General features: G+C 70.3%; 43 protein-coding genes, 3 pseudogenes and 1 riboswitch (1 of these 47 only partly in view). Of the genes and pseudogenes, 35 read left to right on the forward strand and 11 right to left on the reverse strand.

Translation table 11 applies throughout. From position 1 onward, the window contains the following. Positions 1-32 precede the first annotated feature (32 nt). Positions 33-1,253: a trypsin-like serine peptidase gene (locus ACIRJP_RS11335; protein ID WP_404171284.1), complete on the reverse strand. Its 1,221-nt coding sequence runs from the start codon at positions 1,251-1,253 to the stop codon at positions 33-35. A 328-nt stretch (positions 1,254-1,581) separates the two neighbouring features. Between ACIRJP_RS11335 and ACIRJP_RS11340 the strand changes: the two genes are divergently transcribed. The 5 genes from ACIRJP_RS11340 to ACIRJP_RS11360 are packed head-to-tail and all read left to right on the forward strand — an operon-like array spanning position 1,582 to position 9,659. Next, positions 1,582-2,961 carry a diaminobutyrate--2-oxoglutarate transaminase family protein gene (locus tag ACIRJP_RS11340; protein WP_404171287.1) on the forward strand — a complete coding sequence of 460 codons (1,380 nt, stop codon included), beginning with the start codon at positions 1,582-1,584 and terminating at the stop codon, positions 2,959-2,961. Between the two features lie 29 nt (positions 2,962-2,990). Further along, a complete protein-coding gene (locus ACIRJP_RS11345; RefSeq protein ID WP_404171290.1) occupies positions 2,991-4,871 on the forward strand; it encodes an IucA/IucC family protein in 1,881 nt (626 codons plus the stop codon). A 44-nt stretch (positions 4,872-4,915) separates the two neighbouring features. After that, positions 4,916-5,692 carry a GNAT family N-acetyltransferase gene (locus tag ACIRJP_RS11350; RefSeq protein ID WP_404171293.1) on the forward strand — a complete coding sequence of 259 codons (777 nt, stop codon included), beginning with the start codon at positions 4,916-4,918 and terminating at the stop codon, positions 5,690-5,692. Positions 5,693-5,752: 60 nt separating this feature from the next. Further along, the gene (locus ACIRJP_RS11355) at positions 5,753-7,651 is read left to right on the forward strand and encodes an IucA/IucC family protein (RefSeq protein WP_404171296.1); all 1,899 of its coding nucleotides are present in this window, start codon (positions 5,753-5,755) and stop codon (positions 7,649-7,651) included. A 37-nt stretch (positions 7,652-7,688) separates the two neighbouring features. Further along, positions 7,689-9,659 (forward strand): ATP-dependent DNA helicase, encoded by a 1,971-nt coding sequence (locus ACIRJP_RS11360; protein WP_404171299.1) that lies wholly within the window; start codon positions 7,689-7,691, stop codon positions 9,657-9,659. Between the two features lie 95 nt (positions 9,660-9,754). Here ACIRJP_RS11360 and lexA read toward each other — a convergent pair whose 3' ends face one another. Next, positions 9,755-10,546 (reverse strand): transcriptional repressor LexA, encoded by a 792-nt coding sequence (lexA, locus tag ACIRJP_RS11365; RefSeq protein ID WP_266729304.1) that lies wholly within the window; start codon positions 10,544-10,546, stop codon positions 9,755-9,757. Positions 10,547-11,054: 508 nt separating this feature from the next. On the opposite strand from lexA, the gene nrdR reads away from it, so the two are divergent. The 5 genes from nrdR to ACIRJP_RS11390 all read left to right on the forward strand — a co-directional run bounded on the left by nrdR (position 11,055) and on the right by ACIRJP_RS11390 (position 18,297). Next, positions 11,055-11,567, forward strand: coding sequence for a transcriptional regulator NrdR (nrdR, locus tag ACIRJP_RS11370; RefSeq protein ID WP_404171303.1), 513 nt, complete (start codon positions 11,055-11,057; stop codon positions 11,565-11,567). Positions 11,568-11,726: 159 nt separating this feature from the next. Then, entirely contained in the window at positions 11,727-14,615 is a 2,889-nt protein-coding gene (locus ACIRJP_RS11375) for a vitamin B12-dependent ribonucleotide reductase (RefSeq protein WP_404171306.1), read from the forward strand. Between the two features lie 178 nt (positions 14,616-14,793). Continuing rightward, entirely contained in the window at positions 14,794-15,237 is a 444-nt protein-coding gene (locus ACIRJP_RS11380; protein ID WP_404171309.1) for a helix-turn-helix transcriptional regulator, read from the forward strand. A gap of 10 nt (positions 15,238-15,247) precedes the next feature. Beyond that, complete coding sequence (locus tag ACIRJP_RS11385) at positions 15,248-15,658, forward strand: VOC family protein (protein WP_404171312.1); 411 nt, start codon at positions 15,248-15,250, stop codon at positions 15,656-15,658. Between the two features lie 242 nt (positions 15,659-15,900). Then, on the forward strand, positions 15,901-18,297 hold the full coding sequence (locus ACIRJP_RS11390; protein ID WP_404171315.1) for an ATP-binding cassette domain-containing protein: 2,397 nt from the start codon (positions 15,901-15,903) through the stop codon (positions 18,295-18,297). Positions 18,298-18,415: 118 nt separating this feature from the next. On the opposite strand, the gene ACIRJP_RS11395 is transcribed toward ACIRJP_RS11390, so the two are convergent. The 3 genes and pseudogenes from ACIRJP_RS11395 to ACIRJP_RS11405 all read right to left on the reverse strand — a co-directional run. Next, complete coding sequence (locus ACIRJP_RS11395) at positions 18,416-18,952, reverse strand: TerD family protein (protein WP_351262455.1); 537 nt, start codon at positions 18,950-18,952, stop codon at positions 18,416-18,418. A gap of 170 nt (positions 18,953-19,122) precedes the next feature. Further along, entirely contained in the window at positions 19,123-19,248 is a 126-nt protein-coding gene (locus ACIRJP_RS11400) for a hypothetical protein (protein WP_404171320.1), read from the reverse strand. Between the two features lie 8 nt (positions 19,249-19,256). After that, positions 19,257-19,724 (reverse strand): annotated as a pseudogene (locus tag ACIRJP_RS11405) (hypothetical protein); the annotation flags it as partial. A 99-nt stretch (positions 19,725-19,823) separates the two neighbouring features. Between ACIRJP_RS11405 and ACIRJP_RS11410 the strand changes: the two are divergent. The 8 genes and pseudogenes from ACIRJP_RS11410 to ACIRJP_RS11445 all read left to right on the forward strand — a co-directional run bounded on the left by ACIRJP_RS11410 (position 19,824) and on the right by ACIRJP_RS11445 (position 26,771). Continuing rightward, positions 19,824-20,429, forward strand: a complete 606-nt coding sequence (locus ACIRJP_RS11410; protein WP_404171323.1) for a YdbC family protein — start codon at positions 19,824-19,826, stop codon at positions 20,427-20,429. 188 nt (positions 20,430-20,617) lie between these two features. Then, positions 20,618-21,084, forward strand: a pseudogene (locus ACIRJP_RS11415) (transposase); the annotation flags it as partial. Positions 21,085-21,130: 46 nt separating this feature from the next. Next, the gene (locus ACIRJP_RS11420; protein WP_404171326.1) at positions 21,131-21,553 is read left to right on the forward strand and encodes a hypothetical protein; all 423 of its coding nucleotides are present in this window, start codon (positions 21,131-21,133) and stop codon (positions 21,551-21,553) included. 56 nt (positions 21,554-21,609) lie between these two features. Beyond that, on the forward strand, positions 21,610-22,269 hold the full coding sequence (locus ACIRJP_RS11425) for a histidine phosphatase family protein (RefSeq protein ID WP_404171329.1): 660 nt from the start codon (positions 21,610-21,612) through the stop codon (positions 22,267-22,269). A 12-nt stretch (positions 22,270-22,281) separates the two neighbouring features. Next, a complete protein-coding gene (locus tag ACIRJP_RS11430) occupies positions 22,282-23,199 on the forward strand; it encodes an ADP-ribosylglycohydrolase family protein (RefSeq protein WP_404171332.1) in 918 nt (305 codons plus the stop codon). A gap of 217 nt (positions 23,200-23,416) precedes the next feature. Then, positions 23,417-25,147: a DUF4153 domain-containing protein gene (locus ACIRJP_RS11435; protein WP_404171335.1), complete on the forward strand. Its 1,731-nt coding sequence runs from the start codon at positions 23,417-23,419 to the stop codon at positions 25,145-25,147. A gap of 241 nt (positions 25,148-25,388) precedes the next feature. Then, entirely contained in the window at positions 25,389-26,099 is a 711-nt protein-coding gene (locus tag ACIRJP_RS11440; RefSeq protein ID WP_404171338.1) for a ribonuclease HII, read from the forward strand. A gap of 60 nt (positions 26,100-26,159) precedes the next feature. Continuing rightward, on the forward strand, positions 26,160-26,771 hold the full coding sequence (locus ACIRJP_RS11445) for a hypothetical protein (protein ID WP_404171341.1): 612 nt from the start codon (positions 26,160-26,162) through the stop codon (positions 26,769-26,771). Positions 26,772-26,843: 72 nt separating this feature from the next. Here ACIRJP_RS11445 and ACIRJP_RS11450 read toward each other — a convergent pair whose 3' ends face one another. Beyond that, positions 26,844-27,473 (reverse strand): hypothetical protein, encoded by a 630-nt coding sequence (locus ACIRJP_RS11450; RefSeq protein ID WP_404171344.1) that lies wholly within the window; start codon positions 27,471-27,473, stop codon positions 26,844-26,846. Between the two features lie 401 nt (positions 27,474-27,874). Between ACIRJP_RS11450 and ACIRJP_RS11455 the strand changes: the two genes are divergently transcribed. The 7 genes from ACIRJP_RS11455 (at position 27,875) to ACIRJP_RS11485 (ending at position 38,311) form a co-directional block, all read left to right on the forward strand. Further along, on the forward strand, positions 27,875-30,034 hold the full coding sequence (locus ACIRJP_RS11455; protein WP_404171347.1) for a RecQ family ATP-dependent DNA helicase: 2,160 nt from the start codon (positions 27,875-27,877) through the stop codon (positions 30,032-30,034). Positions 30,035-30,254: 220 nt separating this feature from the next. Further along, positions 30,255-31,553, forward strand: coding sequence for a DUF4192 domain-containing protein (locus tag ACIRJP_RS11460; protein WP_404171350.1), 1,299 nt, complete (start codon positions 30,255-30,257; stop codon positions 31,551-31,553). 165 nt (positions 31,554-31,718) lie between these two features. Continuing rightward, a complete protein-coding gene (locus tag ACIRJP_RS11465) occupies positions 31,719-32,483 on the forward strand; it encodes an NUDIX domain-containing protein (RefSeq protein WP_376425870.1) in 765 nt (254 codons plus the stop codon). A 112-nt stretch (positions 32,484-32,595) separates the two neighbouring features. Then, positions 32,596-34,464 (forward strand): ATP-binding cassette domain-containing protein, encoded by a 1,869-nt coding sequence (locus ACIRJP_RS11470; RefSeq protein WP_404171354.1) that lies wholly within the window; start codon positions 32,596-32,598, stop codon positions 34,462-34,464. Between the two features lie 145 nt (positions 34,465-34,609). Then, positions 34,610-35,476: a FadR/GntR family transcriptional regulator gene (locus ACIRJP_RS11475; RefSeq protein ID WP_404171712.1), complete on the forward strand. Its 867-nt coding sequence runs from the start codon at positions 34,610-34,612 to the stop codon at positions 35,474-35,476. 324 nt (positions 35,477-35,800) lie between these two features. After that, complete coding sequence (locus ACIRJP_RS11480; protein WP_404171357.1) at positions 35,801-37,348, forward strand: RNA polymerase sigma factor; 1,548 nt, start codon at positions 35,801-35,803, stop codon at positions 37,346-37,348. Between the two features lie 132 nt (positions 37,349-37,480). Next, positions 37,481-38,311, forward strand: a complete 831-nt coding sequence (locus ACIRJP_RS11485; RefSeq protein WP_404171360.1) for a S1 family peptidase — start codon at positions 37,481-37,483, stop codon at positions 38,309-38,311. Between the two features lie 102 nt (positions 38,312-38,413). Here ACIRJP_RS11485 and ACIRJP_RS11490 read toward each other — a convergent pair whose 3' ends face one another. Further along, entirely contained in the window at positions 38,414-38,647 is a 234-nt protein-coding gene (locus ACIRJP_RS11490; RefSeq protein ID WP_024489001.1) for a hypothetical protein, read from the reverse strand. Between the two features lie 435 nt (positions 38,648-39,082). Here ACIRJP_RS11490 and ACIRJP_RS11495 point away from each other — a divergent pair, with 435 nt between their 5' ends. The 4 genes and pseudogenes from ACIRJP_RS11495 to ACIRJP_RS11510 all read left to right on the forward strand — a co-directional run bounded on the left by ACIRJP_RS11495 (position 39,083) and on the right by ACIRJP_RS11510 (position 43,773). Beyond that, positions 39,083-41,203 carry a type IIA DNA topoisomerase subunit B gene (locus ACIRJP_RS11495; RefSeq protein ID WP_266729283.1) on the forward strand — a complete coding sequence of 707 codons (2,121 nt, stop codon included), beginning with the start codon at positions 39,083-39,085 and terminating at the stop codon, positions 41,201-41,203. Between the two features lie 66 nt (positions 41,204-41,269). Beyond that, positions 41,270-41,609: pseudogene (locus ACIRJP_RS11500) on the forward strand (helix-turn-helix transcriptional regulator); the annotation flags it as partial. Positions 41,610-41,740: 131 nt separating this feature from the next. Beyond that, entirely contained in the window at positions 41,741-42,184 is a 444-nt protein-coding gene (locus ACIRJP_RS11505; protein ID WP_404171715.1) for a DUF485 domain-containing protein, read from the forward strand. Next, positions 42,181-43,773: a cation acetate symporter gene (locus ACIRJP_RS11510; protein WP_404171364.1), complete on the forward strand. Its 1,593-nt coding sequence runs from the start codon at positions 42,181-42,183 to the stop codon at positions 43,771-43,773. The genes ACIRJP_RS11505 and ACIRJP_RS11510 overlap by 4 nt, the downstream gene beginning before the upstream one ends. Before the next feature lie 82 nt (positions 43,774-43,855). Here the strand turns inward: ACIRJP_RS11510 and ACIRJP_RS11515 are convergent, their stop codons facing one another. The 3 genes from ACIRJP_RS11515 to ACIRJP_RS11525 all read right to left on the reverse strand — a co-directional run bounded on the left by ACIRJP_RS11515 (position 43,856) and on the right by ACIRJP_RS11525 (position 47,644). After that, entirely contained in the window at positions 43,856-44,539 is a 684-nt protein-coding gene (locus ACIRJP_RS11515; RefSeq protein WP_404171367.1) for a response regulator, read from the reverse strand. Further along, positions 44,536-46,200, reverse strand: a complete 1,665-nt coding sequence (locus tag ACIRJP_RS11520; RefSeq protein ID WP_404171370.1) for an ATP-binding protein — start codon at positions 46,198-46,200, stop codon at positions 44,536-44,538. Before ACIRJP_RS11520 ends, ACIRJP_RS11515 begins: the two co-directional genes overlap by 4 nt. Positions 46,201-46,318: 118 nt before the next feature. Then, a complete protein-coding gene (locus tag ACIRJP_RS11525; protein WP_404171373.1) occupies positions 46,319-47,644 on the reverse strand; it encodes a citrate/2-methylcitrate synthase in 1,326 nt (441 codons plus the stop codon). A 118-nt stretch (positions 47,645-47,762) separates the two neighbouring features. Between ACIRJP_RS11525 and ACIRJP_RS11530 the strand changes: the two genes are divergently transcribed. Next, entirely contained in the window at positions 47,763-48,914 is a 1,152-nt protein-coding gene (locus ACIRJP_RS11530) for a citrate synthase/methylcitrate synthase (protein ID WP_404171376.1), read from the forward strand. 20 nt (positions 48,915-48,934) lie between these two features. Continuing rightward, entirely contained in the window at positions 48,935-50,044 is a 1,110-nt protein-coding gene (locus ACIRJP_RS11535; RefSeq protein ID WP_404171379.1) for a CobW family GTP-binding protein, read from the forward strand. A gap of 26 nt (positions 50,045-50,070) precedes the next feature. Here the strand turns inward: ACIRJP_RS11535 and ACIRJP_RS11540 are convergent, their stop codons facing one another. Continuing rightward, positions 50,071-52,521, reverse strand: coding sequence for a DNA topoisomerase (ATP-hydrolyzing) subunit A (locus ACIRJP_RS11540; RefSeq protein ID WP_404171382.1), 2,451 nt, complete (start codon positions 52,519-52,521; stop codon positions 50,071-50,073). Between the two features lie 270 nt (positions 52,522-52,791). On the opposite strand from ACIRJP_RS11540, the gene ACIRJP_RS11545 reads away from it, so the two are divergent. From ACIRJP_RS11545 to ACIRJP_RS11560, 4 genes are all read left to right on the forward strand, one after another. After that, positions 52,792-54,183: a M16 family metallopeptidase gene (locus tag ACIRJP_RS11545; protein ID WP_404171385.1), complete on the forward strand. Its 1,392-nt coding sequence runs from the start codon at positions 52,792-52,794 to the stop codon at positions 54,181-54,183. 26 nt (positions 54,184-54,209) lie between these two features. Further along, entirely contained in the window at positions 54,210-55,592 is a 1,383-nt protein-coding gene (locus tag ACIRJP_RS11550) for a M16 family metallopeptidase (protein WP_404171388.1), read from the forward strand. A 271-nt stretch (positions 55,593-55,863) separates the two neighbouring features. Next, positions 55,864-56,030, forward strand: a riboswitch (cyclic di-AMP (ydaO/yuaA leader). Between the two features lie 12 nt (positions 56,031-56,042). Further along, positions 56,043-56,852, forward strand: a complete 810-nt coding sequence (locus ACIRJP_RS11555; protein WP_404171391.1) for a M23 family metallopeptidase — start codon at positions 56,043-56,045, stop codon at positions 56,850-56,852. 225 nt (positions 56,853-57,077) lie between these two features. After that, positions 57,078-57,671, forward strand: partial view of a GntR family transcriptional regulator gene (locus ACIRJP_RS11560; RefSeq protein WP_404171394.1) — the 5' portion only. The gene runs 96 nt beyond the window's last position; the window shows 594 of its 690 coding nt (coding positions 1-594); the start codon lies at positions 57,078-57,080; its stop codon lies beyond the right edge, outside the window.

Consider the following 57,671-nt stretch of genomic DNA (forward strand, 5'->3'; position numbering starts at 1 on the left):
CTCCCGGGACCGGGCCGGGTGACGGCCCGTCATCACTGTCCCGCGTACTTCTTGCTGACCGAGTCGTAGACGCCCTTGGCCTCCTTGCCGAACCGCGGCCCGGCCAGCCAGCCGGCCGTCACCGGCCCGATGGAGGTGTTCGAGACCAGCACGGGCTTGCCGTCCTGGCCGTTCGCGACCCAGCCGCCGCCCGAGGCGCCGCCGGTCATGGTGCAGCCGATGCGGTACATCGTCGGGTCCTGAGCGGTGAGCGAGAGCCGGCCCGGCTTGTCCGCGCACTGGAAGGCCTTCTGGCCGTCGTACGGCGGAGCGGCGGGGAAGCCGGTCGCGGTCATGCTGTCGATCTTCGGCACGGCCGGGGCGTTGAACTCGACGGGCAGCGCGGAACCGACGGTCTCCTCCAGGGACTTGCCCGTCGAGCCCTTCTCGGGCGTCACGTGCAGCACCGCGAAGTCGTACGGCGCGCCCTGCCCGCCGACCGAGGCACCCTGCGAGATCCACTGGTCGGACGTCTGCGCCCAGGTGCCCCACCACACGCCGTACGGGGCGATCTCCTGCTTCGTCGCCTTCTTCAGCTCGGCAAGGGAAAGGCCCTGGTTGTTGTACGACGGCACGAAGGCGATGTTGCGGTACCAGCCGCCCTTCTTGCCGGCGTGCACACAGTGCCCCGCGGTCCACACCAGGTTGGACTTCCCGGGGTGCGCCGGGTCCTTCACCACGGTCGCGGAACAGACCATGGAGCCCTCGGGGCCGTCGAACAGCAGCTTCCCGGACTCCGCGGCGTTGGCGTGGTACGGCGTCCGGACGCCCGCGGCCTGGACCGGCGCGGGCGTCGGGTCCGTCACGCCGACGTCGCCCGAGATGTCGTTGTCGACCGGCTTCTCCGGCGACTTGTCCGCGTCCCGCATCCGGTCCGGGTCCCAGAGGTCCTCGATGATGGGGTTGACGAAGTCCTTGGCCTCACGCAGCCACTTGTCCTTGTCCCAGTTCTTCCACTCGCCGTTCTTCCACTGGTCGAGGTCGATCCCGTGTTCCTTGAGCCGGCCCTTCAGATCGTCCGGAATGGTGATCTTGCCGTCCGAGGACTGGCCGGCGGGAGCGCTCGGCTTGTCGCTCGCGTTGTCCTCTTCGGGACCGCAGGCGGTGGCGGTGAGCGCGAGGACCGCGGTGACCGCGGCCACGGCCAGCACCGACGAAGGCCGGCGGCGCCCCCTCCCCTGACGTTCGGCGAGAGCCGGTCGAATGAGTCGCATGTGGTGATCCCCCTGGGACTTCGTAACTCAACACTTCTGTACTGCACCGCGGTACTGCTCCGAGCCACCTGCTCCGAACAAGCTGCGGACTCCCGGACAACTTCCCGAGGTCCGGTGCCGCCCCCACTATGCCGGTGCCGATGGGGACGGCGAGCGGCAGGGCCGCGGTTCCGCCCCCGCAAGGATCTTCCGATCTACCCGTGCTCCGCCGCGTACGGCGTCGTTGGTACGGGCGAGGGACTCGGGAGAAGCGTTCATCCCCGCAGTCCGTCCGTGCGCCGACGTACTGATGTGCAACGCAACCGTTACAGCGGGAGGACCAACAGCCGTGGCCGTGACCGAACCAGCCCCGGTGGCAGCACCGGCCGTGCACGAGGGGATCCTGCGCCGCCAGTCGCTGCGCGAATCCGCCGCCCGTACCTATGCGCGTTCACTGCCGATCGTGCCGGTGCGGGCCCGTGGGCTGACCATCGAGGGCGCTGACGGGCGGCGGTACCTCGACTGTCTCTCCGGAGCCGGCACCCTGGCGCTCGGCCACAACCACCCGGTGGTCCTGGAGGCGATCAAGAAGGTCATCGACTCGGGTGCGCCGCTGCACGTGCTCGACCTCGCCACCCCGGTCAAGGACGCCTTCACCACGGAGCTGTTCGCCAGCCTGCCGCGGCAGCTCGCCGGCAACGCCCGGATCCAGTTCTGCGGACCGGCGGGCACGGACGCGGTCGAGGCGGCGTTCAAACTGGTCCGCGGAGCGACCGGCCGCAGCGGCCTGCTCGCCTTCACCGGCGCCTACCACGGGATGACGGCGGGTGCCCTCGCCGCCTCGGGCGGCGCCGAGGACGTACGGGTGACCAGGCTGCCTTTCCCCCGGAACTACCGCTGCCCCTTCGGCGTCGGCGGCGAGCGCGGCGCGGAGATCGCCGCCCGGTGGACCGAGAACCTCCTGGACGACCCCAAGGGGGGCACCCCGGCACCGGCCGGGATGATCCTCGAACCGGTGCAGGGGGAGGGCGGAGTGAACCCCGCCCCCGACAGCTGGATGCGCCGGATGCGCGAGATCACCGAGGCCCGCTCCATCCCCCTGATCGCCGACGAGGTCCAGACGGGCGTCGGACGCACCGGTGCCTTCTGGGCGGTCGAGCACAGCGGCATCGTGCCCGACGTGATGGTGCTCTCCAAGGCGATCGGCGGTTCCCTCCCGCTCGCTGTGATCGTCTACCGCTCCGAACTCGACACCTGGCAGCCGGGCGCCCACGCCGGCACCTTCCGGGGCAACCAGCTCGCGATGGCGGCGGGCACCGCCACCCTCGCCTTCGTACGGGAGAACGGCCTCGCCGAGCGCGCCGCGATCCTCGGAGCCCGCATGCTCGCCCGCCTCCAGGCGCTCGCCACCGACCACCGCACCATCGGTGACGTACGCGGACGCGGCCTGATGATCGGGATCGAGCTGGTCGACCCGGACGCCGCGCCGCCCGGCGGCAGCCCGGAGCCGCCGCCCGCCCCCGCCCTCGCCGCCGCTGTCCAGCAGGAGTGCCTGCGCCGCGGGCTCATCGTCGAACTCGGCGGACGCCACTCCACCGTCGTGCGTCTCCTCCCTCCCCTCACGCTCACCGACGAACAGGCAACAGCGGTCGTGGACCGCCTCGCCGACGCCCTGGCAGCCGCCGAGCGCCTGCCGCACCACCGCACCACGACCGGGTCGCTCCGCTGACGCCGGACACCTTCACAAGAAAGACCGCCGTGAACCCCACCCCCACCCACACGCCCCAGGCTGACGGCTCGTCCCCCACCCAGCAGCTCGCCGGCCCACTCGTCGTCGAACAGTCCACCGTGCCGCGCCAGATGACGGCACCGCACGACGAGTGCCGCACCCCGAAGTCCTCGGCCACCGGCAGGGCGGCGGCCGACCCGCTCGACCACCAGGACCCGCTGCGGGCCGCCGACGCGGCGGGCACGGAGAACCTGCTGCGCTGCTGGGTCCGGGAAACCGGCCTGTCCGGGCCGGACGGGCGCACACTCCGCATCCCCCTCCCCGCCAGCGGCACGGCCCTGCTCGTCCCCGTCCTCTACTGGTCGGCCACGGGCTGGCACCGCTTCGGTGCGCCCGTCCTGGAGGGGGCGCCCGAAGGCGCACCGCCCGCCGACGCCGTCACGATCGCCGCGCTGCTGGGCCGCGAGGCCGGCCGCGACGAGGGGGCCGACATGGTGGCCCGGGTCGCCGATTCGGTACGGCGTACCGCCGGATTCATCGCCGAGCGGCGCCGCGCCCCCCACGCCCCGGCCGAAGCGGACCTCTTCCTCACCGCGGAGCAGTCGCTTCTGCTCGGCCATCCGCAGCACCCCACCCCCAAGAGCCGCGAAGGGCTCTCCGAAGCCGAATCGCGCCTCTACTCGCCCGAGTCGCACGGCTCCTTCGCGCTGAACTGGATGGCTGTCGACCGGTCCGTCCTGGCCACCGACTCCGCCTGGACCGACGGAGGCCGCCCGGTCCCGGCCACGGAGCTGATCACCGCCCACGCCCAGGGACTGGACCTTCCCGACGACACCGCACCGATTCCGCTCCACCCCTGGCAGGCCCGCGAACTGCGCCACCGTCCCGAAGTGGCCGCCCTGCTCGACGCCGGACTCCTCCAGGACCTGGGACCGCACGGCGAACGCTGGCACCCCACCTCCTCCGTCCGCACCGTGCACCGGCCCGGCGCCCAGGTGATGCTCAAGCTCTCCCTCGGCGTCCGCATCACCAACTCCCGCCGAGAGAACCTCCGCAAGGAACTCCACCGCGGAGTGGAGGTCCACCGGCTGCTCCGCAGCGGGCTCGCCACGCAGTGGCACGCCGCCCATCCGGGCTTCGACATCGTCCGCGACCCCGCCTGGCTCGCCGTCGACGGCCCGGACGGCGAACCCGTCCAGGGACTCGACGTGGTGCTCCGCCACAATCCGTTCGGGCCGCTCGACGACGCGGTCTGCATCGCGGCCCTGACCTCTGCCCGCCCGTGGCCGGGCAGGTCGGGCATGCACTCACGCCTCGCCGGGATCGTTCACTCCCTGGCCGTCACCACCGGACGGACCGTGGGCGCGGTTGCCACAGAGTGGTTCCTGCGCTATCTGGACCGCGTGGTGGGCCCCGTGCTCTGGCTCGACGCCCACGCGGGCGTCGCCCTCGAAGCCCACCAGCAGAACACCCTGGTCCTGCTCGACCCCGAGGGCTGGCCCGTAGGCGGCCGGTACCGCGACAACCAGGGCTACTACTTCCGCGAGTCCCACCGCGCGGCGCTGGATCACCGGCTCGCCGGCATCGGATCGGTCAGCGACACCTTCGTCTCCGACGAGGTCACCGATGAACGCTTCGCCTACTACCTCGGCATCAACAATGTGTTCGGCCTGATCGGAGCGTTCGGCGCCCAGCACCTCGCCGACGAACGCGTACTCGTCGCGGCCTTCCGCCGGTTCCTCGGCCCGGCCGCCGCCATGGGCTCCCCGCTCCCCACGCACCTGCTGGAAATGACCCACCTGCGGTGCAAGGCCAACCTGCTGACCCGGATGCACGGCCTGGACGAACTGGTCGGCCCGGTCGACACCCAGTCCGTCTACGTGACCATTGCCAACCCCCTGTGTGCCTGAAGGAACATGGTTACCGCCTGAACCGCCGAGAGGAGAGCGACACTGTGGCTCCCGCCGATGCGCACACCGACGCCGGGACCGGCCATGCCCCGCAGGCCGACACAGGCGCCGAGGACACCCTGGACCTGGAGCTCTCCGAAGAAATCCTCGCGCTGTTCGGGGAGGACCCCCCGGACACCGCGTCACCCGTCCCGGGCGGCGCGGGCCCGGCGGCGCGCGCCCGCCCGGCCGTCAGCAGGGCGGCCGCCTCCGACCTGCTCGACCACCCGGCCGACTGGCGACCGGTCACCACCCCGGCCGGGGTCTTCCAACTCGTCCCCGTACGGCTCGAACGCGATCTCGCCGTAGTGACCCGCTGGATGAACGACCCGGCCGTCGCGGCCTTCTGGGAGCTCGCCGGACCGGAAGCCGTCACGGCCGCCCATCTGCGCCCCCAGTTGGAGGGCGACGGGCGCAGCGTCCCCTGCCTCGGCGTGCTGGCCGGCATCCCCATGAGCTACTGGGAGATCTACCGGGCCGATCTCGACCCGCTGGCACGCCACTACCCGGCCCGTCCGCAGGACACCGGAATCCACCTGCTCATCGGTGGTGTGCACAACCGCGGACACGGCGTCGGCACCACCCTGTTGCGGGCCGTCGCCGACCTCGTGCTCGACAACCGCCCCCGGTGCGCACGCGTTGTCGCCGAGCCCGATCTGCGCAACACCCCGTCCGTCTCAGCATTTCTGAGTGCCGGTTTCCGCTTCTCCGCAGAACTCGAACTTCCCGAAAAAAGGGCCGCCCTGATGGTCCGCGAACGAATCCATCGTGCCCAACTGTGAACGAACGGCTGCCTCATTCACCCCACTCGAACCCCATCGGTTCCGTCCCGAGGAGTCCCCGTGCCGAAATATCCCGCGAGCCATGATTCAGCGGAGTCCGCCGAGCTGCTCAGTACGCCAGAACTGAACCGGACGGTCTGGGACCGAGCCGCCGCCCGACTGCTCGCGAAGATGCTCGGCCAATTCGCCTACGAAGAAGTCATCGAACCGGTCGCGCAGGCCGGCGGAGACGATACGTACACCCTCGCACTCGACGACGGGAAAACCCTCGTCTTCCGGGCCCGGCGGGGAGTGTACGGAAGCTGGCGCGTCGTCCCGGACTCGATTCTGGAAATGCCGGGGAGCGCGCCCGGGACGCCGGACGGCGCGAGGCCCGACGGCGGCCCGGCCACCGAGCCGGGCGCCGGGGCCGTGCCCTTCGGCGACCCGCTCCAGTTCCTCGTCCGCGCCCACCGCCGCCTCGACATCGACGGCGCCACCCTCGGACACCTCATCCGCGAGATCACCACCACCCTCACCGCCGACGCCCGGCTCGACCACACCGCGCTCCCCGCCGCCCGCCTGGCCGAACTCGACTACGCCGAGCTGGAAGGCCACCAGACCGGCCACCCCTGGCTCGTCGCCAACAAAGGACGCCTCGGGTTCTCCGCCGCCGACGCCGCCCGCCACACCCCCGAGGCCCGCAGGCCCCTCACGCTGCCGTGGATCGCGGTCTCCACGAGGATCGCCGCCTACCGCGGGGTGGCCGCCCTGGCTGGCCCGGAGCGGCTGTACGCGCAGGAGCTCGACCCGACGGTCCGCGACTCCTTCGCCGCCGCGCTCCGTACCCGCGGCCTCGATCCCGACAGCTACCTCTTCCTTCCCGTGCACCCCTGGCAGTGGGACGAATGGATCGTTCCGGTCTTCGCCCCCGCCATCGCCGCCGGTGACATCGTCGCGCTCCACCCCGACCCGGACCTCAGGCTGCCGCAGCAGTCCATCCGCACCTTCAGCAATGTGGCCCGCCCCGACCGGCACACCGTCAAGCTGCCGCTGTCGGTCCTCAACACGCTGGTCTGGCGCGGACTGCCCACCGAACGCACCCTCGCGGCCCCCGCCGTCACCGCCTGGGTCCACGGCCTGCGCGACCAGGACGCTTTCCTGCGCGACACCTGCCGGGTCATCCTGCTCGGCGAAGTGGCCTCGGTGACGGTCGAGCATCCGCTCTACGACCACCTTCCCGAGGCCCCGTACCAGTTCAAGGAGATCCTCGGCGCGATCTGGCGCGAACCCGTCCAGCCGCGCCTCGCACCCGGCGAGCGGGCCCGCACCCTCGCCTCGCTGCTCCACACCGATCCGCGGGGCCACGCCTTCACGGCCGAGCTCGTCGCCCGCTCCGGGCTGACCCCCACCGTCTGGCTGACGCACCTCTTCGCCGCGCTGCTGCCGCCGCTGCTGCACTTCCTCTACCGGTACGGCACGGTCTTCTCCCCGCACGGCGAGAACGCCATCGTGGTCTTCGACGACCGGGACGTACCGGTGCGCCTGGCGATCAAGGACTTCGTCGACGACGTGAACATCAGCGCCCGCCCGCTGCCGGAGCACGAGTCGATGCCCGAGGACGTCCGCCGGATCCTGCTCACCGAGGAACCCTCCTTCCTCACACAGTTCATCCACTCCGGGCTGTTCATCGGGGTGTTCCGCTTCCTCTCCCCGTTGTGCGAGGAACAGCTGGGGGTTCCGGAGGCCGATTTCTGGTCACTCGTCCGGGCCGAGATCCTGCGCCATCACGCCCGCTTTCCCGAGCTCAAGGAGCGGTTCGAGATGTTCGACCTGCTGACACCCCGCATCGAGCGACTCTGTCTGAACCGCAACCGCCTGCACGTCGACGGATACCGGGACCGCCCCAAGCGCCCGCACGCGGCCATCCACGGGACCGTTCCCAACCCGCTCCACCCCGCCGCCGGTGTCCGGGAGTGACCCTGTTGTCAGTGACGCCCCGTACGCTGGTCGGGCTATGACGAAGCCATCCCTCCCCGAGCTCCTGCACGCCGCCGTGACCGCCGTCGGCGGTACGGAACGACCTGGTCAGGCCGCCATGGCCGAGGCCGTCGCAGCGGCCGTCGACGACAATTCGCATCTGCTCGTCCAGGCCGGCACCGGCACGGGCAAGTCCCTCGGCTACCTGGTGCCCGCGCTGGCGCACGGGGAGCGGGTCGTGGTGGCCACGGCGACGCTGGCGCTCCAGCGCCAGCTCGTGGAGCGCGATCTTCCGCGCACGGTCGACGCCCTGCATCCGCTGCTGCGCCGACGCCCCGATTTCGCCATGCTCAAGGGGCGGTCCAACTACCTCTGTCTGCACCGGCTCCACGAAGGGGTGCCGCAGGACGAGGAGGAGGGGCTCTTCGACCAGTTCGAGGCCGCCGCCCCGTCGAGCAAGCTCGGTCAGGACCTGCTGCGGCTGCGGGACTGGTCGGACGACACCGAGTCCGGTGACCGCGACGACCTCACGCCCGGAGTCTCCGACCGTGCCTGGGCACAGGTCTCCGTCTCTTCCCGCGAATGCCTGGGCGCCAGCAAGTGCGCGTACGGCGCGGAGTGCTTCGCCGAACTCGCCCGGGAGCGGGCCAAGCTCGCCGATGTCGTCGTCACCAATCACGCCCTCCTCGCCATCGACGCCATCGAAGGCGCGCCGGTGCTCCCGCAGCACGAGGTGCTGATCGTCGACGAGGCCCATGAGCTGGTCTCCAGGGTCACCGGAGTGGCCACCGGCGAGCTCACCCCCGGCCAGGTCAACAGGGCGGTGCGCCGGGCGGCGAAGCTGGTCAACGAGAAGGCCGCCGACGCGCTGCAGAGCGCGTCGGAGGGTTTCGAACGGGTCATGGAGCTGGCGCTCCCCGGCCGTCTGGAAGAGGTCCCCGAGGACCTCGGCTATGCACTGCTGGCTCTGCGCGACGCCGCGCGCAACGTGATCTCGGCCCTGGGCGCCACGCGCGACAAGTCCGTGCAGGACGAGGACGCCGTGCGCAAGCAGGCCCTGGCAGCGGTGGAGACGATCCACGGCGTCGCCGAGCGGATCACCCAGGGCTCGGAGTACGACGTCGTCTGGTACGAGCGCCATGACCGCTTCGGCGCCTCCCTGCGGGTCGCACCGCTCTCCGTCTCGGGACTGCTGCGGGAGAAGCTCTTCACCGAGCGGTCCGTCGTCCTGACCTCGGCCACGCTCAAACTCGGCGGGGATTTCAACGGGGTGGGGGCCTCGCTCGGCCTGGCTCCCGAAGGCACCGCGGGCGATGACCTTCCGCAGTGGAAGGGGCTCGACGTCGGCTCGCCGTTCGACTACCCGAAGCAGGGCATCCTGTACGTCGCCAGGCATCTGGCCACACCGGGGCGGGAGAGCTCCCGCACCGACATGCTGGACGAGCTCGCCGAGCTGGTGGAGGCGGCGGGCGGGCGCACCCTCGGGCTGTTCTCCTCGATGCGGGCGGCTCAGGCCGCCGCGGAGGAGCTGCGCGGCAGGCTGGACAAGCCGATCCTGTTGCAGGGCGAGGAGACGCTGGGCGAGCTGATCAAGAACTTCGCCGCCGACCCCGAGACCTGCCTCTTCGGCACGCTGTCGCTCTGGCAGGGCGTCGATGTGCCGGGCGCCAGCTGCCAGCTGGTGATCATGGACCGGATCCCGTTCCCCCGCCCCGACGATCCGCTGATGAGCGCACGCCAGAAGGCGGTCGAGGAGGCGGGTGGCAATGGATTCATGGCCGTCGCGGCGACGCACGCCGCGCTGCTGATGGCCCAGGGAGCGGGCCGGCTGGTCCGGGCCACGGGCGACAAGGGCGTAGTCGCCGTGCTCGATCCGCGCCTGGCCAACGCCCGGTACGGCAGCTATCTCCGGGCCTCGCTGCCCGACTTCTGGTACACCACCGACCGGAACCAGGCGCGCCGCTCACTCGCGGCGATCGACGCGGCGGCCAAGGCCGACGGCAAGTAGTCGGGTGCCCGGCTCCGCCTCGGATGCCTGACGGCACGGGCAGGACCCCGGGATCGGCGCAGTGGATCCCGGGGCCCGGTCGGAGACGGCGGGTTTCACACCCGCCGCAGCACGGCCACCACCTTGCCGAGGATGGTCGCCTCGTCGCCCGGGATCGGCTGGTACGCGGAGTTGTGCGGGAGCAGCCAGACATGGCCGTCCTCCCGCTTGAAGCGCTTGACCGTGGCCTCGCCGTCCAGCATGGCCGCCACGATGTCGCCGTTCTCCGCGACGGGCTGGCGGCGCACGGTGACCCAGTCGCCGTCGCAGATCGCCGCCTCGATCATCGAGTCACCGACGACCTTGAGCACGAACAGCTCGCCGTCACCGACGAGCTGGCGGGGGAGCGGGAAGACGTCCTCGACCGACTCCTCGGCGAGGATCGGGCCGCCGGCGGCGATCCGGCCGACCAGCGGCACGTACGACGCCGCGGGCTTGCCGGTCGTGTCGGTGGGCTGCGAACTGGGCTGGTCCGAACCTCGGACCTCGTACGCCCGCGGGCGGTGCGGGTCGCGGCGCAGGAAACCCTTCCGCTCCAGGGCCATCAGCTGATGGGCGACGGAGGACGTGCTGGACAGCCCCACCGCCTGACCGATCTCCCGCATCGAAGGCGGATAACCACGCCGCTGCACGGAATCCCGGATCACCTCGATCACCCGCCGCTGCCGGTCCGTGAGCCCCGAGCTGTCCGCCCGGATTCCAGGAGGTCGGCCGGGCAATGAGCGCGCTGGGCGCGGCTCTGGCCCCTCCATGTTCGTGACTGAGTCATTCATGGCATGCACCGGCTCGAATCGGCTCTGGGAGCGGTCCTGGGCAGTGATGGTGGCACTGTCAGCGGTGGTGGTCACGTCGGCCCCTCTCGAATGGTCTCCCTAGCTGGACAACGGTAGTAGCTTTCGAAAGGTTGCGCCAAACACACGTTCGAGTGAAAAACGAATAAAAGTCTGCCGCGTGTTCTCTGCCGGGTGTATGTGCGATGCCTGGGGGTTCGGACCGGACCGTGATCCGGTTTTTCACCGTAGTGGCCGTCGGTGCGGCACTGCCGTGCGGGGTGTCCGTCGGGCCGTTGTTCGAGTCCGACAGCCGGGGCCCCGTAATCCTGGTGGCCGGACCGTTCCCGTAACCTCGTACACGGCCGTACGCTGCCTGCCGGTCGCTCGTGATGCGCGACACGCGGTAGGGCCGAATGCGCACCCAAACCCAAGATCTAGTGGTTGGATTGTTCCAGCCACCCAGAAGTTGTGGTCCCTGGTCCGCCGGGGGTGTGGCCATCGCCTATGCTTGTGACAGCTTCGAGGGGCCCCGGCGGGCCCTGGAGAGGCTATTCAGTCGTGCTGTGAAGGAGGGTTGGGAGCCATGCACTGCCCCTTCTGCAGGCACCCCGACAGCCGGGTCGTCGACAGTCGCACCACCGACGACGGCACGTCGATCCGACGCCGCCGCCAGTGCCCCGACTGCTCCCGCCGTTTCACGACGGTGGAGACCTGTTCGCTGATGGTGGTGAAGCGCAGCGGCGTGACCGAACCCTTCAGCCGCACCAAGGTCATCTCGGGTGTGCGCAAGGCGTGCCAGGGGCGGCCGGTCACCGAGGACGCCCTCGCCAAGCTCGGCCAGCGGGTCGAGGAGGCGGTGCGCGCCACCGGCAGTGCCGAGCTGACCACTCACGACGTGGGCCTGGCGATCCTCGGCCCCCTGCAGGAACTCGACCTCGTCGCGTACCTGCGCTTCGCGTCCGTGTACCGGGCGTTCGACACACTCGAAGACTTCGAGGCCGCCATCGCGGAACTCCGTGAGCGGCGGCCACGCGTGGAAGAACGCGGGAGGGGCGAGATCCTTGAGGTCTCCGTTCCCGCCGTCGCCGCCGACTGATCGGCACCGGCCGACCGACACGGTTCCTTGGATCGGCGGCCGGGCGGCTTCAAGACCTGCTCCGGGCGCTCTGCGTGGCGTCCGAGGCATCAGAGACAGACTGTGCCCCGGGAAGTTCTGGGCACTTCAGGGTGTTTTTGCCCACATATGGGAGGCGGCATGACAGAGACGGCGAGCGGCCCGGCACGAGGTTCCCGAGCCAAGGGAGCCAAGTCGAGCAAGGGTCTGCGTATCGAGCGCATCCACACCACCCCCGGCGTACATCCGTACGACGAGGTGGCGTGGGAGCGCCGTGACGTCGTCATGACCAACTGGCGCGACGGCTCGATCAACTTCGAGCAGCGTGGCGTCGAGTTCCCCGACTTCTGGTCGGTGAACGCGGTCAACATCGTCACCAGCAAGTACTTCCGCGGGGCCGTCGGCACCCCGCAGCGCGAGACCGGTCTGCGACAGCTGATCGACCGGATCGTGAAGACGTACCGCAAAGCCGGTGAGGACCACGGCTACTTCGCCTCTCCCGCGGACGCCGAGATCTTCGAGCACGAGCTGGCATACGCCCTCCTGCACCAGATCTTCAGCTTCAACTCGCCGGTCTGGTTCAACGTCGGAACGCCCCAGCCGCAGCAGGTCTCCGCCTGCTTCATCCTGTCCGTCGACGACTCCATGGAGTCGATCCTCGACTGGTACAAGGAAGAGGGCATGATCTTCAAGGGCGGTTCCGGCGCCGGCCTGAACCTCTCCCGTATCCGCTCCTCCAAGGAGTTGCTCTCCTCCGGTGGCAACGCCTCCGGTCCGGTCTCCTTCATGCGCGGTGCAGACGCCTCCGCCGGAACGATCAAGTCCGGTGGTGCCACCCGGCGCGCGGCCAAGATGGTCATCCTCGACGTCGACCACCCCGACATCGAGAACTTCATCGAGACCAAGGTGAAGGAGGAGGAGAAGATCCGCGCCCTGCGCGACGCGGGCTTCGACATGGACCTGGGCGGCGACGACATCACGTCCGTCCAGTACCAGAACGCCAACAACTCGGTCCGCGTGAACGACGAGTTCATGAAGGCCGTCGAGTCCGGCGGCAAGTTCGGGCTGCGTGCCCGGATGACCGGTGACGTCATCGAAGAGGTCGAGGCCCAGTCCCTCTTCCGCAAGATGGCCGAGGCGGCCTGGGCCTGCGCCGACCCGGGCATCCAGTACGACGACACCATCAACGCCTGGCACACCTGCCCGGAGTCCGGCCGGATCAACGGCTCGAACCCGTGCTCCGAGTACATGCACCTGGACAACACCTCGTGCAACCTCGCCTCGCTGAACCTGATGAAGTTCCTCAAGGACGACGGCAAGGGCAACCAGTCCTTCGAGTCCGAGCGCTTCGCCAAGGTCGTCGAGCTGGTCATCACCGCGATGGACATCTCCATCTGCTTCGCGGACTTCCCGACCCAGAAGATCGGCGAGAACACCCGCGCCTTCCGCCAGCTCGGCATCGGTTACGCCAACCTCGGCGCCCTGCTGATGGCGACCGGCCACGCCTACGACAGCGACGGCGGTCGCGCCCTCGCCGGTGCCGTCACCTCGCTGATGACCGGCACCTCGTACAAGCGCTCCGCCGAGCTCGCCGCGGTCGTCGGCCCGTACGACGGCTACGCCCGCAACGCCGAGCCGCACCAGCGCGTCATGAAGCAGCACGCCGACGCCAACGCCGCGGCCGTCCACATGGACGACCTGGACAACCCGATCTGGGCCGCCGCGACGGAGGCCTGGCAGGACGTGATCCGGCTCGGCGCGAAGAACGGTTTCCGCAACGCGCAGGCCTCGGTCATCGCGCCCACCGGCACCATCGGCCTCGCGATGTCCTGCGACACCACCGGCCTCGAGCCCGACCTCGCCCTGGTCAAGTTCAAGAAGCTGGTCGGCGGCGGCTCGATGCAGATCGTCAACGGCACCGTCCCGCAGGCCCTCCGCCGCCTGGGCTACCAGGAGGAGCAGATCGAGGCGATCGTCGCCCACATCGCCGAGCACGGCAATGTGATCGACGCCCCCGGCCTGAAGACCGAGCACTACGAGGTCTTCGACTGCGCGATGGGCGAGCGTTCCATCTCAGCGATGGGTCACGTGCGCATGATGGCCGCGATCCAGCCGTGGATCTCCGGCGCGCTTTCCAAGACGGTGAACCTGCCGGAGACGGCCACCGTCGAGGACGTCGAAGAGGTCTACTTCGAGGCGTGGAAGATGGGCGTCAAGGCGCTCGCGATCTACCGCGACAACTGCAAGGTCGGCCAGCCCCTCTCCGCGAAGACCAAGGAGAAGGAGGCGGTCACCGCCAAGGCCGAGGAGACCATTCGTACCGCGGTCGAGAAGGTCGTCGAGTACCGCCCGGTCCGCAAGCGCCTCCCCAAGGGCCGTCCAGGCATCACCACCTCCTTCACGGTGGGCGGCGCCGAGGGCTACATGACCGCCAACTCCTACCCCGACGACGGTCTCGGCGAGGTCTTCCTGAAGATGTCCAAGCAGGGCTCCACCCTCGCGGGCATGATGGACGCCTTCTCCATCGCCGTCTCGGTCGGCCTGCAGTACGGCGTCCCGCTGGAGACGTACGTCTCGAAGTTCACCAACATGCGCTTCGAGCCGGCCGGCATGACGGACGACCCGGACGTGCGGATGGCGCAGTCGATCGTCGACTACATCTTCCGCCGCCTCGCGCTGGACTTCCTGCCGTTCGAGACCCGCTCGGCGCTCGGAATCCACTCGGCCGAGGAGCGTCAGCGCCACCTCGACACGGGTTCGTACGAGCCCTCCCTCGAGGACGAGGAGCTGGACGTCGAGACCCTGGCCCAGTCCGCCCCGGTGCGGACGGAGCCGCTGAAGGCGGTGGCCGCGGTGCAGGAGGCGGAGAAGCCCGCACCGAAGACCGCGCACACCTCGGCGGAGCTCGTCGAGATGCAGCTCGGCATCAGCGCGGACGCGCCGCTCTGCTTCTCCTGCGGTACGAAGATGCAGCGCGCCGGATCCTGCTACATCTGCGAAGGCTGCGGCTCGACCAGCGGTTGCAGCTGACCGGCAGCGCGACCGCGCCGGACACACCGTTGCGCACGGTGTGTCCGGGTGGCTGAACCACAGCTCGGGAGGGCGTCGACTTCTGGTCGGCGCCCTTCCGGCGTGTCCCGCGCGCGAGTCCTCCGGGCGAGGACCGGTTCGGGTGCGGCGGCTCCTGCGGTGTGGCACCATCTCGCAGATGACCAGCAGACCCGACGAGGCACAGCGCCTGAGCGACCTTGCGCTTCTGCGTCGCGTTCGTGACCGGATGGACCGGGAGTTCGACCAGCCGCTGGACGTCGAGGCGCTCGCCCGTGGCGTGCACATGTCGGCGGGGCACCTGAGCCGTGCGTTCCGGCAGGCGTACGGCGAGTCTCCGTACGGCTACCTGATGACCCGGCGCATCGAGCGTGCGATGGCGCTGCTGCGGCGCGGTGATCTCAGCGTCACCGAGGTCTGTTTCACGGTCGGCTGCTCGTCGCTGGGCACCTTCAGCACACGCTTCACCGAGCTGGTCGGCATGCCGCCCAGCGCCTACCGCCGCGAGGCGGCGCGGGCCACCGCGGGCCTGCCGTCCTGCGTCGCGAAGCAGGTGACCAGACCGATCAGGAATCGAGAAGCGCGGCCCCCGGGCCACGATTAGCGTGACGCTCATGGACCTCACGATTCACACGAGCTTCCTTCCGCACGACGACCCGGACGCCGCGCTGGCCTTCTACCGCGACATCCTGGGCTTCGAGATCCGCAACGACGTCGGGTTCGGCGGGATGCGCTGGATCACGGTCGGCCCCACCGGTCAGCCCGGCACGTCGATCGTCCTGCACCCGCCGGCCGCCGACCCCGGCATCACCGAGGACGAGCGCCGTACCATCACCGAGATGATGGCCAAGGGCACGTACGCCATCATCACCCTGGCCACCCCCGACCTCGACTCCACGTTCGACCGGCTGCAGGCCGGCGGCGCCGAGGTCGTCCAGGAGCCGACCGAGCAGCCGTACGGGATCCGAGACTGCGCCTTCCGCGATCCCGCGGGTAACCTCCTCCGCATCAACGAGGTGCGTTGAACCGTCCGGCGATCACAGCCACGACCCGCACATGAGCCGCTGCGGGAAGCCTGTGACGGAACCAGTGACGAAGCCGGTGCGATCCGGTCTCAGCAGGCTTTGCCCGATGACGCACCGCTGATATCGACCCGGGCGACGCAGACGGAGACCGCCACGGCGGCTCCGCGACGCACCGCTGACATTGACCCAGGCGACGCAGACGGAGACCGCCACCGCGGCTCCGCCCGACAGATGGAGACACGATGAGCATGGCCAAGAGGACGGACCCGCAGTCGCCTGCGCCGCACGCCGCCGACAGCCACGACCTGATCCGCGTGCACGGCGCGCGGGTCAACAACCTCAAGGACGTCAGCATCGAGATCCCGAAGCGCCGGCTGACGGTGTTCAGCGGGGTCTCCGGTTCGGGCAAGAGCTCGCTGGTGTTCGGCACCATCGCCGCGGAGTCGCAGCGGCTGATCAACGAGACGTACAGCGCCTTCGTGCAGGGCTTCATGCCGACCCTCGCGCGGCCCGAGGTCGATGTGCTCGACGGTCTGACCACCGTGATCACTGTCGACCAGCAGCGTCTCGGCGCCGACCCCCGGTCCACGGTCGGCACCGCCACCGACGCCAACGCGATGCTGCGCATCCTCTTCAGCCGGCTGGGCAAGCCGTACATCGGCTCGCCCCAGGCGTTCTCCTTCAACGTCGCCTCGGTCCAGGCGAGCGGCGCGTTCAAGGTCGACCGCGGCGCCGACCGGACCAGGACCGTCAAGCGGACCTTCACCCGCACCGGCGGCATGTGCACGCGCTGCGAAGGCCGGGGCACGGTCTCGGACATCGACCTCACCCAGCTCTACGACGACTCCAAGTCGCTCTCCGAGGGCGCGTTCACCATCCCCGGCTGGAAGTCGGACAGCTTCTGGACCGTGCGGGTCTACGCCGAGTCCGGACTCCTGGACCCGGACAAGCCGATCCGCAAGTTCACCAAGAAGGAGATGCAGGACTTCCTCTACCGGGAGCCGACCAAGGTGAAGGTCGAGGGGGTCAACCTCACCTACGAGGGTCTGGTCCCCAAGATCCAGAAGTCGTTCCTGTCCAAGGACAAGGAGGCGTTGCAGCCGCACATCCGGGAGTTCGTGGAGCGGGCGGTCACCTTCACCACCTGCCCCGACTGCGAAGGCAGCCGGCTCAGCGCCGAGGCCCGGTCGTCGAAGATCGGGAAGCTGAGCATCGCCGACGCCTGCGCGATGCAGATCAGCGACCTTGCGGAGTGGGTGCGCGGCCTCGCCGATCCGTCGGTGGCCCCGCTGCTCGCCGCGCTGCAGCGGACTCTCGACTCGTTCGTGGAGATCGGTCTCGGCTACCTCTCGCTCGACCGGCCGTCGGGCACGCTGTCGGGCGGCGAGGCGCAGCGCGTCAAGATGATCCGCCACCTCGGCTCCTCGCTCACCGATGTCACCTATGTCTTCGACGAGCCCACCATCGGCCTGCACCCCCATGACATCCAGCGGATGAACGACCTGCTGCTGCGGCTGCGCGACAAGGGCAACACGGTGCTCGTCGTGGAACACAAGCCGCAGACGATCGCGATCGCCGACCACGTCGTCGACCTCGGCCCCGGGGCGGGCACGGGTGGCGGCACCGTCTGCTTCGAGGGCACCGTGGAAGGGCTGCGCGCCGGCGACACCGTCACCGGTCGCCATCTCGACGACCGGGCGGCCGTCAAGGAGACGGTGCGCAAGCCCACCGGGGCCCTGGAGATCCGGGGCGCGAGGGCACACAACCTGCAGGGCGTCGACGTCGACATCCCGCTCGGCGTGCTGACCGTCGTCACCGGCGTCGCGGGTTCGGGCAAGAGCTCGCTGGTGCACGGGTCGGTTCCCGCGGGCGCGGATGTGGTCTCGGTCGACCAGGGCGCCATCCGCGGTTCGCGGCGGAGCAACCCGGCGACGTACACCGGGCTGCTCGACCCGATCCGCAAGGCGTTCGCAAAGGCCAACGGTGTGAAGCCGGCGCTGTTCAGTCCCAACTCCGAGGGCGCCTGCCCGACGTGCAACGGCGCCGGTGTGATCTACACCGATCTGGCGATGATGGCGGGCGTCGCGACCATCTGCGAGGAGTGCGAGGGGAAGCGGTTCCAGGCGTCGGTGCTCGACCACCACTTCGGTGGCCGCGACATCAGCGAGGTGCTCGCGATGTCGGTGACCGAGGCGGAGGAGTTCTTCGGCGCCGGCGAGGCGCGCACACCGGCCGCGCACAGGATCCTGGAGCGGCTCGCCGACGTCGGCCTCGGCTACCTCAGCCTCGGCCAGCCGCTCACCACGTTGTCCGGCGGTGAGCGTCAGCGGCTGAAGCTGGCGACGCACATGGCCGACAAGGGCGGCGTGTACGTCCTGGACGAGCCGACCACCGGCCTCCACCTCGCCGACGTCGAGCAACTGCTCGGTCTGCTGGACCGGCTCGTCGACTCCGGAAAGTCCGTCATCGTCGTCGAGCACCACCAGGCGGTCATGGCGCACGCCGACTGGATCATCGACCTGGGCCCCGGCGCCGGTCACGACGGCGGCCGGATCGTCTTCGAGGGCACCCCCGCCGACCTCGTGGCCGCCCGCTCCACCCTCACGGGCGAGCACCTCGCGGCGTACGTCGGCTCCTGACCGACGGGCCTCGCGGCCTGCACCGGCTCCTGACCGGGGCCTCGCGCGGACGTGCGACACGACTGCGCGAGGCCCTAACGGGACGTGCGCCCACAGCACTTGGGCGGACCGCGGCGTGTCACGCGCCGGGCGTACGGTTCCCCATCGTCGCGGCGAACGAATCGGGGTCGCCGTCGAAGCCCCGAACCGTACCGTGGAACTCCCAGACCCCGGAGGCGCCCCGGACGAACTCGGCCACGGTCGCCGCGGTCGCGGCGCCCACCGCGGAGAAGTCGTCCTCCGCCAGGCTCGTGTATCCCTCCCGGACCTGAACCGCGGTGTTCGCTATCTCGGCGAAGGTCTTGTGACCGTCGCGCTGCTGGATGGCCACCCCGACGAGCACCCGCGAGTACGAGGTCGACAGCCGGTTCAGTTCCAGCGTCATCACCTCGTCGAAGCCGAAGCCCTGCCCGGTCCGGCTGTCGCGGTCGAGGATGATGGTGCCGTCCGGCGACCGGCTGTCGAAGTGCACGAGGTAGGCAGGGCTGCCGTACGGCGCTTCGGCGAGGTAGGTCGCCGCGATTATGTCGAGGTCATGGGGCGGGGCACCATGAGGGCTGGGATCCCATTTGAGTCTGACCTCGACCTTCTCGATGTCCTTGTTGGGTGTGCTCATCGGACTTGCCTCCCTGGCTTCCGCTGGGCCGTCGGGCCGTTCGCATCACCCGATCATGTCCGTAACCGACCGTGTATCCAACCGGCTTGGATTTCGGCGATGGAATCGGGCCATCGGACCTCCGGGCATGGGGACGCAGGTGCACGGGGGCATCGGACCGCCGTACCGGCTCAGTGCGGTATGCGGCTCGGCGGTCGCTGCCGCACCTCGTCGCGGAAGTCCTCGATGGCGCTGCTGACCTGACGGATCAGATGGGTGTCCTCGATGCGGTCGAGATAGCGGCAGTTGCGGGCCACCCCCTCCTGCTGGCCAGATCCTCCTCCGGGGTGCCGAGGCCGGACTCGTCGCCGCGCATCAGGATGTCCGTACCGCCGTCGACCAGGACGACCGCGTCGATGTCGCACTTCTCGATCAACGCCAGGTAGGCCGCGCGAAGCGGCTGTACGCCGACCAGGGAGAAGGCGTGGACCGTGCTCGGGTAGCCGTGCAGATCGAGCCACTGGGAGAGCGTCCGTTCCGGGAAGTACACCTGGTGGAGGGCCGTTTCGGGGGTGATGGCGGCGACGTCCGGGGCGAGCCAGGAGTCGAGAGGCAGTCCTTCGAGGGCGCTGAACGAAAGATTGGCCAGCCGTACCTGCTTGCCCTGGTGGAACAGGGAGAGCGCGAGGGGGAGTCCGGCGTAGATGTCGAAGCCGCCGCCGGCCCCCGCGACGAGGACACGTTCCGCGGATTCGAGCCGTGCGAACAGTGGGTTGGTGTGCAGCTGGGCCATGGGGATCATTCTGCGGTCAACGACGGTCGCTCCGGGCGCACTCCACCGGACTCCGTGGGAGCGTGACTCGCGCCGCGCCGTGCACCGTACGATGGCGCGGTGCTGGTCAAGTGGATTCGTTGCACCGTGGTGGACCGTCGAGGTTTTGAACGGGGGCAGCGGAAGTGGGCGGAGCTGCCGGGTGAGCCCGGGTTCAGCGGTCAGGGCGGCGGGTGGAGCCGTGAGCGTCCGGACGTGGCGCACATCTTCGCCTTCTGGGAGAACCGCGTCTTCTACGACTCGTTCATGGCGCGCGCGCACGACGGCATGGCCGCCGCGCAGTCCGGTACCTACAGCGGTATCCAGGTCAAGCTGTTCGAGCACCGCTTCGATGTGAAGACGGGTTTCGAACCGCGCTTCACCGATGCGGATGTCGTCCGGGTGGCGCACAGCAAGGTGCGCGAGGACCGGGTGGAGCACTTCGCGCTGATGCAGGAGCGGGTGTGGAACCCGGCGATGGCCGGATCGCCCGGCATGTTGCGAGGGGTGTTCGGGGAAGCGCCGGGCGATGAGTTCCTCGTGTTGTCCATGTGGCAGTCGAGCGCGGAGCGTGGCAAGTACCGTGCGGGGAGCATCGAGCGGCTGTCGCAACGCACACAGATCGAGGACGATGTGGCGGAAGTGGCAGGCGATGTCGTGCAGTTGGAGCCGTCGTGGACGGTGTGACCGATGTGACCGGTGCGAGTGACGCGACCGGTGCGACTGTTGTGGTCGAGCGAGCGGCCTGACAGGACCGGCGTCAACGGGTGGCGCCGGAATGCTCCGCGGCGCACTCCACGGTGAAAAGCGGGGCAGCCGTGCTCCCCGGGCCGGTCAGGACGGCGTCACGGACCGCTGCCCGGGTATGCGCGGTTCCGCTCCCCGCGTGGCTGTGGTCGTCGGCCACCGTCCTGTCGGGGGAGGGCGTCGACCTGCGCCCGCAGGCGTTCCTGCGCAGATTCGACCTGGAACACACTTTTTCGGATGATCAAGCAGACGCTGGGCTGGACCCGTCCCAGGCTCCGCACCCCGGAGGCGGCGGACCGGTGGACCTGGCTGGTCATCGCGGCCCACACCCGGCTCCGCCTCGCCCGGCCGCTGACCTCCGCCGCCCCTGTGAGAAGCCGGCCGAGCCCGGCCGGCTCACACCCGCCCGGGTCCGCCGGGGGTTCAGGAACCTCCGCACCAGCTTGCCCTGCCCGGCCCGTGCGCCGAACCATCGCGGCCAGGCCCCGGTCGCCCGCTCGGCCCGAGGAACAAGCAGCCCGCCACCCGCTACGACGTGGGCAAGACCGTCAGACGCCCGGGCACCTTGATCGAACGTGATCAAGCCCGGCCGTGAGGCCATGATGTGGGTCTGTCAGTGGCGCCGGGCAGAATGCACTCCCGTGAGCCTCCACTACGAAGTCGTCTTCACGTGCTTCCTCCGGGACGACACGCCCGACACGGTCCTGGCAGCCCTTCGATGGCACCTCGGCCTGGCCCCCGGGCGCCCAGCAGAGCTCGACGCGCAGGAGCACTCGTATCCACTGCTCTCCCCGGATCCGGACAGTCGCCTGCCAGGAGGCGATTTCGTGTCCCTACGACGCCAGTCCCGAGGCTTCACGCCCGGTGGTGAGCTCCACGCATGGGGACTGTTCAGCCGCAACCTCTGGCTCGACGACATGATGGGTGACCTCTACACCGTCCTGGACCTGCTCGCACCCCACGTCGAAGAACCTGGCTACAGCGGGTACTTCCGGGAGGAGTTCGACACCGAGCCGACCGTCTTCATGTTCCGAGACGGCACCTTCGGGCCACTGAAACTCTGAATCCAGTTCGGTCCCTGAACGCCGAAAGGGTCAAAGAACGAGCTTAGGGTCGGTACATGGCACGACCGCAACGCATTGTCCTCGTCAGGCACGGGGAGTCCGAGGGCAACGCCGACGACACGGTGTACGAGCGCGAGCCGGACCATGCGCTGAGGCTCACCGCGACAGGGCTGAGGCAGGCCAGGGAGACGGGCGTGCGGCTGCGCGAGCTGTTCGGCGGCGAGCGGGTCAGCGTGTACGTCTCGCCCTACCGCCGCACCCACGAGACGTTCAGGTCCCTCGGCCTGGCCCTGGAGAACGTGCGGGTGCGCGAGGAGCCGCGGCTGCGCGAGCAGGACTGGGGAAACTGGCAGGACCATGACGACGTGCGCCTTCAGAAGGCGTACCGGGACGCGTACGGCCACTTCTTCTACCGCTTCGCGCAGGGGGAGTCCGGCGCCGACGTGTACGACAGGGTCGGGGCTTTCCTGGAGAGCCTGCACCGGAGTTTCGAAGCCCCCGACCATCCGGAGAACGTCCTGCTGGTCACGCACGGGCTGACCATGCGTTTGTTCTGCATGCGGTGGTTCCACTGGTCGGTCGCCGAGTTCGAGTCGCTGTCCAATCCGGGCAACGGGGAGACCCGCGCGCTGATACTCGGAGCGGACGGGCGCTACACCCTTGACCGGCCGTTCGAGCGCTGGCGTATCCCTGAGCCGTACGGCATCACCGGATAGAGTGGGAGGGCGATGACAACCGCTGACTCTGCTTCCGGCCAACGGGCCCTGCGCGCACTGGCCAGCCTGCGCGGGCTCTCCGTGGGCGACGCGCTGGGCTCCCAGTTCTTTGTGCCCGTCAACTATCCGCTGCTGAAGCGGCGCGAACTTCCGTCCGGCTCCTGGCAGTGGACGGACGACACCGAGATGGCGTGTTCGGTGCTGGCGGTGCTGGTGGAGCACGAGCGGATCGACCAGGACGCACTCGCCCGTTCCTTCGCCGATCACCATGACTTCGACCGTGGCTACGGCCCCGCCGTGAACCGGCTGCTCAGGCTGGTCAGGGAAGGCAGTGACTGGCGGGAGCTGGCGTCCGCGCTGTTCCAGGGTCAGGGGTCCTGGGGCAATGGCTCGTCGATGCGCATCGCGCCGCTCGGCGCCTGGTACGCGGACGATCCGGAGCAGGCCACCCACCAGGCCGAGATCTCCTCGTACACCACGCACCAGCACCGCGAGGCGGTCGTGGGCGCGATGGCTGTCGCAGCGGCAGCCTCACTGGCTGCGGCGACGACCGGGCCGCCCACCCCGGCGGAACTGCTCGACGGCGTGATCGCGCTCGTACCGCGCAGCGCCGTCGGCGCCGGGCTGCGCCGGGCACGGGACATGCTCGACTACTCGGACGCCGGGACGGTCGCAGCGGTCCTCGGCAACGGTCGGCGTACCAGTGCACATGACACCGTTCCGTTCGCGCTCTGGTCGGCGGCGCGGAGCCTAGGCGATTTCGAGCAGGCATTCTGGGTGACCGCCCAAGCGGGCGGCGACGTCGACACGACCTGCGCGATCGTCGGCGGGGTCGTCGCGGCGGGCAAGGCGGGCGCGCCACCGGCCGACTGGACGGCACGCACGGAGGAGCTGCCGGACTGGCTTCCGCGGCAAAACAGCGGCTCCTGAATCGCCGAGGGGACGGGCGCCGACCCCTGCCACCGGACTGTCACGGTACTGCCACAGCTCCTCCCCGCCCGGTTCGCGACAGCGAGCGGAAGCTACTCTTTCGGCCACGCCGCCGTCGATGATCATCCAAACGGGCGTGCGCCGAAAATGAGACGCCGGGGTGCCCCAGCCGCTGCCCTGCGGGCGGTGTGCGCGGACCTCGGTGGGGAGGGGTCCCATGTCCGATCACACGTCACGAACGCCCCGGCCGGCAGACGAACCCGAGCCGCCCGAACTGTCGGGGCAGGCCGGAACGTCCGAGCCGACCGCATGGTCGAAGGCTTCGCTGCCCGAGCCCCGGAGCACTGCTCCCGAGCCGCCGAAAGTGCCCGTCCACGCGCAGCAGGGCGGGCAACCGTACCCGCCCGACCCATGGCGGCAGGGCAGCTCTCAACAGGTCTCCGCGCTGTCGACACTGCGCCCGGCGGCGCCCGCCGCCATTCGTGGCGCGACGCTCTGCTGCGTCGTCGTCACGGCCGTGCTGAGCGCTCTGTTGCTGGGCGACGGTCTCGGTCCGAACGCGCTGATCGTCGCGGTCCCCGCAGCGCTCGGGGCATACTTCGCCGCCCGTACGGCCGGGCGCCGCCTCCGCCCGTGGACGGCCTTCTGGGCGGTCGGCGGACTGGCGCTCCTCGCCGTCCCGGCGCTGAGGGACGCCGGCTGGCCCGTCTTCCTGGCTGTGGTATCGGCCATCGCGCTGGGCTCGCTCGCCCTGCACGGCAGCCGCAGCTGGCTCGGGGTGTTCCTGGGCTCGCTCGGTCTGTTCAGCGCCATCGCGGACGGTCTGGCCTGGGGCGGTCGGGGCGTGCACGCGCTGACGGCGGGTTCCCGCGGCCGGCTGGGGGTCGTTCTGCGCAGCGTCGCGGTGGCGGTCGTGCTGCTCATCGTGTTCGGGGCACTGTTCGCGAGCGCCGATGCCGCCTTCGCCGATGTGCTCGGCGATCTGATGCCCGACGTATCGCTCACCGGCAGCCCGTGGCGGTTCCTCCTCTTCCTGGTCGGGCTGATCGGCGCGCTCGCCGCCGCGTACGCCGCAGCCGCTCCGATCCGCTGGGACGGCCTCACCGTCCGTCCGGGGAAGGCCCGCGGCCGGGTGGAGTGGGCACTGCCGCTCATCGTGCTGAATCTGCTGTTCGCCGTCTTCATCGCCGTTCAGCTCACCGTGCTGCTCGGCGGATACGACAAGGTGATGGCCGAGACCGATCTCAGCTACTCCGAGTACGCCCGGCAGGGCTTCTGGCAGCTTCTCTGGGCCACGGTCCTCACGCTGCTGGTGATCGCGCTCGCCCTGCGCTGGGCCCCTCGGGGAAAGAGCAGCGACCGCACTCTCGTCCGGACCGTGCTCGGCGTGCTGTGCCTGCTCACCCTGATCGTCGTGGCCTCCGCGCTGAGGCGGATGGACCTCTACGTCGACGCGTACGGCCTGACACGGCTGCGGATATCCGTGGCCGCCGTGGAGCTCTGGCTGGGGGTGGTGCTCGTCCTGATCATGGCCGCCGGGGTGTTCGGCGCCCGCATGCTGCCACGTGCCGTGGCCGCGAGCGCGGCCGTCGCCGTCCTCGCGTTCGGACTGATCTCGCCCGACGGGCTGATCGCGGAGCAGAACGTCCAGCGCTACCGCGACGACCACTCGATCGACGTCGCCTACCTCAAGGACCTCTCGGCCGACGCCGTACCGGCCCTGGACACACTGCCCGAACCACTGCGCTCCTGCGCGCTCCTGGGCATCGAACGGTCACTGCGCTCCGACGACGTTCCCTGGTACGCCACCAGCTGGGGCGAGGAACGGGCCCGCGACATCCTGAAGCGACACCCGGCCGATCCGACGCAGCCCTGCACCGGATCGCGTACGGGCATCGGGGGCAGCGACCGCGACATCGACGAAAGCGATCCGTACGACCCGTACTGAGCCGGTTCGGTACCTCCGTACCGAGCGAGTTCCAGTAACCCCCGTACCGAGCGAGTACTGACCGGGCCGAGCCACGCCCCCGTGGCCCGGCCCGCCGTACTCACCGGCCTCGGCGCCGCCCCCTCCGGGGCGCCCGGGATACGGAACATCGGCCTCCACGGCCGCGCCGCGAGTACGCGGCGGACCGACGGGCGCCCCGGGGTGTTGTCGGCCGCCCCATCGGCGTACGCTGACAGGCGCCATGCCGTACGAACCACCCACGCACACCGTCGAGCGCTCACTGCGCGCCACCACCGGTGCCAAGACCGTCGCCGGTGTCGATGAGGTCGGACGCGGAGCGTGGGCGGGACCGGTCACAGTGTGCGCGGCCGTCACCGGCCTTCGCAGACCTCCCGCCGGACTCACCGACTCCAAGCTGATCAGCCCCAAGCGCCGTGCGGAGCTCGCACCGTTGCTGGAGCGCTGGGTCACCGCGTTCGGTCTCGGCGACGCCTCTCCAAAGGAGATCGACGAGCTCGGGATGACGGCCGCGCTGCGCCTTGCCGCCGTACGCGCCCTCGAAGCCCTGCCGGTGCGGCCGGACGCGGTGATACTCGACGGCAAGCACGACTACCTGGGACAGCCCTGGCAGGTCCGCACCGTGATCAAGGGCGACCAGTCCTGTATCGCGGTCGCGGCCGCTTCGGTGATCGCGAAGGTCCACCGGGACGGGATGATGGCCGAACTGGGCGCGGATTCCGGCGAGTACGCCGCATTCGCCTTCGAGGCCAACGCCGGTTACCCGTCCCCCGTACACAGGGCCGCGCTGGAGGAGTGGGGGCCGACACCCCACCACCGCCTGTCGTGGTCCTATCTCGACGCGCTGCCCAGGTGGCAGCACCTCAAGAAGGTCCGCATCTCCGCCGAGGCGGCTGCACTGGAAAGCGGGGGCCAGCTCGGCTTCGACTTCTGATCGCGCACATGTACCCACCCGCCGACGCCCCGTGCGCCGGCGTTTGATAGACAACCACCCATGCCTCTCATCCCCGAGGAGCCTCAGATTCACGAGAGCGCCCAGGGTCCCCGCGTCACTCCGGCCGCAGGCCGCACCGCGTCGACCCCCCGTCCCGTACCCGGCCCGCGTTCAGCGGTCACGCCGCGCCCCGGTCGTCCCGGGCCCGGCCCCGCGAGGCCCGCGCCCCCGGCGCAGCGCCCGCATCCCACCCCCGGCCGCCCCCAGGCGGACCGGCAGGAGAATCGTTCCGCACCGCAGATCCAGCTGATCCCCGCCTCGGCGGACGGCGCACTCGACGCCGCCGACGAAGCGGTGGACCTGCTGCTCGACTCCGGCCGGGCACCGGGCGACATCCTGGTGCTGACCACCGGTGAGCAGCACCCGTGGGCCGCGCACGAACTCTCCTTCGGCGAGGCTGCCTACTGGGCGCAGCACGAGGCCGGCGATGACGTCTTCTTCGCCGGTTCCGCAGCCGCGGACCGGGTGCGGAACCGCCCGGTGGTGATCGTCGCCGTCAACGGCGGTGACGCCGCCGGCGTGCTGACCGGTGCGCGGGAACGCGCCGGAGCACTGCTGATCGTGTGCGGGGACCCGCAGTGGATCAACGCGGTGCTCGGCGCCGGAGTCTGATCCGCGGGGCGTATCCGGCCGTGGCCGCGAACCCGGCTGCCCGATGGGGCGGCCGGGTTCGCGGGCCGTGGGTCAGCGGGCCGCGGTGTGCCGCAGCGCCTGCGCCGCGCCGCCGCCGGTCCGCAGCGGGGCCGGATCCTGATCCAGCGAGGCGTCGGCGAGAGCGGACGGCTGCGACATGGAGTGGGGACGGCGCCCGCCACGGCCTTCGCCCAGCACCTGCCAACCGCCGCGGGTCAGCGTGATGTACGGGCCGCACCGCAGTCCGTGCAGGGTGCAGGCGTCCCGCAGGCCCCACATCCACGCCCCGTCCTCCTCCGTCCAACGCTCGTCGCCCTCACGGCAGTAGAGAAGCACCGCGGTACGGACGGGGGTGCGGCGGCGGAGATCGTGCGGGATGACCCGGCGCAGATGCGCCAGCAACGCGTTGCGGAACTCCCAGCCGTCCGAGGCGGTGGAGCGGCGGGCGAACGAAGCGCTGGCCGTGAGGCGTTCCTCATGGTCGAGCACGGCGACCACAGCGGTCGCCGGGGTCGGCCGGTGCCGGGCGTGCAGGCCGCTGACGACCTCGCGGGGGCTGCGCAGCAGCGGTATGCCGGCTTCGGCCCACTCGGCGGGCTCGAGCATCCTGGCGAGACGGTTGGCGGAGTCGGCGGACGCCGACATCGAAGTGGCTGCGGACGGAGCGAATCCGAAGGTCACGATCCTCCCTTCGCATACGCGCCCATGGTGCGGGCAGGGTCGAGTGAGGGCGCACCGCGGCACAGCCCTTCCGGGCCGCGAAAGGGACTGTGCGGGGAGCGAGGCCAATTCTTCCTGGCGTATCGGCAGGCGGCAACGAGCAATTGGCGCAGCTGACGGGAATCGGCCGAAATGACTCTGATATCCCTGCCCACGCCGAGCCCGGACGACGCCTCCCGCCACACCTGAACGGCGAGGACCAGCGGAAACACCGATCCGCCCCGCTCGGCTGCCCGTCAGATCCCGGATGATCCCCGAGCGCTCCCCGCGCCGGGGAACACTTGGCCGAACGGTCCTCTGTGAGCTGTGGGTCACGTGGGGTGAAGTGGCCGATTGTCCGAGGCATCGGGTTGCATGGGGGCATGGACAACCTGGAGCTCCGCGCCGAAGCCGATGACATCCTTGCCGAGCTCGTCGGTGACCCCGGGGGCTCGGCGCGGCTGCGGGAGGACCAGTGGCAGGCGGTGGCGGCTCTGGTGCGGGAGCGCCGCCGTGCGCTGGTGGTACAGCGCACGGGCTGGGGCAAGTCCGCGGTGTACTTCGTCGCCACCGCCCTGCTGCGCCGGCGCGGCTCCGGGCCCACGGTGATCGTCTCGCCGCTGCTGGCGCTGATGCGTAACCAGGTCGAGTCTGCGGCGCGGGCCGGTATCCGTGCACGCACCATCAACTCGGCCAACCCGGAGGAATGGGACACCATCTACGAGGAGGTCGAGCGCGGCCACACCGACGTTCTCCTCGTGAGTCCGGAACGCCTCAACTCGGTGGATTTCCGCGATCAGGTGCTGCCCAAGCTCGCGGCCACCACCGGCCTGCTGGTGGTGGACGAGGCGCACTGCATCTCCGACTGGGGCCATGACTTCCGTCCCGACTACCGCAGGCTGCGGGCGATGCTCGCCGAGCTCGCCCCCGGCGTGCCGGTGCTGGCCACCACGGCGACCGCGAACGCGCGGGTCACCGCGGACGTGGCCGATCAGCTGGGCACCGGCGCGGGCGAGGCCCTGGTGCTGCGCGGTCCGCTGGAGCGGGAGAGCCTTCGGCTGGGTGTGGTCCGGCTGCCGGACGCCGCGCACCGCCTGGCCTGGCTCGCGGAGCACCTGGACGAGCTGCAGGGTTCGGGAATCGTCTACGCCCTCACCGTCGCGGCGGCCGAGGAGGCCACCGCCTTCCTGCGCCAGCGCGGCTTCCGCGTGGCGTCGTACACGGGGAAGACGGAGAACGCCGACCGCCTGCAGGCCGAGGCCGACCTGCAGGAGAACCGGGTCAAGGCACTGGTCGCGACTTCGGCCCTGGGCATGGGCTTCGACAAGCCCGACCTGGGCTTCGTGGTTCATCTCGGCTCGCCGTCCTCGCCGATCGCCTACTACCAGCAGGTTGGTCGGGCAGGGCGCGGCGTGGCCCACGCCGATGTGCTGCTGCTGCCGGGCAAGGAGGACGAGGCCATCTGGCGCTACTTCGCCGATACCGCCTTTCCGCCAGAGGAGCAGGTTCGACAGACACTCTCGGCCCTCGCCGCCGCGGGGCGGCCGCTGTCCGTGCCGGCCCTGGAGGGGGTGGTGGACCTTCGGCGCACCCGCTTGGAGGCGATGCTGAAGGTGCTCGACGTCGACGGCGCGGTCAAGCGCGTGAAGGGCGGCTGGACGGCCACAGGAGCCGAGTGGGTGTACGACGCCGAACGCTACGCGTGGGTGGCTCGGCAGCGGGCAGCCGAACAGCAGGCCATGCGTGACTACGCGAGCACGTCCCGGTGCCGGATGGAGTTCCTGCGCCGGCAGCTGGACGACGAGGGGGCGGCGCCATGCGGCCGCTGCGACAACTGCGCCGGTGCCTGGGCCGATTCGGCCGTTTCGGCGGACACCTTGATGGGTGCGACGAAGGAACTGGACCGCCCGGGGGTGGAGGTCGAACCGCGCCGGATGTGGCCGACGGGGATGCCCGCACTGGGCATCGAGCTCAAGGGCCGTATCCCGGCCAAGGAGCAGTGCTCCCCCGGGCGTGCCCTGGGGCGGCTCTCGGACATCGGCTGGGGCAATCGGCTGCGCCCGCTGCTGGCCGAGAACGCGCCCGACGGGCCGGTCCCCGACGACGTCCTGAAGGCCGCGGTGGCGGTCCTCGCCGACTGGGCGCGTTCCTCGGGCGGCTGGGCGCCGAATGTCCCGGACGCCACTGCCCGGCCGGTGGGAGTCGTCGCCGTCCCGTCCCTGACCCGTCCGCAACTCGTCGGCTCCCTGGCCCAGGGAATCGCGACGATCGGTCGCCTCCCTTTCCTCGGCACCCTGACGTACACCGGGGCGAGCGGCGCGCACACGGCACGCCGCAGCAACTCCGCCCAGCGACTCAGGGCGCTCTCCGGCGCCTTCGCCGTCCCCGGGGAACTGGCCGACGCCCTCGCCCGTACTCCCGGCCCCGTCCTGCTCGTGGACGACTGCACCGAATCCGGCTGGACCCTCGCTGTCGCCGCCCGGCTCCTGCGCCGGGCGGGGAGCGACCAGGTCCTTCCACTGGTCCTCGCCGCGGCAGGCTGATTCCGGCGACAGCCGTTGCACCGGCGATCGACCAGCCGTTCCCGCCGACGAGTCGGGCAGGTACGGAGGTCGGCCGCGGCGCTGGGCTCTGCGCGGATCATGTGGCTCATGTCCCCATGCAACCCGGTGGGTAGGACAGACGGCCAACGCCCCGCGACCCCTGTGGACAAGTTATCCACAGGGGGTCGCGGAATCCGGCCGCTCGCGGGACGGTCGTGCCATGAACCAGCACCACGAATCCAACGGTCCGGCCGACGAGCAGCAGATCACCCTCCGAGGACCTGCCGAACTCGCCGATGCTCTCCCGTATCTCATGGGGTTTCACCCGAACGACAGCGTGATCATGGTTGCCCTGCACGGCGGCAGGGGCCGCTTCGGCGGGCGGCTCAGGCTCGGCATCCCGCAGTCGCAGCAGGAATGGGCGCCCGTCGCCGAGCAGCTCGCCGAGTGCCTGATCAAGGGGAGCGAGCGGCGTGGTGAACGTCCTGACGCGATCGTCATCTTCCTCTGCAAGGATCCCGCCGAGGGCGAGTCCGGCAGCCAGGTCATGGAGCGGCTGCGACCACTCGCCCAGCGTCTGCGTACGGCCTGTGGCGGGCTGGACGTACCTGTGCTCGAAGCGCTCTGCATCTCCGACGGCCGGTACTGGTCCTACTGCTGCCCGGACGGGCGGTGCTGTCCGGCGGAGGGGAACCAGCTGGCCATGCCCGGCACCTCGGTGATGGCGGCCGCTGCCGCTTACGCGGGCATTCAAGTGCGCGGAACGCTGAGGGACATGGAGGCGCGGCTCGCGCCTCTGACCGCCTCGGCGGCAGCGGGCCAGCAACGCGCACTCGACTCGGCGGGTGCCGAACTGATGCCCAAACTCCTCGACGAAGCGGGACGCGAGGATGTGGCCCGCGAGACCCTGGACCTGGCCCGGAGGCTCATGAAACGCCTCAGGGAGGCACCGGTGGCGGCACCGTCCGCCGCGGACATCAGCGATGACCGGCTGATCAGTCACGACGAGGCAGCCGCAGTGATCCTCGGCCTGCAGGACCGGGAGACCCGCGACAGGGCAGCGGAGTGGATGGAAGGCCCGGAAGCCGATTCGGCGCTGCGGCTCTGGCGCGCACTGTCCCGTCGTTGCGTGGCACCGTACGAGGAGCATGCCGCGGCGCCACTGACCCTGGCCGGATGGGTCTCGTGGTCGACGGGCGACGAACCGGGTGCGCGGGTCGCTCTGGGCCTCGCTCTGCGGATGGACCCCATGTACACCTTCGCGCAACTGCTTCACGAGGCGTGCAACCAGGGCCTCGACCCGGAGACCCTGCGCCGATGCCTGCGCGGGGAGCGCAGTGCGCGGACGGGGCGGCGCGGGCACCGGACGGACCGGGGTACGCGCCCCCGCACGGCACGGCCGATCACCGCGCGCCGGAAGAAGCCCCCGTCCGGCGCCACCCGTCCTGAACCGGCGGCCACCCGGCGCGGGTCCAGGCAAGCCACCCCCGGTCGTCGCACATCCCGTGACGAGGATTGACCCGCACACTCCGTAGCCGTAGCCGTAGCCGTAGCCGGTGGCGGGTGCAGGCTTCGATTCTCGGCCGGCTCGGCTCCTGCCGCCTCGGACGTGCTCTTCCATGAGCTCTTGGAAGAGCACCGCGAAGGGAGTGTTTATCGTCAGGCAGACGACTATGATCACGGCATGCCGCCCTACGACCCGTCGACCTTCCCGCCCTTCGCTGTCACCGTCGACCTGGTCGTGCTCACGGTGCGCCGCCACGCGCTCTGCGCGCTGGTGGTACGCCGTGGTGAGCCACCGTTCCAGGGGCGGTGGGCGCTGCCCGGCGGATTCGTCAGAGCCGATGAGGATCTCGGTGCCGCAGCAGCGCGCGAGCTCGTCGAGGAGACCGGTCTGTGTGCCCAGGATCCGGCGGCCCCGGCGGTCGGGAACGGCGCCCACCTCGAACAGCTCGCCACCTACGGCGACCCGGGTCGTGACCCGCGGATGCGAGTCGTCAGCGTCGCCCATCTCGCCCTGGCGCCCGATCTGCCGGCCCCACGGGCGGGCGGCGACGCGAACAGTGCGCGATGGGCGTCCGTCGAGGACCTGCTCGGGGCGGACGGGAGCCTCGGCCACGAGGACGAGAACCAGGCCCCGCTGGCCTTCGATCACGCGCAGATCCTTGCCGACGGGGTCGAACGAGCCCGCTCCAAGATCGAATATTCCTCCCTGGCCACCGCTTTCTGTCCGCCGGAGTTCACGGTCGGCGAGCTCCGGAGGGTGTACGAGGCGGTGTGGGGAGTGGTTCTCGACCCGCGGAACTTCCATCGCAAGGTCACCGGCACCCCCGGCTTCCTGATGCCCACCGGCGGGACGACCACTCGCCAGGGCGGCCGTCCGGCCCAGCTCTTCCGGGCTGGCGCGGCCACCGTGCTCAATCCTCCGATGCTGAGGCCGGAAGTCTGACCTCGCGGAACGCCCACAGGACTGGCGCTGCGCAAAAAGTCGGATATGTCGGGTTATCTTTCTGCGGTACCTGCACTGCCGTCGAGCGGTCTCACCTTCCGCGAGGGAAGCGATGCTCCAGGCCATCGGACTCACCAGCACCCCCCGCCGCGGCCACCGGGCCGCCGTGGACGACCTCACCTTCGAAGCCCGGCCCGGCCACGTCACCGCGCTTCTGGGCGTCCCGGGCTCGGGCAAGACCGCGGCCCTCCGCCTCATGCTCGAGCTCGACGCGGGGCGGGGAGTCACCTACTTCCGGGGCAGACCGATGCACCGGATCCCGCACCCCGCGCGTGAGGTGGGAGTGCTGCTCGGAGACGTGCCGGGGCACCCTGTCCGTACTGCTCGCGGCCAGCTCCGGATGCTCTGCGCGGCCGGAGGCGTACCCGCGGCGCGGGCCGATGAACTGCTTGAGCTCGTGGGTCTCGCCGGCCTCCGTGACCAGCGCATCGGCAGGCTTTCGCGAGGCATGGACCGACGCCTCGCCCTCGCTTCGGCGCTGCTGGGCGATCCGCACACGCTCGTCCTCGACGATCCGACGGAAGGCCTCGCGCCACGCGAGGGCTGCTGGGTGCACGGGCTGTTGCAGGCCCATGCGGCCCGGGGCGGGACCGTTCTGTACTCCACGGCGGACCCCAAGGAGGCCGCGCGGGCCGCAGACCGCGTCGTCACCATCGACGGCGGCCGCCTGGTCGCCGACCAGGATGCCGATGACTTCTCCCGGACCCGCCTCCGTCCCCGCGTCGCGGTCCGGACCCCGCACGCGGCTCGGCTCGCGGCAGTGGTCAGCCGCGAGGCACGGGCGGCCCGGCGCTCGGTGGAGGTGGTCACCGAAGCAGGCGGCCGTCTCGCCGTGTACGGCTCCTCCTGCGCGGAGATCGGTGACACGGCGTTCCGGCACGGACTTCCGGTCCATCAGCTGGCCGACGAGATCGGTGACACCGGCCCCACCTCACCCAGGGTCGACGTGGACCCCATGGATCCCGACGGCTCAACCGATCCGGGAGCCTCCTCGACGCCGCTGAACCCGGAAGGCCCCGCAGGGCGAGGCGGCGGCAAAGGGGGCGGTGAGCGGCGACCGGTCGCACGGTCGTCGGCACCGCAGTCGGTGCTTCCCATCCGGAGGTGTCCGGCCCGCGGTCCGCTCCACCCGTTGCGGTACGAGTTGCGCCGTCTGCTCGGTGTCAGAACAACCACCTTGATCATGGCCGCTGTTCTGGTCGTCTCGGTCGGGCTCTCCGTGCTCCTCGCCCGCAACGGCCATGCGCCGTTGCCGAAGGTGCTGGCGGCCTGGCCGTCGCTGCTGCCCCTGCCGCCTGCGGCGGTCGGGGCAGGACTGCTCGGCGCCCTCTCGTTCGGAGACGAATTCCGCTACCCCGCGCTCGCCGCGGGCCGCGGCACCGTCCCCCGCCGTCTGGGGCTGCTGCTGGCCAAGCTGGTGGTGTCCGCGGGCGTCGCCGTGGTGCTCGCTCTGGCCGTCGTGCTGGTCTCCGCCGAAACCCTTCGCCTCGTGTACGGCCATGGCTGGATCCACGTCCCGCCGAATTCGGTTTCCCTGGGCGTGAGTTGGGCGGCGCTGACCGTGGGCTGCGCCTGGGCGGGTCTTCTGGCCGCCGGGGTCTTCAGGGTGACGACGGCCGGTGTCGCCGCGGTACTTGCTGTACCTGTACTCGTTGTACCGCTTGTCCGGATGGTGCTGACAGGGCCGGGGTCCCGTCCGATCGCCGGGCTTCCGGCCAGACTCCGTGAACTGATGTGGCCGCGCTGGCCGCACGAGACGGACCGATGGATCGCCCTCGCCGTGGGCGTCGTGGCGCATCCGGTGGGTACCGCGCTGGCGCTCTCGCTGTCGGTCCTGGTCTGCGCGTATCTGTTCACCGGCCTTCATGGCAGGGTTCGTTGGCGGCCTCAGAAGGCTGCAGGATCGGGTCAGGCTTCGTAACCCTGTTGAAAGTGTCCGGTTTATACCAGTAAAGCGTCAATTGGGGGGCTGGCGCCGATCACCCTTTCGTGTGCTTTTCACCAAAGACCTCAAGAGCCGAGTGAGCTACGCCGACAAATGATGCGTGAGTACCCTTGCGCACACCATGATGACCGCCGCCCGCTCCGCCGATTCCGGCCTCGCCGGCCCGGGTGAAATCGATCGCTACTCGTACGCGGAGGCGCCGGCCGGCGAGCGTGCCGCTCTTCGTTCCTGGGACAGCCCCGACGCCGACCTCGGCCGGGTGAACCGGCGGGGCTCGGCCAGCCGGGGCCGCGGCCTGCACGGCCAGCTCGTCCAGCAGCTCGGCCAGATGATCGTCTCCGGCGACCTGGGCGCCGACCGCCCGCTCGTGCCGGAAGAGATCGGCCAGCGCTTCGAGGTCTCCCGCACCGTCGTACGCGAGTCGCTGCGTGTCCTCGAAGCCAAGGGCCTGGTCAGTGCCCGGCCCAACGTGGGCACCCGGGTCCGCCCCGTCAGCGACTGGAACCTGCTGGACCCCGACATCATCGAATGGCGCGCCTTCGGCCCTCAGCGCGAGGACCAGCGTCGCGAGCTCGGGGAGCTCCGGTGGACGATCGAACCCCTTGCCGCGCGTCTCGCCGCGGGCCACGGCCGTGAGGACATTCAGCAGCGCCTAGGCGACATGGTCGAGATCATGGGGCACGCGGTCGCGCAGGGCGACGCGATCACCTGCTCCCGGGCCGACGCGGAGTTCCACTCCCTGCTCATCCAGGCGGCGGGCAACCGCATGCTGGAGCACCTCTCCGGCATCGTCTCCGCCGCGCTGCAGGTGTCCGGCGGCCCGGTCACGGGCTGTGACCGCCCCGGCGAGGCGTCCCTCGGCCACCACGCCCGGATCGTCGATGCCCTCGCGTCCGGTGATGCGGCGGGCGCCGAAGCGGCCATGCGTCAACTGCTCGTGGTCCACCCCGAGGTGGAGCGGGTGGTGCCGGCGCCCCGCGAGCACTGAGCGCGGCGCGGCCAGGGTGTGCGAACCGCGTGTCGCCGGGCCGCCACGGTCCGGCGGCACAGTTGTGGGGAATTTGCACTCTTGGTCACGTTCATCGCAAATGAGGTGTGACTCGGGCCACGCGGATTGGGCGTAACACTCCTCGAAACAGTGCGATGACTTAAGAGGTGACCGTCGCGGAAGGAATACAGCAGCCATTCAGTGCGCTGTGCAGTTCTGAGGCCAAACCCGCGCCGCCGGTACATTCCCAGCCCGGCGGTCGTCGGCTCCAGCCCTCTCCAGGGCCGGGCCGGAAGCCGTTTCCATCGTTCCGAGAGGTTGTTCGTGTCGGCCAGCACATCCCGTACGCTCCCGCCGGAGATCGCCGAGTCCGAGTCTGTGATGGCGCTCATCGAGCGGGGAAAGGCTGATGGGCAGATCGCCGGCGATGACGTGCGTCGGGCCTTCGAGGCTGACCAGATTCCGCCAACCCAGTGGAAGAATGTTCTGCGCAGCCTCAACCAGATCCTCGAGGAAGAGGGTGTGACGCTGATGGTCAGTGCCGCGGAGCCGTCCAAACGTGCCCGCAAGAGCGTCGCAGCGAAGAGCCCGGTCAAGCGCACCGCCACCAAGACTGTCGCGGCCAAGACAACCGTGACCAGGACGGTCGCGGCCACTGCCGCCCCGTCGGCAGAGACCGTGGACGTGGTGGCCGACGACGCTGCCACGGCCGGCTCTGCGAAGAAGGCAGCAGCCAAGAAGACGGCTGCCAAGAAGACCGCCGTGAAGAAGACGGCGGCCAAGAAGACGGCATCGAAGAAGTCCGGAAAACAGGACGACGAGCTCCTCGACGGCGACGAGGCGATCGAGGAAGTAAAGGCCGGCAAGGGCGAGGAAGAGGAGGGCGAGGGCGAGAACAAGGGCTTCGTCCTCTCCGACGACGACGAGGACGACGCACCTGCGCAGCAGGTCGCCGTCGCCGGCGCCACCGCCGACCCGGTCAAGGACTATCTGAAGCAGATCGGCAAGGTTCCCCTCCTCAACGCCGAGCAGGAGGTCGAGCTCGCCAAGCGCATCGAGGCCGGTCTGTTCGCCGAGGACAAGCTGGCGAACTCCGACAAGCTCGCTCCGAAGCTCAAGCGCGAGCTGGAGATCATCGCCGAGGACGGCCGCCGCGCCAAGAACCACCTGCTGGAGGCCAACCTCCGTCTCGTGGTGTCGCTGGCCAAGCGCTACACCGGCCGCGGCATGCTCTTCCTGGACCTCATCCAGGAAGGGAACCTCGGTCTGATCCGCGCGGTCGAGAAGTTCGACTACACCAAGGGCTACAAGTTCTCCACGTACGCCACCTGGTGGATCCGTCAGGCGATCACCCGCGCCATGGCCGACCAGGCCCGCACCATCCGTATCCCGGTGCACATGGTCGAGGTCATCAACAAGCTCGCCCGTGTGCAGCGCCAGATGCTCCAGGACCTGGGCCGTGAGCCCACGCCGGAGGAGCTGGCCAAGGAACTCGACATGACCCCCGAGAAGGTCATCGAGGTCCAGAAGTACGGTCGTGAGCCGATCTCCCTCCACACCCCGCTGGGTGAGGACGGGGACAGCGAGTTCGGTGACCTGATCGAGGACTCCGAGGCGGTCGTCCCGGCCGACGCGGTCAGCTTCACGCTCCTCCAGGAGCAGCTGCACTCGGTGCTCGACACGCTCTCCGAGCGCGAGGCCGGTGTCGTCTCGATGCGCTTCGGTCTCACCGACGGCCAGCCGAAGACCCTGGACGAGATCGGCAAGGTCTACGGCGTGACGCGTGAGCGCATCCGTCAGATCGAGTCGAAGACCATGTCGAAGCTGCGCCACCCGTCGCGTTCGCAGGTGCTGCGCGACTACCTCGACTAGGTCGCAGAGTTACACGGACCGGGGGCCCGGATCCCATTGGGGAGCCGGGCCCCCGGCCTATCAATGCGTGCGTTCGGCGACCAGCGGGATGACTCTGGGTGGGAATGGTTCACCACAGAGTCAGGAGTGCGCATGTCCCGTACCGTCTTCCGTGCCCTGACCGGGGCATTCGCCCTGGTTGCCGCCACAGCTCTGATACCGCTCGGATCTTCCGCCCGGGCCGCCGAGGACGGCGTCGTCATCGGCGGTCAGCCCGCGCACGTCAAGGACAGCCCCTGGGTCGTGGCACTTTCCAGCCGGAACCGGTTCGGGGAAGGGCGCGCCGGCCAGTTCTGCGGCGGTGTCGTGGTGGCTCCGAAAAAGGTGCTGACCGCTGCGCACTGCCTGAGCCGGGCAGCGCTCGGCGTCGATGTCGCCGACGTGCGCGATCTGCGCGTCATCACGGGCCGCGATGCCCTGCTCGGGACCGGAGGGAAGGAGATCGCCGTCCGGGAGACGTGGACCAATCCGGGCTTCGACCCCATCACGAACGCGGGGGACCTGGCCGTGCTCACCCTGGCCGAGGCGCTCCCCGAGAAGAGCACGATCCCAATGGCCGAAGGCGGCGACGAGGCGTACGTACCGGGCACCGAGGCGGCCGTCTACGGGTGGGGTGACACAACGGGCAACAGCGACTACGCGTCGTCGCTGCGGTCGGCGAAAGTGAGCGTTCTGCCCGATGCCCTGTGCGCGCAGGTCTACTCGGGCGGCAGGAACGGCACGTACGACGCCTCAGCGATGCTCTGTGCGGGCGAACTGCTGGGCGGGCACGACGCATGCCAGGGCGACAGTGGCGGGCCGCTGGTGGCCCGTGGGCGGCTCATCGGCCTGGTGTCCTGGGGGAACGGCTGCGCCCGCGTGGGGAGCCCGGGTGTGTACACGCGCATTTCCGCCGCGATCGGCTGGATGCCGAGGGGCAGCTGAACCGCATCACCGCGCAGGTACGAGAACGGGCGGCTTCCCTCCGGGGGAGCCGCCCGTCGCCAGGTCCGGGACCTGGCCCTTGCTCGTCGTGGATGCGAGGTGTCAGTGTTGTTCCTCTTCGGCGGCTTGGGCCTGCACAGCCGTGAGCCGGTCCGTCTCATCCTGTATTTCCGCGGCGATCTTCTTGAGTTCCGGCTCGAACTTGCGACCGTGGTGGGCGCAGAACAGCAGTTCACCGCCGCTGATCAGGACGACGCGCAGATATGCCTGGGCGCCGCAACGGTCACAGCGGTCTGCTGCGGTCAGCGGGCTCGCGGGGGTCAGAACAGTAGTCACGTCGCCTCTTCTCTAGCTCGACGAGCTGTCGTACCAGGGTCAACATCCAACCAGGCCGAAAACGTTCCCGCTCGTGGCTTTTCTTCGAAACTTCTTCTCGAGATGGCTGTCTGTTGCCGGTTGGCGGCGAATGTGCCGTATTGCGGAGCGCTACGGTTTCGCATTGCTTGTCTTGGTGGGATCCTCCCGGCTGGCTTGCCGGTTTGTTCATGAGGACGTGCCCGGAGCCTAAATGGTTCATGCCTGGAAGGGAACGTGATGTTCGCGTCACTCCTACGAGGGATCGAACATGTATGCGAGGCTGGACTAGTGTGAGGGTTGTCGAAGGGTGGCGTTACAACCGCTCCACCAGGCCTCGGTACCCTCTCAGCGGCGACCGAAGCCGAGCCCGTTACCCACTGGGCCCCAAATGAAATTCAGCGAGGAGCGAACCGCGTGACCGCCGATACGTCCGTGCCGTCCACTGCGCTGCTGACCGGAGCAGACCGAGACGGCTCCAACTACACCGCGCGGCATCTGCTCGTACTCGAAGGGCTCGAAGCGGTTCGCAAGCGCCCCGGGATGTACATCGGGTCCACCGACAGCCGCGGCCTCATGCACTGCCTCTGGGAGATCATCGACAACTCCGTCGACGAGGCCCTGGGTGGTTACTGCGATCACATCGAGGTCATCCTCCACGACGACAACTCCGTGGAGGTCCGGGACAACGGGCGGGGCATCCCCGTCGACGTCGAGCCCAAGACAGGTCTGTCCGGCGTCGAGGTCGTGATGACCAAGCTGCACGCCGGCGGAAAGTTCGGTGGCGGCTCGTACGCCGCGTCCGGCGGGCTGCACGGCGTCGGCGCCTCCGTCGTCAACGCGCTCTCCGCCCGGCTCGACGTCGAGGTCGACCGCAACAGCGCGACGCACTCGATCAGCTTCCGGCGCGGAGTCCCGGGGATCTTCACCGAGCAGGGGCCGGACAGCCCGTTCGACCCGGCCAACGGCCTCCTCAAGGGCAAGCGCGTGCCGAAGGCGCGCACCGGCACCCGGGTGCGTTACTGGGCGGACCGGCAGATCTTCCTCAAGGACGCCAAGCTCAACCTGGAGACGCTCCACCAGCGGGCACGGCAGACGGCCTTCCTTGTTCCGGGCCTCACGATCGTCGTCCGCGACGAGCGCGGGCTCGACGGCGAGGGCAAGACCGAGGAGACCTTCCGTTTCGACGGCGGCATCAGCGAATTCTGCGAGTACCTCGCCCAGGACAAGGCGGTCTGCGACGTCCTGCGCCTGACCGGGCAGGGCACCTTCAAGGAGACCGTGCCGGTCCTGGACGAGCGCGGTCACATGACAGCGACCGAGGTCACGCGTGAACTCGCGGTCGACATCGCCCTGCGCTGGGGCACCGGATACGACACCAATCTGAAGTCCTTCGTCAACATCATCGCCACCCCCAAGGGCGGCACGCATGTGACCGGATTCGAGCGCTCCGTGACCAAGACCGTCAACGAGGCGCTGCGCTCCGCCAAGCTGCTCCGCGTCGCCGAGGACGACATCGTCAAGGACGACGCGCTCGAGGGCCTCACCGCTGTGGTCACCGTGCGCCTGGCCGAGCCGCAGTTCGAGGGCCAGACCAAGGAAGTGCTCGGCACCTCTGCGGCCAACCGGATCGTCGCCAACGTCGTGGCCAAGGAACTCAAGGCGTTCCTGACCTCGACGAAGCGCGACGCGAAGGCCCAGGCCAGGGCGGTCCTGGACAAGGCCGTTGCGGCCGCGCGGACCCGCATCGCGGCCCGCCAGCACAAGGACGCGCAGCGCCGCAAGACGGCGCTGGAGTCCTCCTCGCTGCCGGCGAAGCTCGCCGACTGCCGCAGCGACGACGTGGATCGCAGCGAACTCTTCATCGTCGAGGGCGACTCCGCGCTCGGTACGGCGAAGCTCGCCCGGAACAGTGAGTTCCAGGCGCTGCTGCCGATCCGGGGCAAGATCCTCAACGTTCAGAAGGCGTCCGTCTCGGACATGCTGAAGAACGCCGAGTGCGGTGCGATCATCCAGGTCATAGGAGCCGGGTCCGGGCGGACCTTCGACATCGACGCGGCTCGCTACGGGAAGATCGTTCTGCTGGTGGACGCCGATGTCGACGGCGCGCACATCCGCGTGCTGCTGCTGACGCTCTTCCAGCGGTACATGCGGCCCATGGTCGAGGCCGGGCGGGTCTTCGCCGCGGTGCCCCCGCTCCACCGGATCGAGCTGGTCCAGCCGAAGAAGGGCCAGGACAAGTACATCTACACGTACTCGGACAACGAGCTGCGCCAGCGGCTGCTGGAGCTTCAGCGGAAGAACGTCCGGTACAAGGACTCGATCCAGCGCTACAAGGGTCTGGGCGAGATGGACGCCGACCAGTTGGCGGAGACCACGATGGATCCGCGCCACCGCACCCTGCGCAGGATCAACATCGGCGACCTGGAAGCGTCCGAGCAGGTCTTCGATCTGCTGATGGGCAATGAGGTGGCGCCGCGCAAGGAGTTCATCACCAGCTCCGCCGCCACCCTGGACCGCTCGCGCATCGACGTCTGAGCGACGCCGTCTCCACCCGCGGGTGGAGACGGCCCTCCACCCGCCCCTGAGCCGATGCTCCGATGCTCCGGCGGCGAGGAGATCGCGCGGGCCGTGCTGTCCGGCGAAGCCGGCCTTTCGTCCAGCGCGCAGCGCCGTCTGCTGGAGCGGGCGACCACGGGCCCGCTGCCTGCGCCCGGGCCGCAGATGCCCGACAGCCTGACGCCACGTGAGCTGGAAGTGCTGGTGTTGATCGCGGAGGGCTGTCCACTCCGGAGATCGCCCGCAGACCGCACATCTCGCAGGCACCGTGAAAAGTCACATCGACAATCTCTTCGCCAGGGCCGGAGTACGTGACCGGGCACAGCCCGTTCGCTATGCGTACGTTCGGGGCCTCGCACAGCCGCCCGGACGGGCCGTCACCTGAAGAGGTGAAGGCCGGCGAATGAACTGCCCGGGATCTTCCCGATCTGCCCATTCTTGGGTACACGGCCGAAGTGGTCCGTGGACAAGGGGAGTTGTTCCGTGGAGAAGGAAGCAGGGCGTGAGGCCGCAGCGATGCGACTCGACGACCCGTGGTACGACGTGCTGGCCTCCGGATGGGGCGAGCTGGACGGTACGGGGAGCTTCGCCCCCACAGGACCGCCCGGGCCCGCGGACCCGCGGCGCGGCCACAGTGCGGCCGACATCTATCTGGAGGTGCAGCGCAGCGAGGCATTCCAGGAAGTGCGCCGCCGGTACCGGCGGTTCGTCGCCCCCGCCACGTTCGCCTTCCTCGCCTGGTACCTCGTCTACGTCATCGCCGCGATCACCGCGCCCGGACTGATGGCGCGCCCGGTGGCGGGGGCGGTCAACGTGGCGATGGTCGCGGGGCTCGGGCAGTTCCTCACGACCTTCCTGCTCACCGGGGCGTACGCGCGCCACGCGCGGCTGCGCAGGGACCGGGCCGCACTCGAACTGCGCTGGGAGACACAGGAGATGACGCGGGGAGCCGGACGTTGAACGGGAACCATCAGACGCTGGCGCTCCTGCTGTTCAGCGCCTTCATCGCGGTGACGCTGGCCATCACCACCTGGGTGAGCCGCAACCGCCACGGTTCGGCCGAGGAGTTCTACGCGGGCGGCCGTCTGTTCTCCCCCATGGAAAACGGTTTCGCCATCGCGGGCGACTACATGTCGGCCGCCTCGTTCCTCGGTATCTCCGGTCTGATCGCCCTCTTCGGTTACGACGGCATGCTCTATTCGGTCGGCTTCCTCGTCGCCTGGCTCGTCGTCCTGCTGCTCGTCGCCGAACTGGTGCGCAACTGCGGCCGGTTCACGCTCGCCGACGTGGTGGCGGCGCGGATGGCGGAGCGCCCGGTCCGGATCGCGGCAGGCACTTCGTCCGTCACCGTCTCCGTGCTCTATCTGGTGGCGCAGATGGTGGGCGCGGGCAGCCTGGTCGCCCTGCTCCTCGGCGGTACGAGCGGCGCCGCCCGGTCCTGGACCGTCATCGGTGTCGGGGCACTCATGGTCATCTACGTGTCGCTCGGCGGGATGCGCGCCACCACCTGGATCCAGATCGTCAAGGCGGTTCTGCTGATGGCGGGAGCGGTCGTTCTCACCGTTCTCGTCCTGCTCCGCTTCCACGGCGATTTCAACGCGCTGCTCAACTCCGCCGCCGAACGGAGCGGGCACGGAAGCCGGTTCCTCGCGCCAGGTCTCCGGTACGGCGGATCGTGGACCGCGCGCATCGACTTCATCAGCCTGGGGCTGGCCCTGGTGCTCGGTACTGCCGGGCTGCCGCACATCCTGTCGCGGTTCTACACCGTGCCCACCGCCCGTGCGGCCCGCCGTTCGGTCGTCTGGTCGATCGGGCTCATCGGCAGCTTCTACCTGATGACGATCGCCCTCGGATTCGGGGCGGCCGCTCTGGTCGGTTCGGCCGACGTGCGGGCGTCCAACGCCGCGGGCAACACGGCGATCCCGCTGCTGGCCATGGAGCTGGGCGGCGGCGAGGGGTCCACCGGGGGCGCGATCCTGTTCGCCGTGGTCGCCGCGGTCGCCTTCGCGACCATCCTCGCGGTCGTCGCCGGGATCACCCTCGCCTCGTCCGCCTCCGTGGCCCATGACCTCTACGCCTCGATCAGGCGTCCGGGCTCCAAGCAGTACAGCGAGGTCGCCGTGGCCAGGGTGGCCGCGGCCGCGATCGGGGTGGCGGCCATCGGTCTCGGGCTGATCGCCCAGGACCTGAACGTGGCGTTCCTGGTCGGGCTGGCCTTCGCCGTCGCCGCCTCGGCCAACCTTCCGGTGCTCCTGTACTCCCTGTTCTGGCGGAACTTCACCACCCGGGGCGCGGTCTGGTCCGTCTACGGCGGGCTGATTCCCGCCGTACTGCTGGTGCTGCTCTCGCCGGTTGTTTCCGGCAGCCCTGCCTCGCTCTTCCCGGGCGTCGACTTCCAGCTCTTCCCCCTGGAGAATCCCGGGCTGGTCTCCATCCCCCTGGGCTTCCTGGCCGGCTGGGTCGGAACGATCACCTCCACGGATGCGCCCGACGCGGCCAAGCACGCGGAGAGCGAGGTCCGCGCACTGACCGGGGCGGGTGCGGTGTAGCCCCGCGCCACCGGTCGTCCGCTCCGCCCGGCCGGTCGAGCAGCAGCCCAGCACCGTACGGACGGGGTGAGGCCGGTCGGGGTCAGGTCTGTGTGCCGGTGGACCAGGTGTAGCGGTGTTCCGGGCGGCCCGTCTCGCCGTACCGCAGCGTCAGCCGCACCCTGCCGGTCCGTTCCAGCAGTTTCAGATAGCGCTGGGCGGTCTGCCTGCTCATGCCGGCGCTCTCCGCGATCTCCTGCGCGGAGAGCGGCCCGTCGGCGCTCCGGAGTGCCTGCCTGACCAGTTCCGCCGTGGTCGGCGAGTGGCCCTTGGGTAGATCGGGTTCGCCCGCCGCCCACAGGGCGCCGAAGAGCCGGTCCACCTCACCCTGTTCGGCCTCGCCACCGCGTTCCAGCGTGTGGCGCAGTGCCGCGTACGCCTCCAGCTTGGTGCGCAGCCCCGCGTACGCGAACGGCTTCACCAGGTACTGCAGCGCGCCGTGCCGCATGGCCTCCTGGACGGTGGCGACGTCGCGCGCCGCCGTCACCATGATCACGTCGGTGTGGTGGCCGAGCCTGCGCAGCTCCCGCACCATGGCCAGGCCGTTGCGGTCGGGCATGTAGTGGTCCAGCAGCACCAGATCCACGGGGCGGCTCTCGATCGTGGCGAGGGCCTCGGCGGCGGAGTGCGCCTGGGCGGTCACCCGGAATCCCGGCACCCTGGCGACATAGGCCGCGTTGACCTTCGCGACCCGGATGTCGTCGTCCACGACCAGGACCTCGATCACTGGGCTTCTCCCGCCGTGCCGGTATTCGTTTCGGTCATTTCCACTGTGTCGGCAAGGGCCTCCGGCAGTACGACGGTGAACCGGGCGCCGCCGTCCGTGCCCTCGTCGACGGTGACGCCGCCACCCTGCCGTTCCGCCAGCCGCCGCACCAGGGCGAGGCCCAGACCGCGCTTGCCGTGTGCCGGGACCTCCTTCGTCGACCAGCCCTCCGTGAAGATCGATTCACGCTGTCCGGGCGGCACCCCGGGACCGCTGTCGTCGACCCGCAGCACCACCGTACGGCCCTCGGCACGCAGACCCACCTCGACCAGAGCGCCGTCCGCACCGGCCGCCGCGTCCAGCGCGTTGTCCACCAGGTTGCCGACGACGGTGACCAGCCCGCGAGGGTCCACCAGCCGGTCCGGGAGCAGCGTCCCCGGGGCCAGGCGGAGCGCGACACCGCGCTCCGCCGCCACGGTCGCCTTGCCGACCAGGAGCGCGGCCAGCAGCGGATCGTGCACCTTCTCGGTGACCTGCTCGGCGGTCGCCCGCTGGACGCCCACGATCTCGGTGACGTACTCCATGGCGTCCTCGTGAAGGTCCAGTTCCAGCAGCCCCAGGAGCGTGTGCATCCGGTTGGCGTGCTCGTGGTCCTGGGCCCGCAGCGCGTCGATCAGGCCGCGTGTCGAGTCGAGTTCGCGGCCGAGGTGTTCGAGTTCGGTGCGGTCGCGGAGGGTGGCGACGGCGCCCCCGTCGTCGGTCGGCATCCGGTTGGCGAGCAGGACCCGGGTGCCCTGGACCGTCAGCAGATCGTCGCCGAGCACCCTGCCCGCCAGCACATCGGCCGTCCGGCCCGCGCCGAGCACGGCGTCCAGCGGGCGGCCCGCCGCGTCGGGGCCGATCCCGAGCAGCCGCTGCGCCTCGTCGTTCAGCAGCCGTATCCTGCCCGTCCGGTCGAGCGCGACGACTCCTTCCCTGATGCCGTGCAGCATCGCCTCGCGCTCCGTCAGCAGCGCGGAGATGTCGGAGAACGCGAGGTCATGGGTCTGCCGCTGGAGACGCCGGGAGATCAGATAGGCGGCCAGCGCCCCCACGGCCAGCGCACCGCCCGCGTAGGCGAACAGCCCGGGGATCGTCGCGAGGAGCCGGGCGCGGACACCCTCGTACGCGATGCCGACGGAGACCGCGCCCACGATGTGCTGCGCCTCGTCGCGCAGCGGCACCTTGCCACGGGCGGAGCGGCCGAGCGTCCCGTTGTCGATCTCCATGACCTCGCGGCCGGCGAGCGCGTCGCTCGGGTCGGTGGAGACGACCTTGCCGATCTCGTCGGCGTCGGTGTGCGACCAGCGCACCCCGTGCCGGTCCATGACGACGACGTACTCGGCGCCGGTGGCGCGCCTGATCCGCTCGGCCGCGGACTGCACGGGTCCGGCGGGGGACGGGTCGGTGGCGAGCAGCGCCTCGGTGATCCGGGGCTGGGCCGCCGTGCTCTGCGCGATGGCCAGGGCACGGCGCATCGCCTGGTCGTCCAGCTGTGCGCTGAGGGGCGCCAGGAAGAGGCCGGTGGCGAGCACGGTGACACCGGTGGCGACGGCCAGCTGCATCAGCAGGACCTGGGAGAAGACCCGCTGCGGCCAGACGGGCCGGCGTGCTCTCCTGGCGGTGGGCGGTGGGGCGCTCATCGTATGAACGGTAAAGGGCATTCCGGTGCTTTCCGAAATCCCCTCCAGGAACCCCCGAAGCCCGCCTCTCGGAGTGCCTCTTCCCGGAGTCCCTTTCCGTGTGCTCCCCGCGGACCGTCTATCCCGGCGGTTCACCCATGGCGGTGGCGCCGGGCTCGGGCAGCGGCCGAGGCGGCCGGGGCCCGCCGTACTGGCCGCTGGGGCGCATCCGCAGGGGCCGTTCGCCGTACTCCTCCAGGGCATGGGCGATCCAGCCGGCCGTGCGGGACACCGCGAACACCGTCTCGCCGGCCTCGGCGGACATGCCGCAGGAGACCGAGAGCACGGCGAGCGCCAGGTCGACATTGGCGTGCAGGGGAGCGTGCCGGGCCGTCGTGGCGACCACGTCACGTGCGGCCGCCAGCGCCGCGGCCGCCTTCGGCACCTGGCCGAGCAGGGCGAACAGCGCCCGCGCCCGCGGGTCCTCGGCGGTGTAGAGCCGGTGGCCGAGTCCGGGCACCCTGCGTCCGGTACGGAGATGGTCCGCGACCACAGGCACGGCGCTGCCCCGCTCCAGGACCTCGGTCAGCATCCGGTGCGCCAGCCCGCTCGCCGCCCCGTGCAGCTGGCCCTCCAGGACTCCGAGGCCCGCGGAGACCACCGCGTACGGATGGGCGCGGGCGGATGCGGCGACCCTGGCGGCCAGTGTCGAGGCCGCGAGGTCGTGGTCGATCAGCAGAGCGAGAGCGGTGTTCAGCGCGGCGAGCGACGGTTCGTCGGCCGGCCGGGGGGTGAGTTTCGGCCACAGCCGCCGGGCCAGTCCGGCGCCGTTCCCCTCCGTCCGCTCCTCGGGTTCCCCGGCCGCCGACGGTGCGCCTGCGGCCGGGGGCAGTGCGCCGACCAGGGTCGGAACGAGGCCGCGCGCGGCGGCGAGCACCGCTTCGTGCGACAGGTCGAACCGGAGCGGATCGGCGGTCGACGAGGCGACCACCGCCACCCGCAACCGGTCCGTCGAGCCGCTGTGCACGGGCAGCGCGTCGACCGCCCGGCGCGCTGCGGCCAGCGCTTCGGCCGGTGCCGTGAAGCGGACGCCGGGCCGCAGCTCGCCGGTCCAGAGCCACTCGGTGACCTCCTCGTAGGCGTACTGCCGGGCCAGCTCGACCGCGTCGACCCCGCGGAAGTAGTAGCGGTCGCCCTCGATCAGCGTGATGCCGGTGCGGAAGACCAGGTCGCCGGCGGGTGCGGGGGGCCTGCGGGCCGTGCGGCGGGCCAGCGCGTCGACCTCGGCGGCGTCGAACGTGCTGCCGCGTCCGCCCGGGGCGCGCCTGCTGCTGAGCTGGCCCCGGCTGACGTACGCGTACACCGTCTCGGGCTTCACCCCGAGGCGTTCGGCCGCCTCCCGGGTGCTCAGCCGCTGCGGAGCCATCGCCTCCGGACCGTCGCCGGGAGCTGCTCGTTCCTTCATGCCGACACCGTATCCATATTGATTCAATCAATGTTGACAGGATTTAAGTCAATCATGGAAGGTCGAAATCAATATCACTGAGACCGCCAGGACGCTCACGGAGGAAGAGATGCCGACCATGACCAGCGCAGTCCCGCTCGACGTACCCCGAGGCGTCGCGGGCGTCGTCGTCACCGACACGGCCCTCGGCGATGTCCGGGGGCGCGAGGGCTTCTACCACTACCGGCAGTACTCGGCGATCGAACTGGCACAGGTCCGCAGCTTCGAGGACGTCTGGTACCTGATGTCCGAGGGCACGCTGCCCGACGCCGCGGCCCGTACCGAATTCGCCGCCCGCACCGCCGCGCTGCGCCGACTGCCCGCCGAGGTGCGCGAGGCGCTGCCCGCCGTCGCACGCGCCGGCGCCGCCTCCGGGCCCCTGGCCGGTCTGCGTACCGCCCTCTCGCTCCTCGGCGCCTCGGCCGGCTTCCGGCCGGTGTACGACATCGACGCCGACCGGCGCCGCGCCGACGCCCTGGCCGCCTGCGCCGCCGTTCCCACCGTGCTCACCGCGCTGCACCGCCTCGGCCGGGGCCTCGAACCGGTCGAGCCGCGCGACGACCTGCCCCATGCGGCCAACTACCTCTACATGCTCACCGGCTCGGAACCGGACCCCGCACGCGCCAGGGCCGTGGAGCAGTACCTGATCTCCACCATCGACCACGGTTTCAACGCCTCGACGTTCACCGGCCGCGTCGTAGCCTCCACCGGCGCCGACATGGCGGCCTGCCTGGTGGCGGCCGTCGGCGCGCTCTCCGGACCCCTGCACGGCGGAGCGCCCAGCCGGGCGCTCGACACCCTGGACGCCATCGGCACCCCCGACCGCATCGACGGCTGGATCCGCGAGCGCGTGCTCGCGGGCGAGCGGATCATGGGATTCGGGCACCCCGTCTACCGCACCGAGGACCCCCGCTCACGGATGCTGCGGGGCATCGCCCAGGACTTCGGCGGCCCGCTGGTCGACTTCGCCGTCGAGGTCGAGCGCCAGGTCGAGGCGATACTCGCCGAGCTCAAGCCGGGCCGGGAACTGCACACCAACGTGGAGTTCTACGCCGGGGTCGTCATGGAGCTGTGCGGGTTGCCGCGCGAGATGTTCACGCCGACGTTCTGCGCGGCGAGGGTGGTCGGCTGGAGCGCCAATATCCTGGAGCAGGCGGAGGACTCGAAGATCATCCGCCCGGCGGCCCGCTATGTCGGTACGCCCCCGCCGCAGCCGGTCCCCGTGCCCTGAGTCCCCGAGAGAGGCCCGAGTTGAACCCGACGTCCCCACCCCGCAAGCAGCAGATCCCGGTCATCGTCCTTGCGGGGTTCCTGGGGTCGGGCAAGACGACCTTGCTCAACCACCTCCTGCGCAACCGCGCCGGAAACCGGATCGGTGTGATCGTCAACGACTTCGGCTCCATCGAGATCGACGCCATGACCGTCTCCGGACAGGTCGGTTCCACGGTCTCGCTGGGCAACGGCTGCCTGTGCTGCGCGGTCGACGCGAGCGAACTCGACACCTTCCTTGAGACACTGACCGGGCCCGCCGCCCGTCTCGACGTGATCGTGATCGAGGCCAGCGGACTGGCCGAACCGCAGGAACTCCTGCGCATGATCCTGGCCAGCGAGAATCCGCACATCGTGTACGGGGGACTGGTCGAGGTCGTCGACGCCGCAGAGTTCGACGCCACCCGGGACCGTCATCCGGAGATCGACCGCCATCTCGCCGTCGCCGACCTCGTCGTGCTGAACAAGACCGACCGGATCGGGACCGAGGAACAGACCCGCATCCGGGACGTCATCGCCGCGGCGGGTGCCCCCGGCGGCGCGGCGGCCGTCATCGGTGCCGTGTACGGACGCATCGACCCGCAGCTGCTCTTCGACCCGGCGCTGCGGCCCAACGGCGAGGAGAAGGTACGTCAGCTCACCTTCGAGGACCTGCTCCGGGACCGGAGCGAGGAAGAGGGCGGGGACGGGCACCACCTGCACGCCGCGTACGACAGCGTGTCCTTCACCGCAGACGTGCCGATGAACCCCCGCCGCCTGATGGAGTTTCTCGACTCCCGGCCGCAGGGCGTCTACCGGATCAAGGGATTCGTCGACTTCGGCGTGGGCGACCGGGCCGACAAGTACGTCCTGCACGCGGTCGGCAGGTTCCTGCGGTTCGAGCCGCAGCCCTGGAAGCGCGACGAGCCACGCCGGACCCAGCTGGTGCTGATCGGCTCGGGCATCGCCCCGGAAGCCTTGCACAAGGAGCTCGCCGACTGCCGCGAGAGCGCCGCACCGGGCCAGGACGCGGCGCAGGACGCCGCACATGAGCGAAGCATGTGGGGCGTCCTGCGGTACGTGCAACAGCCGGACCGACCGGACGACGCGTAGCACTCCGCCACGCGTCGCCCGGCCGGCTACACCGGTCCGGCCACCACGGCGACCGGCTTGGCCAGCGGTGTCCCCGAACCGTCGCGCCGCGGGTCCGGCTCCGGCAGCTCGCTCGGCGTGCCGTTCCCCTGCGCGGCGCGGGCGGGCGTCGCCCCCGCCCAGCCGAACACCAGGACGTCCTCGCCCTTGAGGAACCGCTGGCAGCGCACCCCACCGGTGGCGCGGCCCTTGCGCGGGTACTGGTCGAACGGGGTGAGCTTGCACGTCAGCACCGAGTCGTCCAGCGTGCCGTGCGAGCCGGCGACGGTGAACACCACCGCGTCCGCGGCCGGATCCACCGCCGTGAACGAGATCACCTCGGCGTCCGCCGTGAGCTTGACCCCTGCCATGCCACCGGCGGGACGGCCCTGCGGCCGCACCTGCGCCGCCGGGTAGCGCAGCAGCTGCGCATCGGACGTGATGAAGACCAGGTCCTCCTCGCCGGTCCGCAGCTCGGCGGCGCCGACGATCCGGTCCCCGTCCTTGAGGGCGATGACCTCCAGCTCTTCCTTGTTGGCCGGGTAGTCCGGCACCACTCGCTTGACGACCCCTTGAAGGGTGCCGATCGCCAGCCCCGGGGAGGCCTCGTCGAGCGTGGTGAGGCAGACGACGGACTCGTCGCTCTCCAGTGTGAGGAACTCGGCGATCATCGCCCCGCCCGACAGACTGGGCGCCGCATGGGTGTCCGGCAGCTGGGGCAGATCGATCACCGCGAGCCGCAGCAGCCGGCCCGTCGACGTCACGACGCCCACATCGCCGCGGGCCGTCGCCGGTACCGCCGACACGATCACATCGTGCTTGGAACGCTTGGCGTCCTCGGCGAGCACGATCGGCTCGTCATTGGCGGTACGGGCCAGCAGACCGGTCGAGGACAGCAGCACCCGGCACGGGTCGTCCGCGACCTCCAGCGGCACCGAGGCGACCTGGGCACCGGCCGATTCCAGCAGCACCGTACGACGGTCGGTGCCGAACTTCTTGGCGACCGCGGCCAGTTCCGAGGAGACCAGCTTGCGCAGCTCGGTGTCCGATTCGAGGATGGCGGTCAGCGCCTCGATCTCGCCGTTGAGCCGGTCCCGCTCGCTCTCCAGCTCGATCCGGTCGAAGCGGGTCAGCCGGCGCAGCGGGGTGTCCAGGATGTACTGCGTCTGGATCTCGCTCAGCGAGAACCGCTCGACGAGCCGCTCCTTCGCCTGCGCCGAGTTGTCACTGGACCGGATGATCCGGATGACCTCGTCGATGTCGATCAGCGCGACGAGCAGGCCCTCGACCAGATGCAGCCGGTCGCGGCGCTTGCCCCGGCGGAACTCGCTGCGCCGGCGCACCACGTCGAAGCGGTGGTCGAGATAGACCTCCAGGAGCTCCTTGAGCCCCAGAGTGAGCGGCTGTCCGTCGACCAGCGCCACATTGTTGATGCCGAAGGACTCCTCCATCGGCGTCAGCTTGTAGAGCTGCTCCAGCACTGCTTCCGGCACGAAGCCGTTCTTCACCTCGATGACCAGGCGCAGGCCGTGCTCGCGGTCGGTCAGGTCCTTCACGTCCGCGATGCCCTGGAGCTTCTTCGCCGAGACCAGGTCCTTGATCTTGGCGATCACCTTCTCCGGGCCGACGGTGAAGGGCAGTTCGGTGACGACCAGGCCCTTGCGGCGGGCCGTCACGTTCTCCACCGAGACGGTCGCACGGATCTTGAACGTGCCGCGGCCGCGGGCGTACGCGTCCTTGATGCCGCCCAGACCCACGATCCGGCCGCCGGTGGGCAGATCGGGACCCGGCACGAACCGCATCAGGGTCTCCAGGTCCGCGCCTGGATGCTTGATCAGGTGCCGGGCGGCGGCGATGACCTCGCCCAGGTTGTGCGGCGGCATGTTGGTCGCCATGCCGACCGCGATCCCGGACGACCCGTTGACCAGGAGGTTCGGATACGCGGCGGGGAGAACGGTCGGTTCCGTCTCCTGGCCGTCGTAATTCGACTGGAAAGCGACGGTGTCCTCGTCGATCGACTCCGTCATCAGTGACGTCGCGTCGGCCATCCGGCACTCGGTGTACCGCATGGCGGCCGGCGGGTCGTCGTTTCCGAGCGATCCGAAGTTGCCGTGGCCGTCGACCAGGGGGAGCCGCATGGAGAACGGCTGCGCCAGGCGGACCAGCGCGTCGTAGATCGACGCGTCCCCGTGCGGGTGCAACTTGCCCATGACCTCGCCGACGACGCGGGCGCACTTCACGAAGCCGCGATCGGGGCGCAGGCCCATCTCGTTCATCTGGTACACGATGCGGCGGTGCACCGGCTTCATGCCGTCGCGGGCGTCGGGCAGGGCCCGTGAGTAGATCACCGAGTACGCGTACTCGAGGAAGGAGCCCTGCATTTCGTCGACGACGTCGATGTCGAGGATCTTCTCCTCGAAGTCGTCCGGCGGCGGGGTCTTCGTGCTGCGGCGGGCCATCGCTGCTGCGACTCCTTCACGGATTCTGTTCGGGCAACCTCAGGTTCTGACGCGGACCATTGTGGACCGCCGCACTGACATCGCCGACCTCGACCCGTCCCAAGAGGCGTTCCGGGCCCCGGCCGCGGTGCTTTCGCGCCCCGCCGAGAGGGGGATGCGCCCCTCTTTCATGCGAACTTCCGCGTTACGGGAACTTCGCCAGGGGTCCGTGCGCTTGCCTAAGGTGGCAGGTCTCGCAGGAAATCCAGTATCGCGATCGAAGGGACGTACATGCCCATGGGTCACACGGCCACCGCTCAGGCCGGCTCCGGCGGCTTGACAGCGACCGAGCACCGCCTGGCCAACGGCCTGCGCGTGGTGCTCTCCGAGGACCATCTGACCCCGGTCGCCGCGGTCTGCCTCTGGTACGACGTCGGCTCGCGCCACGAGGTCAAGGGGCGCACGGGGCTGGCTCACCTCTTCGAGCACCTGATGTTCCAGGGCTCCGGCCAGGTCAAGGGGAACGGCCACTTCGAGCTGGTGCAGGGGGCCGGCGGCTCGCTCAACGGGACCACCAGCTTCGAGCGCACCAACTATTTCGAGACCATGCCCACGCACCAGCTGGAGCTGGCCCTGTGGCTCGAGGCCGACCGGATGGGCTCGCTGCTCGCCGCGCTCGACGAGGAGTCCATGGAGAACCAGCGCGACGTCGTCAAGAACGAGCGCCGCCAGCGTTACGACAACGTCCCCTACGGCACGGCGTTCGAGAAGCTGACGGCACTGGCCTACCCCGAGGGCCACCCGTACCACCACACCCCGATCGGCTCGATGGCCGACCTGGACGCCGCGACCCTGGAGGACGCGCGCACCTTCTTCCGTACGTACTACGCGCCGAACAACGCGGTGCTCTCGGTCGTCGGCGACATCGACCCCGAGCAGACCCTCGCCTGGATCGAGAAGTACTTCGGTTCCATCCCGTCCCACGACGGCAAGCAGCCGCCGCGCGACGGAACGCTGCCCGAGATCATCGGCGAGCAGCTGCGCGAGGAGGTGCGCGAGGAGGTCCCGGCGCGCGCGCTGATGGCCGCCTACCGGCTGCCGCACGACGGCACCCGCGAGTGCGACGCGGCGGACCTCGCGCTGACCGTGCTCGGCGGCGGCGAGTCGTCGCGGCTGTACAACCGCCTGGTGCGCCGTGACCGTACGGCCGTGGCGGCCGGGTTCGGACTGCTGAGGCTGGCCGGTGCGCCCTCGCTGGGCTGGCTGGACGTCAAGATGTCCGGCGGCGTCGAGGTGCCGCAGGTCGAGGCCGCGGTCGACGAGGAGCTCGCCCGGTTCGCAGCCGAGGGCCCGACGCCCGAGGAAATGGAGCGCGCGCAGGCCCAGTTGGAGCGCGAGTGGCTGGACCGCCTCGGTACGGTCGCCGGCCGCGCCGACGAACTGTGCCGGTTCGCCGTGCTGTTCGGCGACCCGCAGCTCGCCCTGACCGCCGTTCAGCGGGTGCTCGACGTCTCCGTGGAGGAGGTCCAGGCGGCCGCCAAGGCCCAGCTGCGCCCCGACAACCGTGCGGTGCTGGTCTACGAGCCGGTCGAACCGGCCGAGCCCGCGGACGCCGCGGAGCCCAATGAGACCGAGGCGACCGACGCCGACGACACCGACGCGCACGAGGGGGCGGACCAGTGACCGACGCTGCCGCGACTGGAGTTTCGATGCAGTACCACCCGCAGCCGGCCCCCGGCCCCGCCCGCCCCTGGGCCTTCCCGGCGCCCGAGCGCGGCGCCCTGCCCAACGGCCTCACGGTGCTGCGCTGCCACCGCCCCGGCCAGCAGGTCGTGGCGGTCGAGATCTTCCTCGACGCCCCGCTGGACGCCGAGCCCGAGGGCCTCGACGGCGTGGCCACGATCATGTCGCGGGCACTGAACGAGGGCACCGACAAGCACAGCGCCGAGGAGTTCGCCGCCGAGCTGGAGCGCTGCGGTGCCACGCTCGACGCGCACGCCGACCACCCCGGTGTCCGGGTCTCCCTGGAGGTCCCGGCCTCCCGGCTGGCCAAGGCCCTAGCGCTGGTCGCCGAGGCGCTGCGGGCGCCCGCCTTCGCCGAGAGCGAGATCGAGCGGCTGGTGCGCAACCGGCTCGACGAGATCCCGCACGAGCAGGCCAACCCGGCCCGGCGCGCCGCCAAGCAACTGTCCAAGGAGCTCTTCCCGGCCGAGGCGCGCATGTCGCGCCCGCGCCAGGGCACCGAGGAGACGGTGGAGCGGATCGACCCGGCCGCTGTGCGCGCCTTCTTCGACGCCCACGTCCGGCCGTCCACGGCGACCGCCGTGGTCGTCGGTGACCTCACCGGCATCGACCTGGACGCGCTGCTCGCCGACACCCTCGGCGACTGGTCGGGCGACACCGCGGCCCCGCGTCCCGCTCCGCCGATCACCGCCGACGACACCGGCCGGGTGGTGATCGTCGACCGTCCGGGCGCGGTGCAGACGCAGCTGCTGATCGGCCGGATCGGCGCCGACCGGCACGACAGCGTGTGGCCGGCCCAGGTGCTCGGCACGTACTGCCTGGGCGGCACCCTCACCTCCCGTCTCGACCGGGTGCTGCGCGAGGAGAAGGGCTACACGTACGGCGTACGGGCCTTCGCCCAGGTGCTGCGGTCATCGGCCCCGGACACCGCCTCGGGGGCGACCGGCGCCGCGATGCTCGCCATCAGCGGCTCGGTGGACACGGAGTCCACCGAACCGGCGCTCAAGGACCTGTGGACCGTGCTGCGGACCCTGGCGGCGGAGGGGCTGACCGACGAGGAGCGCGAGACGGCCGTGCAGAACCTCGTGGGTGTGGCGCCCCTGAAGTTCGAGACGGCGGCCTCAGTCGCGGGAACCCTCGCCGACCAGGTCGAGCAGCACCTCCCCGACGACTACCAGGCACATCTGTACGCCCGGCTCGCGGAGACCGGCACGGTCGAGGCGACCGCGGCGGTCGTCAACGCTTTCCCGGGTGACCGGCTGGTCACGATCCTCGTCGGCGACGCGGCACGGATCGAGGAGCCCGTCCGGGCGCTGGGCATCGGAGAGGTGTCGGTGGTCACCGGCTGACGAGTGGCCCGGCGGGCGCCGGGCGGGGCCGGTCATCAGCCCCGTCCTGCCCGTCGCCACTCTCGCTGTACCGGCAGATACCGGGACAGAAGGAAGACCCTTGCGAGTGTGATCTCGCCAGGTTCTTCCTTTTTGTCCGTTCTGGGGGGAGGTTGCCTGTCTGCCCTGTGGGATGCGCTACAAAACGGCCTGTCCGTTTGGTGAATGAAAGTGACCCCGCTTAGCGTCGGCTCGACTGTCCGTCACTCGTATGCCGCATCCGCGACGTACCGGACAGTCATCGCCGAGTCCCCGCCAGGCGTGAGCCTGGGGAGCCGGGGACCCATGAAGTCCCTGGGGTGAATCGGATGCCTGAGCCCGGACGGGCCGGTGCGTCCGTAGGAGACCTTCCTGCTCCGAACCCGTCAGCTAACCCGGTAGGCGAGAAGGAAGGAAAGGACCAGCCACTCCATGGCGTTCACCCGTGCCACCGGGAAGCACCGTGCCCCGAGCCGACTGACGCGCCGCAGCGCGAAGGTCGTCGGCGTCGCGGCTCTGGCCACCACCGGCGTCATCGGCGGCCTGGCCGCTCCCGCCTTCGCAGCGGACTCCGACGCCCCCTCCGTGAGCGAGACAGGCCTCAGCCAGGTCATCGCCATCGACAAGACCCTCGCCGACCGGATCGACGCCCAGGCCGACGCCCAGCAGCACCAGGCCGACGCCGCGGCGAAGGCGAAGGCCGAGGCCCACCGCAAGGCCGAGGCCAAGAAGAAGGCCGAGGCGAAGGCCAACGCCAAGGCCGAAGCTAAGCGCGCCGCCGAGGCCCGCGCCGAGAAGGCACGCGCCGCCCGGTCCGCCGAGCGCACCCGCCTGGGCGCCTTCCGGCTTCCGGTCGCCGGCTCGTACGTCACCACCGGCTACAAGTCCAGCGGCTCGCTCTGGTCCTCCGGCAGCCACTCCGGCATCGACTTCCACGCCGCCTCCGGCAGCTCCGTCGTCGCCGTCGGCGCCGGCACCGTCGTCGAGGCCGGCTGGGGCGGCGCGTACGGCAACAACATCGTGCTCCGGATGACGGACGGCACGTACACGCAGTACGGCCACCTCTCCTCGATCGGCGTCTCCATCGGCCAGAGCGTCCGCGCGGGCCAGCAGATCGGCCTGTCCGGCTCGACCGGCAACTCCACCGGGCCGCACCTCCACTTCGAGGCCCGGACGACCCCGTCGTACGGCTCCGACATGGACCCGGTCGCGTACCTGCGCGCCCACGGCGTCAACGTCTGACCGACGCCCACGCACCACCTCGTCCGAAGGCCCCGGCAGCATGCCGGGGCCTTCGGCATTCCCGCCGCCCGGCCGCGGGGGACGACTGCCCGCCCGGCCACCCCGTGGCCAAAATATATTCATGAATTTCTGCCCGGCATCGGAAATGCGGCCGCATTGCAATAGAGTCGCGTATCAGGCGTCGGCCGGCCGCGTTTCGCGGGGGATTGAGGCGGAGGTTCGGACATGCGCATTCCGGCGCATTCGGTATGCACGGCAATCCGTGACGACATCGTCTCCGGTGTCTTCGAACGCGGCAGCCGTCTCAGGGAGGAGCTGCTGGCCCGCCGTTACGGGGTCTCACGCGTCCCGGTACGGGAGGCGCTGCGCACCCTGGAGTCCGAGGGTTTCGTGGTCACCCGCCGGCACGCGGGCGCCTGCGTCGCCGAGCCCACCGAGCTGGAGGCGGCCGACCTCCTGGAGGTCCGCACGCTGCTGGAGCCATTGGGCGCCGCCCGCGCCGCGCGACGCCGCACCGAAGCACACCTCAAGGTGCTCCGCGGCCTCGTGCGGCTCGGCCAGGACCGGGCCCGGCGCGGCGAGGGCGAGGACCTGCGTGCGCTGGGCGGCTGGTTCCACGAGACGCTGGCGCAGGCCTCCGGCAGCCCCGGCCTGATCGCGCTGCTCACCCAGCTGAGACACAAGATCGCCTGGATGTACGCGGTCGAGCAGCCTGCCCGCCCGGTGGACTCCTGGGCCGAGCACGGGGCCATCGTGGACGCGGTGGCGCGCGGCGACGCGGAACGGGCCAGGGCGCTGGCCGCGCACCATGCGGAGCGG

This window comes from Streptomyces sp. NPDC102437 (assembly GCF_044765565.1).
Classification (GTDB): domain Bacteria; phylum Actinomycetota; class Actinomycetes; order Streptomycetales; family Streptomycetaceae; genus Streptomyces.

Coding starts and splice junctions, on each gene's coding strand:
- ACIRJP_RS11335 (WP_404171284.1), bottom strand. CDS start 1,253: ATGCGACTCATTCGACCGGCTCTCGCCGAACGTCAGGGGAGGGGGCGC.
- ACIRJP_RS11360 (WP_404171299.1), top strand. CDS start 7,689: ATGACGAAGCCATCCCTCCCCGAGCTCCTGCACGCCGCCGTGACCGCC.
- nrdR (WP_404171303.1), top strand. CDS start 11,055: ATGCACTGCCCCTTCTGCAGGCACCCCGACAGCCGGGTCGTCGACAGT.
- ACIRJP_RS11375 (WP_404171306.1), top strand. CDS start 11,727: ATGACAGAGACGGCGAGCGGCCCGGCACGAGGTTCCCGAGCCAAGGGA.
- ACIRJP_RS11380 (WP_404171309.1), top strand. CDS start 14,794: ATGACCAGCAGACCCGACGAGGCACAGCGCCTGAGCGACCTTGCGCTT.
- ACIRJP_RS11385 (WP_404171312.1), top strand. CDS start 15,248: ATGGACCTCACGATTCACACGAGCTTCCTTCCGCACGACGACCCGGAC.
- ACIRJP_RS11390 (WP_404171315.1), top strand. CDS start 15,901: ATGAGCATGGCCAAGAGGACGGACCCGCAGTCGCCTGCGCCGCACGCC.
- ACIRJP_RS11395 (WP_351262455.1), bottom strand. CDS start 18,952: ATGAGCACACCCAACAAGGACATCGAGAAGGTCGAGGTCAGACTCAAA.
- ACIRJP_RS11425 (WP_404171329.1), top strand. CDS start 21,610: ATGGCACGACCGCAACGCATTGTCCTCGTCAGGCACGGGGAGTCCGAG.
- ACIRJP_RS11430 (WP_404171332.1), top strand. CDS start 22,282: ATGACAACCGCTGACTCTGCTTCCGGCCAACGGGCCCTGCGCGCACTG.
- ACIRJP_RS11435 (WP_404171335.1), top strand. CDS start 23,417: ATGTCCGATCACACGTCACGAACGCCCCGGCCGGCAGACGAACCCGAG.
- ACIRJP_RS11440 (WP_404171338.1), top strand. CDS start 25,389: ATGCCGTACGAACCACCCACGCACACCGTCGAGCGCTCACTGCGCGCC.
- ACIRJP_RS11445 (WP_404171341.1), top strand. CDS start 26,160: ATGCCTCTCATCCCCGAGGAGCCTCAGATTCACGAGAGCGCCCAGGGT.
- ACIRJP_RS11455 (WP_404171347.1), top strand. CDS start 27,875: ATGGACAACCTGGAGCTCCGCGCCGAAGCCGATGACATCCTTGCCGAG.
- ACIRJP_RS11460 (WP_404171350.1), top strand. CDS start 30,255: ATGAACCAGCACCACGAATCCAACGGTCCGGCCGACGAGCAGCAGATC.
- ACIRJP_RS11465 (WP_376425870.1), top strand. CDS start 31,719: ATGCCGCCCTACGACCCGTCGACCTTCCCGCCCTTCGCTGTCACCGTC.
- ACIRJP_RS11470 (WP_404171354.1), top strand. CDS start 32,596: ATGCTCCAGGCCATCGGACTCACCAGCACCCCCCGCCGCGGCCACCGG.
- ACIRJP_RS11475 (WP_404171712.1), top strand. CDS start 34,610: ATGATGACCGCCGCCCGCTCCGCCGATTCCGGCCTCGCCGGCCCGGGT.
- ACIRJP_RS11485 (WP_404171360.1), top strand. CDS start 37,481: ATGTCCCGTACCGTCTTCCGTGCCCTGACCGGGGCATTCGCCCTGGTT.
- ACIRJP_RS11505 (WP_404171715.1), top strand. CDS start 41,741: ATGCGACTCGACGACCCGTGGTACGACGTGCTGGCCTCCGGATGGGGC.
- ACIRJP_RS11520 (WP_404171370.1), bottom strand. CDS start 46,200: ATGAGCGCCCCACCGCCCACCGCCAGGAGAGCACGCCGGCCCGTCTGG.
- ACIRJP_RS11525 (WP_404171373.1), bottom strand. CDS start 47,644: ATGAAGGAACGAGCAGCTCCCGGCGACGGTCCGGAGGCGATGGCTCCG.
- ACIRJP_RS11530 (WP_404171376.1), top strand. CDS start 47,763: ATGACCAGCGCAGTCCCGCTCGACGTACCCCGAGGCGTCGCGGGCGTC.
- ACIRJP_RS11540 (WP_404171382.1), bottom strand. CDS start 52,521: ATGGCCCGCCGCAGCACGAAGACCCCGCCGCCGGACGACTTCGAGGAG.
- ACIRJP_RS11545 (WP_404171385.1), top strand. CDS start 52,792: ATGCCCATGGGTCACACGGCCACCGCTCAGGCCGGCTCCGGCGGCTTG.
- ACIRJP_RS11550 (WP_404171388.1), top strand. CDS start 54,210: ATGCAGTACCACCCGCAGCCGGCCCCCGGCCCCGCCCGCCCCTGGGCC.
- ACIRJP_RS11555 (WP_404171391.1), top strand. CDS start 56,043: ATGGCGTTCACCCGTGCCACCGGGAAGCACCGTGCCCCGAGCCGACTG.